We start from the raw sequence: 41,317 nt of genomic DNA on the forward strand, positions 1-41,317 counted from the left end.
ACGGCCGAGTACTCACACCACCACGAACGGCCGAATCGTCACACCGGTCACGGCTGACCACAACATCTCATCAAGATCCTGTTACGAGCTCTAAGGGCTGGCCCTGTACCCGTCGCACCGCGCCGCCCAGCCCGGCCGGGGGCGGCAGCGCTTGCACGCAGCAGCTCCGGCTCCCATCCGGCGCGCGGAACGTCGACGGCGAGCAGGCCGCCGGCGCTGAGCCGGTGCCCGCCTTGCCGCGCAGGACGTCGACACCCTGTCCGCCGGTGAGGAACCGCATGGTGGCGGCGCGCTGTTCGTCGGACATGCGGAACGGGCGGAGCGGGTCGGTGGTGCGCTGCGTCTCGAATGCGGCGATGGCGAGCTCGGCGGCCTCCACCGTGAGCTGGGCCGCGCCCTCGGCGAGCCGGTCGGCGGCCGTCTCGGTGATGGTCTGCTCCGCCGCGAGGATCGTCGCGTGTGTGTAGCGCTGGGGGTTGGTCAGGTGCGCCATGCCCTGCTTCGGCAGGACGACCGCCTCGCCGTCGACGGCGAGCACGGCGTCGGTCAGGGCCTCGGCGGCCGCGAGGTCGGGCACGCCGAACGGGCACGCGTCGATCACGTGGGCCAGGACGTCCGCCCGCGTGACCGCCTTCCGCGCCTCGGTCAGCCCGCCCTCACGCCGCCAGATGTACGCGGCGATCTCCTCGGGGGAGGGGACGATCGGGCCGCCGCCGGGGCCCGCGACCGACGGCCCATCCGGTCCTTCGGGGCCGGGGATGGCGCGGCGCATCATCGCGTCGACATCGTCGACGACCGCTTCGGCCCGGGAGCGCCACGACGCCCTCACGTCGGCCGTGGTGATCGTGGCGTCCTTGCCCTCGGCGAGCTGGCGGGCGATCAGCTTCTGCTCGCCGGTCGTCGCCTCCGCGGCGGCCGCCGCGACGATCTGCGTGTTGCGGCGGGAGAACGCGCGGCGCAGGTCCTCGTCGATCCCGACGACCTCCCACGCGCCGGTCTCGGCGTGCCGCTCCCAGCGGATCCCGAACCGCTCGCCGGTCAGCTGCCGCAGGCGCGCCTTGACCATCGCGTCGGCGGCGTGCGCGTGGCGGAGGATGTCGCGGCCGCCGGCCCCGACGGTGCGCCACTTGCCGTCGACGGCGTGCGCCATATTCGCGATGTTCCCGTGGACGTGCAAGTGCGGGTCGCCGGGCACGCCCCCGACCGGGCGGGCGGAATAGTGCACGGTCATCCAGCCGAGGAAGCCGGAGGTGTCGACGCGGTCGGCCGTCTTGCCGTTGCCGTGCTCGCCGGCCATCGCGTACGCGGCCCAGTTCTCGCTGCCCGACTCGTGATCACGACGGGCAAGAAGAAGGGCCAGCACCCGTCGCCTGCCACCGTCATGCGCATGCTGCGCGAACACGACGAGCGCACAACCGCGATGGAACCCGCGCGCTGACCTGCGGCTCAGCCCTTAGCGTTGTTTTTTCGGTGAGTACTACTGGGACCCCTTGTTCCCCGTTGGTTCCTGGGAACCCACGGGTCGTCGGCGGGAACCCAGGGCTATCGCTGTAGTTTCCGGGCCTGTGCCCGTGGGTTCGGGTGAACTGTCGGGACGTATCCGCCCCTGCCGTACGCCGACGGCGTTTACGCCCTTTGCCTTCCGGCATGGCGGACCCACGGCATTACCGGGGACGGTCATGATCAAAGCATGGCGGGGATCGGAGGCCGCGGGTACCGGCGGTGGCGGATGTGGCTTGTCTGGGTAGGTGGGCTGCTGCTGGCGGCAAGCCTGGTGTATACGGGGGTGCGGCTGGCCCACGGCGACCTGGACGCGGGCGGTATCGAGGATTTGATCGGGCTGCCCCTGGGGGTGGTGGGCGCGCTGGGCACAGTGGCGGGCCTGCGGCGGCCCCCTGCGGGTGACCTGGCGCAGCTGGCCCGAGTTTGGGCGTCGACCTTGGCCGAGCAGGTGAAGGAAGACGGGCAGCGGCAGTGGCGGCAGCTGATCGGGGACGACACCAAGATGATCAATCTGACCTTCAGCCTCCGCGCGGAGCCGGGGCGGGCCGCGGTGGCCCCGGCTGGCGCCGGGCGCTTGTTCGAGGGAACCCCGGCCCTCCCGGATGTGGCCTCATACTTCCGTCGCACTTGCCCGCGTCGGCTGGTGGTCACCGGCGCGCCTGGGGCGGGCAAAACCGTGCTGGCACTGGAGTTGATGCTGGCACTCATCGATGAGCGGGAGGAGGGGGACCCGGTCCCGGTGCGCCTGTCTCTGGCCGAGTGGGACACGGCCATCCCCCTGACCGAGTGGCTCACCCGCCATCTGGTGGACGTCTACGACTGGCCGGCCAAAGAGGCCGAGGAACTCATTCGCCAGCGACGCGTGCTGCCGGTGCTGGACGGGCTGGACGAGATGGACCCCACGGCGCCCGACGGCACTCCCTCTCCGGAAGCCCCGCGCGCCCAGGCCGCTCTGGACGCGCTCAACGCGTATCAGAGCGGCCGGGCTGCCGGGCCGGTGATCTTGACGTGTCGCACCCGTCACTACGAAGCCGTACGTAGCCGTACCCGGCTCCTCGACGCGGCCTGCATCGACATCGACCACCTCACCCCTGCGACCGCCCGCGCCTACCTGCTCCAGCGCACCCCCGACCCCGCACGGTGGCAGCCAGTCCTGGAGGCGCTGGACGGTGACCCCAGCGGGACACTGGCCACTTCCTTGTCCACGCCGTGGCGGCTGAGCCTGGCCGCCACCGTCTACGCCCAGCACGGCGCCCCCTCCGACCTCCTCCGCCACGCCACCCCTGCCGACCTCGACGAACACCTGCTGGCCCGCTTCGTTCCTGCGGCCACCGCCCTTCACCCACGCCCACGCCGCCCCTACGCCCCGGGTGATGTCCACCGCTGGCTGGCCCACTTTGCCACCCATCTGGACACTCCAACGGCTCTCCCGGGAGCACCGGAGGGGGTGGGCGCCAATCCCCGCACCGACCTGGTCCTGCACCAGTTGTGGCCACTGGCTGGGCCTCGCAGGGTGCGCGCCATCGACGCCATGCTGACGGCGCTCGCGGTCTTGCTGCCGCTACCCCTGGCGTTGGCCAGCACCATTCCAGGACTGATGATCATGTCCGTTGTGGCCGCCGTCGTGGTCGGCTGCCATGCGGCACGGGCTTCGGTGGATCCACCTGCGCGCGTGCGCTGGGGACGCCTGCGCACCAAAGCCGGATGCCGCGACCTTGCGGCCGGGCTCGCGGTCGGGCTGGGGTTCGGGCTCGCGGCCGGGCTCGCGATCTGGCTCTTGTACGGGCTCGGGGCAGGGCACGCGTTCGACCTGGCGTTTGGCCTCCAGGGCGGGCTCACGATCGCCCTCACGTTCGGGCTCGCGATCGGGCTCGGCGCCGGGCTCACCCGCGCCATCGGGCCCGAGCCGTCAACGAGTGCACGGCCACGTGACGTCATCCATGGCGATCTCTTACGAGGACTCGCGGTCGGGCTCGCGGTCGGAGTCGTGTACTGGATCGCGGCCGGGCTCATCTACGGACCCACATACGGGCTCATGGTTGGGGTCTTGTACGGGCTCTTGGTCGGGCTCACGGTCGGGCTCACCCGCGCCATCGGGCCCGAGCCGTCAACGAGTGCACGGCCACGTGACGTCATCCATAGCGATCTCTTACGAGGACTCGCGGCCGGGCTCACGGCCGGGCTCACGGCCGGGCTCACGGCCGGGCTCGCGTGGGTGATCCTGGGCGGGCTCACGCTTGGGCTAGCGACCGGGCTAGCGGCCGGGCTCGGATACGGGCTCGTGCTCGGGCTCATGGTCGGGGTCGGATTCGGTGCCCCATCCGGACGCCGGTACCTGGTTTTCGTGCTGTGCTCCAGGAGAAATCTGCCATGGAGGCTCGGGGTCTTCCTGGATTGGGCCTGCGCCGCCGGGCTGCTGCGCCTCTCGGGCTCCGCCTACCAGTTCCGGCACCGTGAACTGCAGCAATGGCTGGCGCATCATCCCGGCCCCCCGCCGGCGTAGCCGCCAGCCAGGCGGGCGGGACTCGTTCCGTACGCCCGCCAGCGCCGACTCGGAGCCCCTTCCGTTCGGATAGGTTGAGGGATGGTCGGTGAAGTGTAAAAGTGCTCGGCATTCCTGAAGGAACGTCACCGCCGCAGTGCCAGTCCGCCCCCGAGAGAAGTCCCTGGCCACAGGCCAACGTGGTACAGCATGTGCGCAGGAACTCGCGGGATGTCGCACGGGTGCTCATCGAGGCCAGCCAGTCCTTTCTCGCTCTGGAAGGTCTCCTCGACCCGCCATCTCGATCCCGCGACCCGCACCGTGGTCGTCAGCGGCACCGGATCCGGCGAGTAGCAGCGGTAGCAGGCGAGTTCGCCGCTGGTGCGGTTGCGGCGGATCAGCAGCTGGCGGTAGCCCGGGATAGGTCTTCACCTTGGATTGGAAACCCTGCGAACCTCACCCGAACGGTCCCTCTCACGTTGACATACACGGCAATCAGTCTTTGCCTGAAGATTCGACGAGGAACCCGTGCCCCCCGGTGGGTCCAAGCTGGGTGCTGGCAATCTCTGCCATAGGTGTAAAGAAGTGGGGACTGCGATATGAGAGTCCGGTCGACTGGCAGGCGCCCACCCTGGCACCTGTCAGCGGCTCTCTGGCTGGTCTTGCTATGGCTGTCTTCGAGGGAAGGGAAGTGTGCTGTGGGTACTGCGCCAGAACCTGAGGATGCCAAGCAGGAAAGGGTAGACGGACGCTTGGCTCAGGTCGCAAAGATCCTTGCCGGCGTCTTCGTGGCAATCGCTGGCGCAGGCGCAGCCTTCGGCCTCTCGCAAGACACCTTGCTCACAGCGGTAAACAACAACATTCTCCTATTCATTGGAGTCGCTGCGCTTGCCTTGGGTGCAGTGGGACTTAGCATCTGGTCTTTGTTTCAAGGCAAGAACAAGGAAGGGAATATCAAGCAGAGCGGACTCCTGGGCCTGGGAGTCGGTTTCTACTTGGGAGCCCTATTGCTCGCCCTTTGGGGTGTCGCAAACGTTGCAACCGGTAACGGCCGTCCAAACATTACCGACATTTCAGTCGAGCGAGGCTCTGATATGAAGGTAACCTTCACCGTCCACGCCGACGGAGTGAAGGGGAAGGAGGTCGTGATCGCTGAAATCGAGGCGTTCAAGGGGGAGGCCAAGCTTGGAGGTGGGCCTGTGTATCGCACGCTGCTGCATGCAGACGATAAAGGTGATGTCAATCAAAAGGTCATCTTTATTTTCAGTCCAGGCGAGGCCACGCACATCACGATTTGGGCCCGTCCTGACCACGTTAACCCCGGCAGTGACGGAGCCTGTGACGCAAGCAAAGCCGAGGACAAGCTAGGGTGTGCAACGATCCTTCTGCCGAAGAAATAGCTAGGCGGTGAGGGTTGGGCCTGGCGGCTACGTATGAGGCGGCCTGTCAGCAATCGTATGCCCCAATGCGGGAATAGCACGTGTCTGGGCCCCTCGTAGCCCCGCGGCTGGGATCGTTGTCGCACTGTGAGAAAAGAACCAGCCCAGCGATAATGGCTGCCGCCCAGGCAACGAACTGAGCTACCTCGACACGGTGCTGTTGCTCCAGCCGCCCGGCCTCACGAGCCTGCTCGATCGTGTTGGCGATGTCCTGACACTCATCGCACAGGATCTTGACTGGCGTGGAAGGCCAGGCCGTGAGCTTGACGTAGCCGATGTTCTTGGTAGTTACACTTTCTCGACAGCGGTCACACGTGGCGCCCTCGACATCGTCAGACATGGCCTGTCCCCCTTGTTCACCGCACGTGCAGTCCTATTCAGGCAAGATGCCAGTTCGGGACATGTTGGGCTGTGTCCTTGTGGCTTTCCGGCGGGGGCGCTGGGGGTGCGCGGGGACCTGTGAGCTCCAGGCGTACGCCCCCCTGGCCAGGCCGACAGTTACACCCTGAGGATTCGCCACCAGTGGCCCATCGTGGCGGAAGCAGGCAGACCGCCACACACTCGCCAAGGGAACTGGGCAGCATCGCAATCTCTGCCGCATCGTGCGGGCACAGGGAAGGGGCACTCGGTTCACCGAGTGCCCCTTGTGCTTCTGGCCCTTAGACTGTGAAGGGTCGCTGCCGCAGGTACCTGGGATTATTCCGGCCAGTCACGAACAGGTTCGGGCTCTGGTTCGCCGGCATCTGCTTGAGGATCTCGCGGTGAAACGCCTTGTACCCGCCTGTGAACTGGCCACTGTTCCACACCTGAAGGACCTTCGCAGTGAACAGGCCATTGCGAAGTCCGTCGGCAGCCAGCTGGTTGTCCAAGCAGGCTGAGATGAGCACAGCTGTGGCACCGACTTCCCGACGATCCCTTGCATCCAACTCGAGCTGGATCTTGTCGTAACGCTCCTTGTCTCGCTTGTACAGCTCAGCCTGCTTTTTCAGAGGCATGAGCCTTGAGTTTTTCTCGATCTCGTTGGGGTCCTTCGTCTGGAACTGTTCTTGCATCGCCTTGGGCGTGAGGATTTCGCGCACCTTGATACCCGATCCACTGTGGCAGCTATCCATAAACGCCAGGATGCGAACCCCTTCCGCGAAGCCTTCGAATTCCTTGTGAAGTTCGTCGTCGATGTACTCGCGATTGAAGAAGCACATTGTCTCATCGAGCCGGTCCGGTTCATCCTCGGGTCCGTTGATGTCCGGTACCTGACCGCCATGGCCGGAATAGGTGAAGAGGAGGATGTCGCCACTTACCAACTTCTTGGCAGCCTTGCGTAGTTCCTTGTTGACGTTCTCAACGGTCGCGTCTGCCGTGAGTAGTGTGGTGTCCTTGAATCCCGCCTGCTTGGCCAACTCGGCCATGTCGTTGGCGTCGTTTTCGCAAGCGATAAGTTCACCATTCCAACCGGCGTACTCCCCGGGGTCGACGTTGTTCAGGCCGACGTGAATGGACATACCGGTGGCAACCATGATGATGTCTCCTTCGGTGACGGACGGGGCTATACCCGTCAGGCGAGGGTGCAGTGTCAACTGCATGGTTGCCGTGGCCGCGCTTGCCTGAACCCGCTTGTAGACCCAACCGCCCGATCGGACGCGCCGATGATGCGGGCCATCCGAATGACTCAGGGCCCTACAGTGGTGTGTTGATCTAAAGCGCGCGGTACTCAGGAACTATGGCAACTCTCCCCGAGACTCGTGCTTCGTTGGCAAACCGAGCTGGCTACGATAAGGGCTTTCTTGGGCCCACCGTGCCCCTGCCGCTGCCTACCGATCCGAGCATCGAAACGGTAGTCCTCCCGTACACCCACTTCAGCGTGGTGTTCCGTCCGGACCGGCATCTGGCCACGGCAACGGCGGTCACGATCGACGGCGTAAAGCTGATCGACACTCCCCGCGACGACAACTGGCGGTTCGACCCACGCCTTCCCGACAGCCAGCAGGCGGGCAACCCGGTCTACAAGAATAACCCGCTGGACAAGGGGCACCTCGTCCGCAGGCTTGATCCGGTATGGGGCGTGGGAGACGAGGCAACCACGGCAAACGAGGATACGTTCCACTACACCAACGCTGCTCCGCAGATGGACATCTTCAACCAGGGCAAGAAGCTGTGGCTGGGGCTTGAGAACTTCCTGCTCGATCATGCCGAGCAGTTCGACCGCAAGCTGTCGGTGTTCACCGGACCAGTGCTTGAGGACTCTGACCCGCCCTACCGGGGCATCAAGGTGCCGCTGCGGTTCTGGAAGGTCGCCGCGTTCATGCAGGACGGCGAGCTGGCGGCTACCGCGTACGTACTGGACCAGAGCCCCGACCTGACCCGTGATGCTGCCGCACGAGCCCTGGCCGACGCGGCGAGGGCCGGCGATCCTCCACCGCTGGGCGCGTTCCGTACCTTTCAGGTGCCGGTCGCTGACATTGCGGAAATCACGGGCCTGGACTTGGGGCCCCTACCGGGCGCTGACCGGCTGCCTCGTGCGGTTCGTGCCGAGAAGCGCTGGACGCAACTGGAATCACTCCAGGATGTCGCCCTGTAGAGATACCGCCGGATGGCGTGTAGATCCATGAGACAGGCGCAAAGCGGCGGACGATCAAGTAGCCGCGTCCCGCCCAGCGAAACCCGCAGGTCAAACAGCGAAATCCTGCTGGAGTACTAGAACCCAAGCCCCCGTACGCGGGGCCTCCCTTGCGACCACCGGGCCGCGATGGAGCGGCAGGAGGATGCGGCCGGTCAATGCTCGTGGTGGGGGAGGTCATCTTCGCGGACGGCGAGGTAGGTCTCCGCTGTCGCGGCTTCGAGGAGACCGGGGTCTTCGTCGAGGTCGAGACGCGGGTCGTTCTGGGTGTGCAGCAGTTCTCGCCAGGGGCGGTTTCTGCCGTGCTCGAAGGCCTCACGGACCCGGGGCTCGATCCGGGCCCGCTGCTCATCTTGCTGCTCCCGGAAGACCCGCCGCTGGGTGTGGCGCCGGCGCTCTTCCGCTTCCTCGCTGACGGGCTCGTCTGCCCGAGGGTCTTCGGCCCGCATGCCGGGGGTGCGCTCGGCGATCAGCTGATCCTCGCGGTGGAGCTGGGCGCAGGCTGCGAAGAGCTGCCGGGACATGCCCAGGCGTAGTTCGGTTCCGGGGACGCGGTAGGTCAGGAAGTCGTCGAGGCCAAGGGCTCGGGCGTAGCCGCGGCGGCCGGGCTGGTCGCTGTCGGAAGTCTCCGTACGGACAGCGCTGCGCATCGCCTGGGCGTCCGGGTCGCGCTCCAGGGGGGTGGTCACTCCGCGGGGGCCCCGGCGGCGGCTTGTGCGGTCGGCGGGCAGGGCCACGGTCTTGAGCCGGGAAGGCTGCGCGCCGCTGAGTGCGAGGTACACCAGCATCTGGGCGCGTGCTGTGCCCATGAGGGCGTCGTCGCTGTCGCCGAGGTGGTCCTCCGGGGAACCCGGCGGCTGGGGCCATGGGGTGCCGGCGGCGGGATGGAGCGGTTCTTTGCCGGGGTGGTGGTCGTGGTCGACGGTGAGGAACAGGTCGCCCTGGGGCTGGACGCTGGCTCCGACGAGGATCCGCCGGTGGGCGTATTCGTGGAGGACCTTGGTGCCGCCCTGGAGCTGCTTCCAGCCTTCCCAGAGGCGGGGGCTGCGGACGTTGCCTCCCTTGGCCTCGATCATCCAGTACAGGTTCTCGTCCTCGTGCAGGCCCCACAGGTCCGGCAGTTTCGCGGACGGAGTGACGAACTTGTCCCGGAGGGCGGGGATGGGGCCGCCGTCCTCGATGTGCAGGGTCTGGCCCAGTCCCATCAGCGAGCGGGTCGCCCACTCGGCCATGGTCATGCCCAGGCGGTAGCCGAGGGCGTTCTTCGCGGAGCGCTCGGTGCCGTACTCGTAGACCGGGTTGACGGTCAGGCGGCGGCCCTTGCTGCCAGCCAAGGCGTGCTTGATGTCGACGCTGTGGGTACCGAGGTAGGCATACAAGGGGGCCACACGCGCGACGAGTTCACTGCCGGCCAGCTGGGGCATCCGCAGCAGGTTCGGGGTGATGTCCCGGCCCACCTCGGTGGCGGCCTTAAGGATCTCCCGCCAGGTGGTGGTGGGCAGGTACCAGCCGTTCTTCGCCGGGAACGCGGCGGGCGCGGGCCAGGGGGCCGGCTTCGCGGTTCTCCACTGCTTGAACGGTCGTGCCGCCGGGCTGTCGCGGAACAGCACGGGTATGTCCACGCTATCGGTGTACAGGAGGGGCGGGACATCGGCGAAGGGGGAAGGGATCACCGGCTCACTGTGCCACTCACCGGGGATGCCGCCGTGCTCCGGGTCCGTCGGGCCCGACGGTATCCCCGGCTTGGTAGGTCGGCTGGCAGGGAGTTCAACGCCTGGGCGCGGGCCGGGGCGCCGATGCCGGGGGGCGGGCCACGGCGGCCTGTGTCGGCAGGCGGGGCGCGGTTGCGGCGGTGTGCTGGTGCTGTCGGTGGCCTTGGCCGTGTGCGAGTTCGAAGGCGAGGTCCTGGATGAGCGCTGTGGGGGAGTGCGTCGAGAGGTGGATGGCCCAGGCGGGGCTGTCGGCTGCGTTGCCGCCCCAGACGGTCCAGGCTGGAAGGATGCTTCCCTGCTTGACGAAGGTGTCGAAGCGCAGGCCTGCCGCGCTGTCGGGGGTGGGGGCCGTCCAGTCGATCAATCGGGATCCGACCTTCAGGGGCCAGCCAACGTCTTCCAGGGGACGGGACGCTTCGGCGAGGTCTTCTTCCTTGACCGGGGTCTGGGTGCCCTGCCCCCAGCTGTCTTCGGTGCTGAGGCTGTCGAGCAGGATGCGCATGATCTCGACGGGGGTGGTGGGGGTGGCGGTGGCGTGCCAGAGGCGCTCACCGACGGGGGACAAGTAGGCGGCGATTGTCCAGGCGTTGTCGCCGTGAATGGCTTCGTGGAGGAACTCGATGCGCAGGGTCAGGGACTCGTGGCTGGCGATGGTGGTCTCGTCGTGAGGCCGCCATTTGTCCCATTCCTCGTGCTTGGTGAAGAAGTCGTCCAGGAGGGCTTCGTGGTCGCCGGGGTCGGCGGCGTATACGGGAACGCTGCGCGTGACCGGCTCGGTTGAGGCGCTGGCCTGCGCAGGCGCGGTGGGCGCCGGTGTCTCGGAGAGGGGCGCGGCGAGGGCTTCGGCCGCGGCGCGCTCGGTGTCCGTCAGGGGGGGCGGGTCCGGGGCGCACTGCGACGGTGTACTGGCGGTGGAAATCGGCTACCGCCTCGGACTCGGATTCGAAGTCCATCGTCTCCTGGCGAAGGTAGTTCTCGCCGTGCAGGTGGACGCTCTTGCCGCCTTGGTAGGTGCCGACCGCGACGGTCGTCCAGCCGTCGTGGGCGTGCCGGTGGATGATCAGGTGGCCGGAGGCGATGTCGTCGTGGATGCGCTGGGCCTCGGCGCTGACCTCGCGGATCTCCTCTTGGTTCAGCCAGGTCATGGGGTAGTTGCCGTAAGTCCACTCGGTGTCGATCTCCTCCTGGAGCTTGGGATTGATCTCCACGGTGGTGCCGGCTTCGCGGAGCGCTAGGGCGGCTATGCCGGCGTAGTGGGGTTCGTCGTGATCGATCCGGGCCAGGACCATCGTCTCGTTGCCGGTCGGGCGGAATCCGTGCGCGGCGAGCGTTCCCCGGGCGAAGTACCGGTCGGAGGCGGTGATGGTGGCGGTCACGGCGCTGCCGTGATCGGGATGGAGCGCCAGGCGGACGTGGGCGTCGGGTGCGGGGCGGGGCATGCGGCTCGCTTCTCGGGTCCGGCCGGCCGGCAGGTGGCCGGCCGGACCCGGTCGGGTAGGGCTATCGGGAGGACCGTGAGGAGACGGTTGGGGTGCGGGTGGCGTGCGTGGTGAGTGGCCCGGCCCGGGACGCGGGGGCCGGCCGCGGGCGGGGACGTTCGGCTGGTGGCTGGCCGGTGGCGTGCTGCCAGCGGGCTCGGACCGCGGTGAGGTCGGCGAGCGCACGGCGGCTGCCGGTGACCAGCTGGTGCGGGGAGTTCGCCGGGTCCTGCGCGAAGGCCTGAATGTGCAGGACGGCGGTATGGGCGTTATGGAGGAGCGAGCGCCGCAGGATCTGCTCGCCCCAGTGCTCCGGGGTCCCGGCCGAGGCGGCGAGCAGCTCCAGGGCGTCCTGCGCGGCGAACGCCGGCGTGAGCAGGCCGTGCTGCTGGGCCTCCCAGAGCACGGTCACCTCGTCGACCGGATCGCCGCGGGCGGCCAGGGCGGTCAGGCACCGGTAGAGGGCGCCGTGGAGCGGGATGGCGAAGTCCTCCGGGCGCAGCCATCGCATCGTCGGCAGTGCGGCCGGGTGCGCGGCGGCCGTCGACAGCAGCAGCTGCTCCTCGCTGGCCACGTTGGGGCCGGTGTCGCGGTTGGGCGGTGGTGGGGGTGAGGTGCGGGGGAGCGAGCCCGGGTGGGAAGGGAAGGCCGTGGCCAGGTTGTCGAGGACGGAGGTAAGGGAGTCGGCTCGGCTGAGGGTCACGGTTGCGGGGTCCGGCAGGGAGGTGTCGGTGGCCGCGTGGATGAGGAGTTCGGCGTGGGCGCGGACGGTGCGGCGGGCGTGGTCGGACCGGACCATTCGCGCGTACGCGGGGGCGTGCGCAGGCTGGGGGCAGGCCCCGGCCAGGCTGTGGAGGTAGGGCAGGGCCAGGCCGCGGGAGTGCGGGCGGGCGTGGGCGAGGACAGCGTTGATCCACACCGGTTCCTTGGCGTGGAGAGCCGGGGCCGGCGGGGTGAGCGCGGCCATCGCCGCGAACAGGGCGCGGTGCCTGGCGGAGGCGAAGTGCTCGGGTTCGAGCGGGCCGATCGCCTTGATCCGTTGCGGGTCGAGGAGGAGCGCGCCGAGCAGTGCCTGTTCGGCGTAGTGGACGGGTGGGCTCGCCGGGATGTCGCCCAGGCCGAAGTCCGGTTCCGGCAGTTGGTTGTTGGGCATCAGGCCGCCAGGATGAAGTCGGACCGGGTCAGGGTCTTGCCGAGGTGCGGAGCCAGAAGGTGGGCAGCCAGCAGCGGGGGCACAGCGTTGCCGATCTGGGAGAACTGCTGCCCCTTGTTCCCGGCCCAGGGGTAGTCCGCTGGGAAGGTCTGCAGCGCACCGGCCTCGGCGGCGGTGATCCGGATCGGGTCGGGAGCCGGGTCCGCCCCGTCAGGTGTGGAGGCTGAGGGTTCGGCGACCCACATGCACTCGTTCGCCCGGTGGCCGAAGAACAGTGTCCCGGCCGGTTCCTGGACCGAACGGATAGTGGCGTTGGCCTGGTTGTTGCTGCGCAGTGACCAGTCCCAGGGGTGGTTCCCGCAGGTGCAGGTCGGGGTCCCCGCCCGGGAAGGGCGAAGGCGCGTACGGCGGGGGGCGGAGAGCGGGCTGGGAGGCTTCCAGGTACCGCGGTCACGGGCGTCGGTAAGGGTCTTGCGAGCCCCGGATGGAAAGGGCTCAGGGCCGCCGCCGGGGCCTCCGCCGGCGCAGACCGTGGGGACGGGCCGGTCTGTGGCGCCCCAGCCGAGGGCTTCGGCCATGGACACCCACTTCTCGCGGCCCGGCCCGAACAGGGACTCCGGTTCGCTGGCCTGGGCGTGGGTCGGGGGCGGTGGCTCGGCGGTGCGGGTGCGGGAAGCGAGCAGGATCGCCCGCCGCCGTGTCTGCGGCACGCCGTAGTCGGCGGCGTTGAGGATCCCGGTCCAGACGGAGAAGCCCCAGCCCCGGAGGATCACGGCGTACTGCCGCCACAGCGGCAGTACGTCCGGGACCTCCTCCATGGCGATCCACTCCGGCTCGCCCACCGAGTGAAGGGCGTGGAGGTAGCGCATTGGCTCCGCGGCCAGCAGGCTCCGGGGATCCTTGGCGGCGGTCAGCAGTATCGCCCGGGTGTCCCTGCCGGCGGCGAGGTCGGCGACGGCTTGGTGGACGAGCGGCTGGTCGAGCAGACCGAGCCGCTTTCCGGCCATCGACCAGGCCTGGCAGGGCGGGCTCGCTATGAACCCGTGGGTGCGGCCGACCAGCGGCCACGCCGGGTACATCGCCACGTCGGTGCGGATCGTCAACTGCCCGGCACGGGCGCGGGTTTTGCATGCCCACTCGTCCCACTCCAGGCCGACGTCCCGCACGCCGAGGACGTGCAGGGCGTGGCTCCAGCCCCCAGGGCCGGCGAAGAGGTCCAGTACGAGCCTGTTCATCACGAGGCAAGCCCGAAGTCGTCCTGCTCCGGCTCCTCGCCCCGGCAGGCCCAGGGCGAGCACCCGTTGACCACGCCGTTTTCCAGCTCGTCGAGTTCGGCGGCGTCACGTTCCGAGCGGGTGACGTGGTCGATGGGGGCCACGCTGAGGGGGACGCGGGAGCGGTGCAGAAAGGCCTGGCCCAGCAGCGGGTTGCCTGAGGCGTCATCGGCGCCTTCGTACAGCAGAACTTCGGTGCGGCGGTGGATGGCGAAGGTGCACAGGGTGGCCGCGAGGGATATCTGGGTGCTGGCTTCGACGAGTTCGGCGAGGTTCTCGTGACCGTCCTTCATGGCGGCGTACTGGCTGGTCGACAGCACGGCGACCTGCTGGGTGCACTGCATCGCGAGCCCCTGCGCGCGGATGGCGATCGGCCCTATCTCGCGAAGGGGTTTGGATATCTCTCCCGCCCTCACGCTCTCCACCTCCTGGCGCAGGGACTGCAGCGTGGGGGCCACTTGGCCGAGGAGGCGGGTCTGCTCGGCAAGGTCGATGATCTGCAATCCGAAACTCCTGACAGAAGGGGGAGCGCCAGGCGGGGCGCGGGGCGGAGGCGTTTACGCGGCGGGGCCGTAGTTGTCCTGCTGGGGCGCGTGCTTGGCGACGGCGCGTGCGGTGATGCCCCGTGACGCGGCGGCGGAAGCGGCGGACAGGGCTTCGGCGCCGGGCTCCATGTACCAGGGCCGCAGGTCGAGCATGGCTGCGCGCATGCCGGTGGCGAAGCAGAGGGCGGTGCCCTTGGGGAGGGCGCGGATCGCGTCCGCGGGCAGGATCCGTTCCTGCCGCATGCTGATGCTGGTGGACTTCCCCGAGTCGGAGTTGGAGGTGGACTTCGTCTCGACGTCGTGGTCGCCGATCAGCCGCGACAGCTTGTCGGCGAAGTCGGGGTCGTCGATGCCGGAGCCGATCACCTTCACCGTGCTCGCGGACCACATGGCGTCCATGCCCGCGTCCCCCCACACCTTCTGGCCCTGGCGGTAGGACTGCAGGATGGTGATCGGGATGATTCCTCGGGAGCCGAGGTGGGAGTACAGGTCGGGGAGGTCGCTGATCTTGCACACGTTGGCGGCCTCGTCGAGGATCGCGAGCATGGGCGGGTCCAGGCGTCCGCCGGCCCGCTCGGCCTGGGTGGTCGCGGCCCGCATCACGGAGTCCGCGCACGCCGCGATCAGAGAGCTGGCTCCGCCGCCGCCGTCCTTGGACAGGAGGTACAAGGTGTCCTTGCTGGTCACGAAGTCGGCGGGCTTGAACTCGGGGATGCCCTTCTGCGGGGTGACCCAGGCGGCTATCTCCGAGTTCAGGAGGGCGGAGGCGTACTGCCTCGCGGTTTCGTAGATGCCGTCACGGGTTTCCGGGGGGCCTTCGACGGTGCCCTTGAGCTGGGCGGCGACCGCCGAGAATCCGTGATCGCGGAGGATGTCGAGGGGCCTGCGGTCGGCGGGGAAGGCCAGCCACTGCATGACGTCGGTGATGGGCCGCTCGTCGAGGGCGGCGGCCAGGAGCAACTGGGAGAGGATGTTGGATCCGGCCTTGGACCAGAAGTCGCCCTGCTGGGAGGCGTCCACGCTCGCGGCGAGGAAGTGGCCGGCCAACCGGCCTGCACCATCGAGGGATTTGGCGGTGGCGAGCGGGTTCCACCACATCTCGCGGGCTGCGTGGGCGATCTGCTGCGGATCCATGCTCCAGGTCCGGCCGTCCTCCCCTCGGGCGTCGAGCGTCGCGGTGTAGGCGTCTCCGGCGGCCTTGTTCGAGGTGAGGAGCACGGGGCCGGGGGCGGCGAGGATCGCGGGGATGGCCAGGCAGGTCGTTTTGCCGGACCGGGGAGCCATGATCGCGACCGCGACGTCCTCGAAGCCCATCCGGACCTCGGACCGGCTGCCCTGCAGGTTGCCGAGGAGGACACCGGTGTCCTTGGCCTCGATCGTCTTGGCGTCCTTCAGGCTCGGCCGAAGGGAGCGGGCCTTGGCTGTGATGGCCTTGGCGAGCAGCGGCTCGATGTCCTTCTGCTTGGCCATCCCGGCGATGCGCTTCCGCTTCCCGATCGTGCCCTTGTGCCGGGACCACCACAGGTACCCGCACACAGCCAGGGCGAGGAGGGCCGCGGCGGGAAGGATCCGGGTGCCGATCAGCAGGGACGTTTCCCCTGCTGCTGGCCAGAGGCGTTCGGGGTGGAGAAGAGCTTCGGCCGGCTGGTAGGGGACCCAGGGGCCGCTGCTGGTGACCCAGGCAGTCGCGTTGCCGCCCAGCCAGGCCAGGGTGGACAGGGGCAGGGCGACGGCGAAGGCTCCGAGGAGGGCCTTGAAAGCTATGTCGTAGCCGTCGGAGTTGGAGTTCGGGGAAGGGCTGGACAAGAGGGCGGTTCCAGGGGAAGGGGGTGGGGGCGTCTACCGGCAGGGCTTTGCCGGGTTGGTGTCCCGGCCGGGGAGCGCGGGGACGGGCGCGGCGGACGGCCGGGACTGACTGCGCCGGAAAGCGGTGTGGATGTCGAGGACGGCCTGGCCGTGGAGGGACCACTCGTCCAGGTAGCGCCAGGCTTCGGCGTTCCGCTCGGCGAGCGGCCCGTCGTACTCCTCGACCCCGGGCCGTGTGGATGCCGGCAGGGTGGTGCGGAGGTCGAGCCACTCGCTCTGCAGGGTGCTGATCCGGTCCAGGGCGACGTGGAGACAGGAGATCTGCCAGGCCCAGCGAGGGTGGACGCTCCGCTCCGGAAGCTTGTGCAGCTGGGCCTCGGCTGTGGCTACCAGGTGCTTGGCTCCGGAGCGGACCCGGTTGAAGGACCGCCAGGTGTCGGCGTCACGCCGGGACTGGCGAACCCCGTAAGCCCTCTCGTCGTGGGGCCAGCCGTCAGGGTCGGTGTGCTCGTCGGAGTAGGCGTCCCAGGCAGCGAGGACCTCTTCAGCCTCACGGAGGTAGAGGGCAAGCTGCCGCAGGAGTTCGTGCGGGGCACGGGGGTCGGGGTTCGTCACGGGGCTCTCGGGGATGGGGTGTTCGTGCCGCCGGCTACCGGGAGGGCCTGGCAGTCGAGGCTGTGCTCGGGAGTGCGGGCGCAGCCGCGGCGGTGGTGGTGAGGCGTGGCTTGGGCCGGTGGCGGCGGGCCTCGGCCAGGCGCTGCTTGTGCGCGCCGACGACCTCGGCGCCGATCGCGAACTCCGCGCCCTGGGTTAGGCGAGCACTGCTGTTGATCTTGAATCGGGCGCGCAGGACCGGCGTGGGGTCGGAGATCGCCTCGGCGACGGCGGCCAGCAGGTGGGCGGGGGTCGCCTCGTCGAAGTAGGCCCGCCACAGACGTTCCTGCGGACCGTGCTCACCGTGGTGGTGGGCGGTCTCGATCTCCCAGCCCATGACGCCGAGGGACGGCGAGACGTACAGCTCCACCTGGACGATGCCGTCGGGGGAGGTCAGCTTCTGCGAGCCGGTCTCGGACGTGGTGTGCTGCCAGCCGCGGCCGGTGAGGACCTCGGTTACTGAGGGGGCGGGTTCTTCGGGCTCGGGCCGGATGAGTGCGTCGGTGAGGCTGGCCACGATCTCGGCGGGGGTGTCGCCGTTGAACGTGACGTACCAGAAGCGGGGGCCGTAGTTGTTGTCGATGCGCCACCAGCGGTGAAAGCTGCTGGGCGTCGGCGTGAGGTCGAGACGGAAGGTGTGGTCGGGGCTGGTCATGCGGATCGACGGGTGCAGGGGGTCGGAGTCGAGACTCCATCCGCTGGCCCGCAGTGAGTGGGTGACGTGCCGGGGGTCTCCGGCGTCGGCGAGGTAGCGCGGGGTGATGGCCGAGCCGAGGTTGTTCTCGTGGTCGTGGGCGAAGGTGGCGATCTGCCGGTCGGTGATGGACAGGGGGACGGCTCCTTGAGGGACCGGACGGGTGCCCGTGTCAGCGCCGGTGCACGGCGGCGACGGGCGCCGCCGGGGTCGGGCTGGTGACGGGCTGGGTGGTGAGGGTGGTGCGCCGGTTATGTACGGCGGTGGTCCGGGCGCGGGCCAGGCGCGTGGCGTGTTCCTTCGCGAGGTCGTCGGCTTGGCGGCCACCCGGTTTCTGGGTGACGAGGCCGCTGTGCGGGACGTCCAACTCGGCCCGTGCGACGGGGCGGGGATCGACCAGCGCGGTGGCGAACGCGGCGGCAAGATGCTGGGCGTTGCCGAGGTGGGCCTCCCACACCGATTCCTGCCCGCCGAGGCCGTCGGGGAGCAGTGCGGCGGCAGTCCAGCCGGGGTTCCAGTTGCTTGGGGTGTTCCACCGGCGCAGTTGCATGATGCCGTCGGGATGTTCGGCGAGCTCGTGTCCGCGCTCGTCCTGTACGTGGGTCCAGCCCGCCGCGGTGAGGATGGACCACACGTCGGGGGCGGTCTCGGGTACGGGAATGAGGAGGGCGTCGGTGAATCCGGCGAGGATCTCCACGGGGGTGTTGCCGCCGAACTGGGCGTACCAGTTCTCGTCGTCGCTGGTGCAGCTGATCCGCCACCACTTGGAGTACGACTCGTTCTCCGGCTCCAGGGCCAGGGCGTAGCGCTGGTCGGGGCTGGACAGGAGCACGTGCGGGTAGTCCGGGTCGGAGTGGTTGGACCATCCGGCTGCCCGTAGCGCTTGTGTGATGTGGCGGGGGTCGCCGCGGCCGGCGAGGTGGCGGGGGCTGGTCTCGAACCAGATCCCATAGTGCGGTTCGTCGGCGCGGGTGTAGATGAAGGGCCGCTGGCTCAGGACGCCGCCTCCAGCGCCGTGGCGCGGGCCAGGCGGCGGACCTCCCAGTGCAAGCAGTGCCACTGCATGATCTCGGTGGCTGCTTCCCGAAGGGTGGTGACCACCGAGTTGACGTCGCTGCTGTACGGCTCGGCGTGGGTGGCGACGGCTCGGGCGGCGGCGCGCAGGGCGTCGGACAGCAGTATCGGGATGCCGTCGTCCTCGTCGAGGAGCGGTTTCAGCAGCGCCAGGACGTCGGCGGTGGTCGGCTCGGCCCGCAGATAGTCCACGAGCTGGGCCAGGGTGTCGGTGGCCTGCTCGATCTGCTCCGGGGTGGGGGCGGTGACGGGTGCGGTCATGGAGCTCCTTGGTTGTCGTGGTGTGGGAAGGGCGGGTTAGCGGCGGGCCTTGTTTCCGCCTGCGACTGTGTAGGGGCCGGCGGCGGGGGTGTGCTGGCGGGGTCGGTTGGCTGCCCAGGAGTTACGGGCCCAGGTGGCGGCTCGGGCGGCGGTGATCCTGGCCTGTTGCCAGCCCCCGAGTTCGGAGGGGCGCACGGACACCGAGGTGGTGCGGATCCACTTACTGGCGGGGACGTCGCCGCGTGGGCGCATCACGGGTGTCGGGTCGGACAGCGCGGCCGAGAATCCCTGGATGAGGTGCATCGGCGTCGTGGGGGTGAAGACGGCGTCCCAGGTGCGGCCGTGCTCGGTGCGGGCGCCGGCCCACCAGTGCGCCTGGCCGGGTTCGTTCTGGTGGTACTGCAGCCAGGCGTTGCGGTCCGGGGAGACGGCGGTGAAGTGCTGCCCGCGTTCGGTCTCCCACCCGTTCTCCTCCAGCGGGGCCCACACGTTCGGGGCGTGGGCTGAGCGTGGTTTGGTCAGGGTGTCGGTGAACCCGGCGACGATCTCGATCGGCACGGCCGTGGTGAACGTGGCGTGCCAGGCCGGCTGCTGCCCGACGGCTTGTCCGGAGATGGTCCAGCCGCCGGGCATCGCCGTCGGGTCGAAGCCGACCCGCACCGTGCGGTCGGGGCTGTCGAACACGATCGGGCCGCCCGTGCGGGAGATGTCCTTCCAGCCGGAGGCGCGCAGGTACTCGGCGACGAAGCGGAGGTCTCCTCCGCCGCTGAGTTGGCGGGGCTCGACCAGGTAGTGCTGCTGTGGCTGGTCGGCGGTCGGGCCCCAGCCTGTCCAGGTCTTCTTCACCGGTGCCTCCTGGCAACGAGAGCCGAGGCCGCGGCGGGGACCGGGGTGGCTGCCGGGGCCTGAGCGAGTCGGCGGAGGTCTTCCGCGTGGTCGTCGAGGTCGAGGCCGATGTCGTTGAACTCGTTCGCGGCGCGGCCGAGGGCGAGCCATACCTCGGGCGGCAGTACTCCGGCGGTCGCCCTGTCCTGGGCGAAGCGCGATCCGGTGATCATCAAGGTGGTCAGCTGTCCGAGGATGCCGTCGTCGGGATCAAGGACCTGGCCGAGGATCCGTGCGGCCTGACGGGGCGGAGCCGTGACCAGGTGCTCGTTGAGCAGTGCGATCTGCTGTGCGATGTGCCGGGTCAGGGTGTCGGGGTCGTGGACGGTCATGCTCCTCCGGGGCGGTCGGGGCCGGTGCCTGCACGCCGGGACTCGTCCAGCACCCCGAAGGGGCCGGTGGCGAGCGGGTTGTGCCGGCCGGTTGAGCCAGCGGTCACTGCGCGGAGATAGCGGCGCAGCAGGAAGACGGCCAGGCGCGGGCGCCGGGTGGGAGAGATCGGTGGCGGGTTGGTGGGGTTCTGCTGGATCGTGGTGCTCCGGTTGGTGTGGCGGCGGCCCCGGCCCGGATACGGCGGGCCGGGGCGGCGTGGGGGAAGTGGTCAGCGAGAACGCGAAGGGGATCCCGGCGGTGCCGGCGGAGCCGCAGCGGGAGCTTGGGCACCCTTGGTCTTGGCCTGCTGGGCGCGGTGCTCGGCCATCGTCTGCGCCCAGGCGGTCACGTCGTACACGTCCGGGTCGATGTTGACCTTGTAGTCGGCGATGAGCAGCGGGAGCACCGCGCGGGTGACGAGCTGCTTCTGGGCTTTTTCGCTCAGGCCGTCGGGGGTTTCGTGCCAGACGTAGACCGGGCCTGCGGTCTCCTCGGTGTGGCGCTCAAGGCCGAGACTGTCGAGGAGGGCCAGGAGTTCTTCGGGTGCGTCGCTGCGGCTGACGATGTGGACGCTGACGGGGGTGCGGGCCCGTCGGTAGATCTCGATGTCGGTGCCGGCTTCATCGGCGTAGTTGCCCACGGGGCTCCTTGTGGTGACGGGTGGCTCAGCGGGTCGCAGATGCGACCGCCGGGGAGGGTGGGCGCGCGGGCAGTGCCGTGGGCGCTGGGGCCGGTCGGGCCGGGCGGATGGTGACGCCGATGCCCATGGCCGCGAGGCGTTGCGAGGCGGCTTGGACGCGGACGATCTGTTCGAGATCGCCGTAGGCGGCCGGCAGGAGGAACTGCTGGTGGTAGGGGTGGTACTGGAAGCCGGTGCCGTACAGGACCGCTGTTGCTTCGCGTACTCCGGTGACGGCGCCCACGCTCCCGTCCGGATGCCAGGCCATGCTCACCATCCCCGCAACCACCGCGGGAACGGCCCGGCGTGGGGGCGGGTGGGCCGTGTTGCGCTGGACCTGCCGCAGCGCGATCTCGTAGCGGGGCAGCAGCCTGCGGGCGACCTGGGACGCAGCGCGGGCCGGCTCGCAGGGGATCGTGATCCCGTTGGGCTCGGCGACCTCGTGGAAGGCGTCGTGATGGGCGTCCGGCTCCAGAGCTCCGATCATGAACTGGGCCTTGTAGCGCGGACGGTCGAAGAGCAGCAGGCGGGCCCCGTCGGCGCGTGTGAGCACGGCCTGATGGCCAATGACGAACTCGGAGGCCGCGTATCCGACGGCTCCGATGTCCCACACCTTCGAGGTGATGGCGATCTGGGCGTGGTACGTGGCGTGCCGGGTGTAGGCGCTGGTCCAGGCGCCGGGCAGGCGAGCGGCAACGGCTTGAGCGAAGGCGGCGAGGTCGCCGCGCGTGCTCACCGGGAGCGGACCGTACGCGTCGGCGCGTGCGGGGCGGCGACCGGGGTGGTGCCCAGTGGCGCCCGCTGGGATGCGTGGCGCAGGGCGACACTGACGCCGAGCGCGCTCAGCTGGCTGCCGGCTGTCCGCACGGAGCGAGCCTGCTCGGCGGTGTCGTCGCCGGACAGGGCGTACGCCGTGCTGTCGGGCTCGTGGACGAAGCCGTTGTTCACGAGGATCTTCGCCATGTCCGGGTCATCGGTGGTTGTGGTGAGGTCTCCGGTCTCCGTCCAGCTCAGCACCAGGGTTTCGGCCTGGGCGGATGCGCGGCTGATGCGGGACGCGTTGTCCTGGACCTGGGCGAGAGCGTTCTCGTAGCGGGGCAGGAGGTTGCTGGCGATGGTGTCGGCGGCCATTTCGGGGTCGTCGGCGTTGATCGTGAATCCATCCGGCTCCCCCACCCCGCGAAAGGCTTCGGCATGAATGTTGGCGGGGGCCATGGCGGCGATGAGGAACTCGTCCTCGTACCGGGGGTGGTCCATGAGGAACAGGCGCTGGTCGTCGTCGCGGGTGAGGATGACGTCCTGCGTGAGGGGGTGCTGGGCGAGCGCTTCGGCGACGTGGTTCATGTCCCAGACGTCGGCGGTGAGGAAGAACTGGTCGTCGTGGAAGGTGTGCTGGCGGAGTTCTCGGGTCCAGGTCCCGGGGAGGAGCTGGGTGAGGATGGCGGCGAAGGAGTCGAGCTCCTCGGGAGCGTGATCGGGCATGGGTTCCTCGGGCGGGGATCGGGGCGGGTCAGCGGCGTCGGCCAGCCGGAGCAGGCGGTGCGGCAGCCGGTGCGCTGGGAGCGGTGGGGATACGGGCGGGCGCGGGGCAGGGGCAGGTAGCCGACTTTTCACGCTCGTCACCGGCGACTTCCTGGGGGCAGGGGGCGCGGTGGGGGTGTGCGGCCTGCCGGTCGGCGAGCTCATTTCGGACGTGCCGCAGATCGGAGGTGATGACGTGGAGCCGTTCGGCGGCCAGGTAGCGCACCCGGCTGGCCGTGTGCGGGTCCGCAGGATCCCCGAGGTGCTGCAGGAAGTCGGCTGCGACGCCCAGGACTTCGGCGAGGGCCGGGAGAACGCCGTCGTGGGTGGCGGTCAACTCCGTCAGGGCGTCACTGACCTGATCGGTGGTCTCCGCTTCCCGGATCCGGGCCGCGAGATGTGCCACCTGGGCGCCGAGGGTGAGGTAGTGCGGTTCGCGGCGCTCGGTGGTGAACGCGGGGTCCGTGCTCAGGTCGTAGCCGACGGCTTGCAGGCGGGCCACGGCCCGGGTTGCGAGGCGGGTCTCCTCGGCCTGGTCGAGGCCGGTGGGCAGACGGTGGTAGGTCTCGTGGAGGCGGACGACGGGGACGAAGCCGGTGCGCTGCAAGATGCTGTGGGCTTCCGGGTCGCCTCCATGGGCGAGGACTTCACCGGAGTGCGGATCGCGCCGGATGGTCAGGACACGGTGGGCAAGAGCCAAGAAGAGAAGGCTTTCTGCAGACGGGCGGCCGGTCAGCGGATCCGGGACAAACGGGCCGACGGAAGGCCGGCGGGGCCGGCCGGGGACGACCTCGGAGAGGTCGGAATCGAGAGCTTGGGTGCGGCGGGCGATCCACTCCAGCTGATGGGCGAGGCCCGGTTCGTTCGAGGACGGGTTGCCAGCTGCTGGGCCGCCTTCTCCATGAGGTGGCGCGCGGCGTCGAGGTGACGGTGCGCCTCGTCGGACAAGTGCGCCACGACGGCGGAGCCGGGCCTCTCGGTGGTGGGCCGTGCCGCAGCCCCCATGCGCGCCTTGAAGGGGCTTGCGTGGTGGTCAGGCGGGGAGAGAAGGCCGAGGTCGGCTTCGATGCGCCGGCATTCCGCGGCCAGAACATGGAGGACCTGCCTGGGCACGGCCGCCCGGACGCCGTCCTCGCGGATCAGGTTGGCGACCAGGTCGAGGCGGTGAGACTGGTCTCGGATGGCGATCCACCTGCACGGATTCGGGTCGCCGGGCGGGGCGATTCCCGAGACGCGGGCGAGCCGGTGGCCGACCTCGGACCATTCGGCCGGAGTGAGCTCCCGGTCCTTGGGATGCAGACGGACACTGACATGGAAGATGACGCGCGGGCCGCCCCGGTAGGTGGCGGCGAAGGGGTGCTCCCTGTTGGCGTCGTCGAGGTGCTGGGCCCACTCCACCGAGGTCCATATCCGGTCCTCGTCGTTGAAGTAGTCGAGCAGAGACCAGTACGCGACGACCGTGCCGTCGGTGGTCAGACCCTCCTGGTCACTGACGGGCCGGCCCAGCGCGTCGGCGAGCGCGTAGGCGGACGATGTGTCCAGCTCGTGGAGTGCGGGGATCATCGGCTGCCGGCCCGGCCGTCGGCGACGTGGACGAGCTGGTTGAGTTCGGTGATCGAGTACCAGCCGACATCGACGGGCTTGCTGTCGGCGAATCGCGGCACCAGGTAGTCCTGCAGGGCCCGCTGGTAGATCAGGCAGTCAGGGCAGTGCTTGGAGAGGTGGACGAGGTAGCGGGGGTGTCCGGTGATGAAACTGCGGGCGCCGCCGTCGGCGTCGCGCAGGCGCCACCCGTCCTCGTTGGTCGGGGTGTGCCAGGACGGGGTGACCACCGTCATCGCATCTCCCCACAGGATGCCGTCGTCCACCCCCTTGATAACCACGATCCGGTCGCCGGGGGCGAAGTGCTCGTGGGTGATGTCCCGTTCGGGGGTGATCGCATCGGCGGGTATGAACGCGGCACGGGTGGCGTCGGGCACGGCAGAAGTCCTTCCACGAAGAGCCGCAGTTCGCGGCGGGTGAAGTACTTCAATGGTCTGGAGAATCCCCGGTTTGGCTGACCGGGGATCGTCGGCTATATATGTCCGCCCACGGTTACCGGAACGGGTTCTCCGTCCCCCGGTCGTCGGCGGTGGCCGCGTCCAGCAGCTCGGGAAGGTCGGTGCCCTCGGCGTCACGCTGGTCGATCCACCACCCGGCCCGGGTGACCGTGCGGATCTTCTCCTCCAGCGCGGCCCAGTCCGCCTCGTCCCAGGTACCGCCCTCGGTGACCAGCGCGGTGTACGCGGCCGTCACCAGCTGGAACCGGGAACGCTCACCCCACGCCAGAGCCCGCTCGGGACCCTCCAGCGGCGGCATATCGAACTGCGTCGCCCAGTCCAGCGCGGCCTGCTGCTCCTCGGCACGCTTCGCCGCCAGCCACACCTCCTTCGCGGCGCTGTCGGAGTCCCGGGAGGCCTTCCAGCAGTCGGTGCACTCCCGGCCGCCGAGCCAGCGCGCGAATCCGGCCCGCTTGTCGGCGGGACGGTCGGACAGGTCGCGCGTGACCTCGTGTCCACAGCTGTGGACGATCTGCCATTCGGTTCGTATTGCCATAGGGGAATCTCCTTCAAATGCGGGCAAGTTGCTGTGATGGGGCTGGTGGTGGCGGGAGCGTCGGTGGCGGCCGAGACGACGGCCGGGGCCGAGCTTGCGGCGGGCGAGGACGAGGATGGCCAGCGAGGTGGCGGCTCCGGCGGCAGGGAGCGCGGCCAGTACGTACGGGCGCTCGGCGAGGGCGCCGGCGAGCGCGGTCCCGGCGGCCTGGCCGGTGCCGACCGACAGGATCAGCCAGGCGTACGCCTCGGTGGTGCGGGAGGCGGGGGCGAGGGTGTCCACGGTGTGGAAGCCGTTGGTGATGATCAGGGTGAGGAACAGTCCCGGGACCACGGTCAGGGCGATGGCGGCGTGGGCCCCTGGCTGGGCCAGCAGGGGTATCCAGCCGAGGACGAACAGGCCGGCGGTCGTGATGAGCTGGCTGGTGGTCGTGCCGGGCCATGCCCTGCGGGCATAGATCAGGCCGCCGAGGAAGCTGCCGGAGGAGAACGCGGCGGGAAGCATCCCGGAGAGCATGGCCATCCCGTGCGTGGTGGCCATGCCCGCGGCCCACACGTTCATCGCACCGAGCGCGAACCCCGTCCCCGACAACGCGGTGAACAGCAGGACCAAGCCGCTGTTCATCAAGCGCCCGCCTCCCGTCGCCCCGCTGGCGGGTGCTGGACGCCAGGTCCGTGACGGGGCGGCGGTCAGGACCACCGTCGTGCCCACGAGTCCGAGGCTGGCGGTCGCGGTCAACGCGGTGTCGGGCCCGTGCGCGGTGGCGACCCAGGAGGCGAGGAGGGGGCCCACGATGTAGAGCAGGCCCTGGGAGCCGGTGTCGAGGGCCTGGACAACCCGTCTCCGGCCCAGATCAGGAAGGACTGCCGGCCACAGCGCGCGGAGCCCTGCCTCCAGCGGCGGTGTGAACAGACCCGCGAACCCCACCACCGCCGTCACCGCCACCGGATGCCCGCCCGCCCCGATGACCGGCAGTCCGAGCAGGCAGCCGGAGTTCAGCAGGGCCGCCGGTGCCGACACGCGTGTTTGCCCGTAGCGGTCCATCAGCCTGCCCTTGACCGGCTGGGACAGCCCCGACGCGAGCCCGTACAGCGCGGCGAGGAGACCGGCGAAGGCCAGGGGGCCGCCCGCGCTGGTGATCCACAGGACCACGGAGACGGGGACCATGCCGTTGGGCAGGCGCCCGGTCAGGGTGCCGCCGAGGAGACGGACTACATGCCGGCCTCCCAGTACGGCGCCGTACGTGGCGGGTGGCGGGGTCGTGGTCGGGTGATCGGCCAGGGTCAACAGGGCAGGGCTTTCCGTCAGAGGGCGGGCGAGGCGGAGTGGGGCCGGGCGGGGCGCGCTATCGGCGGTGTGCGGAAGCGGCGGAGACCGGTGGGGCTGGTGCGACCGGTGTGGTGCCCACCGCGGGCGAGCGCAGCGCGGGCAGGTGGCGGGGTGCGGGGGTACGGTGCGGCGGTAGGACCGCCACCGCTTCCTCCAGCTGTCCGCCGATCTGCGCGAGATCCTGGATCAGGTGGCTGGTCTGCGCGGAGAGCATCCGCAGCCGCACGGCGATCTCCTGGCCGGCCCGGGTGTCCATGGCGGTTGCCCAGGTGGCGCAGGTGTCGAGGAAGGCCGTGAGCTGGGCGATGTGTCCGGCGGGGGCGTGGGGCGGCCGGTCGGTGACGTAGGAGATCGCCTCTGCGACGGAGGCGCTGTGCTGCGCGTCGATGACGTCGCGGGTCAGCTGTTCCAGCGGCAGCCCGGGCGGTGATCCACTGTCAGGTGGAGGGCCGTTGGGGTAGAGGACGCCGGGAGGGACCGCGGGTGGGAGGTCGCGGATCGCTTCGTCGTCGGTGTCGTAGCGGCCGATCACGCGCATCTCGGGGCTGTCGATGTCCCCGGCGAGGATCAGGACGACCTCCTCCTCGTCGTCGTCCGGGTGCGGGACGAAGGCGATGGTGAGCTGGCGGCCGGTGGCGTCGTAGAGAGACTCGCGTGGCTGGAGCAGGCGGTGGCTGCGGGCCGAGCGGGCCCGGTCGGTCCACCATCGCTGCTCTCAGCGGTGAGCCCCGGGCTCGGTTCCGGCGGTTGGGCGGGCTGGAGGGCGAGGTCGCGCAGAAGGATGTCGTGCTCGCCCCAGGTCTGCAGGTAGGGCCACAGCCGTGCGTCGCGGTCGGTGGTGTCCTGGCCATCGGCGTGCTCATCCAGGATGCGGATCGCCTGGTTGGCTGCGTGTGCGAGGTCGGTGATCAGCAGGTGCCAGCGGGCGTGGTGCCGGGCCGGGGGCATGGCGTCGATGCTTGCGCTGGCGTGGGCGATCAGCGTATTGAGGTGGGGCCGAAGGTCGACGAAGAGTTCGGCGAGTTCGCGGTTGCGCTCGGCTTCGGCCGCCTGGGCAGCGCTGGGGTCGGTGATCTCGCCGTGGCGGTTGCGGAGGTGGTCCAGGGCCGTTTCGCAGCGAAACTGGATGACTGAGAACTGGATGGCCCAGCTGGTCAGAGCGTTGACCGCCCTGTGTGGAGGTGGGGTCGGGGGGTGGGAAATGGCGGCTCCAGTGGTCTATCTGCGGCTGGGGGAGGCCCCGACCTGTATGGGTGGGGAGGGAAGAGCGCGGGGTGCTGCCGCGGCGCGGACCAGACCGAGGGCCGTCTGGGCGGGTGCGGCTCGGCCGGCGGACCGGGCAAGCTCGACCAGCCCCTCGCCGTCGATCAGCCACAGCGCCAGCGAATCGACGCTCGGGATTTTCCGCGCCGTCCCCGCCTCTTCCTGGGCCGGGCCCGGCTGGCCGAACGCGGCGTCCATGTGCTCCAGGAACGCCTTCTCGTGCGTGTTGAACGCGTGGGCGTCGTTGGTGCGCAGGGCGGTGATGATGTGCGGCGCGATGGCGGCGAAGCGGGCGAAGGCGTCGGCCAGGTCCTGCTGGGGCGGATTCGTGACGGTTCCGGGCTCGAACGCCTCGTGGGCCCAGGCCAGATCGTCCCCCAATTGATTCAACTGCATGTGGAGCACGGCCTGGTGGTAGTTGGCCAGCAGTGTGGAGGTGACCTTGCGGGCGGCGGGGACGGCCGCTGGCTGCACGGTGATGCTGGAGGGCGGCATGCCCGTCTCATCTCACCTGCCTCCCGGTCCGCTAACGAAAGCGCGTGCGGTCAGGCGACCTGACCTGCCTTCCAGGGGGAGGCGACGTTCGACCGTGGCGGTCGTCCTTGGTCGTCATCGGCCGTCCCTGGGCCACGTCTGACGGCCCAGGGACGGCCCCAGGAGCGGAACCTGAACACGATGGCGGCGCAGATCGGACTGACCTTCCTCAGACGATCGTTCCCCCCTCGGAACGGATTGGCCAGGTACGACGCTTACCATTCACCGTTCCGCATACTCGCAGATGGCGCGATCCTGGCGAGATTTCTCGAAATTTTACAACCTTACTCGAAAGGCGGAATTTCTGCGCCTTCACAATTCCGTTTCGCCCACCCGGCCAATCGTGTCGCCAAAGTTCCTTTAGTGCGCCAGCGGGCACGGCAATCTCTTCTGAGGGTGATGGCTTAACTTCTGGAACTAGCGCACTCCAATTTCCGCGGCGGAGTAGGAGCAAGGGGGTGCGAGATCCCACACCGTGGACAGTCACCTGGCCAGGGGACCTGCCGCGGTTCGTCGCGATTACGCGGAGCTTTCCGGATTCATCGACCATCCCCCAAACCTTAATTAGGGCGCCGCCAAACCAAAAAGCGAGGAAGGCGGCAAGGACGCTAAACATGCCCACCCAGGTTGCTACCGCACTGAGGATCTGCATCCACTCTGGGAGGGTGTAGCCAGATTCAGCTGCCATGATGGCACCTGCAAAAGACCTTTGCGCCCCACAGGCGGTACACTGTAGTTTTTTTGCACGTCCCCTTTCCGCAATTTCTGGGCTGGCAGTAAAGTGAGCCGTCGGGTTGATAGCTTGTCGGGCAGTGGGGGTGTCGTCGGAAGAGTGACAGGACATTCCGCTTGTCTTCTGTTGCCTTCAGTTCGGCACCAACTACGACCAGCTGCGCTTCGCTGTTCTCCTCAAGTGCGTACATCATGAGCATCGGGGTAGGGGTTTCGTCGTTGGGGTAGATGACGACCTCTTTTTTGTCCTCGTCAACGTAGTGCGCTTCCAGCCACTGAAGGTCGCCGTGATGGGGGTCGAAGGGAATGGGATCTTCTTCGTCGGGCTCTCCAAGGTGGTCGACTGGTAGTCGGAACATCTGGGCAGCCTTCAAAATCCCCAGGTCTGTCACCCCATGTGCCCCCGGAAGGCGTTCCAGTTCAAGGTAGTTGTGGTCGGGGTTAAATGCTGGAGCGTGCTTCTGCATGACCTCTTGAAGCGAGATCGGGTCAGGGCTATCCCGAACTTGAGTGGCAAACTTCGGATTACTTAGCAGATTTCTCAACAGATTCATCTGTTTCTCCATTCGTTTCAACCAGGATTCATTACCTTGTGCAGGTTTCCAAGGATCAACACACGGCCGAACTGACGACGTCAGGTGGGGCCTGCCTCGTTGCGGCCGGCGGGGGTCGGGCTGGGCTCGGACGGATCCGGCGAGGTGTCGTCGGTGCTGGTCAGCGGGTCGATGCCGAGATGGAAGAGCGTTCGGTCGGCGATGTCGAGGAGGTCGCTCGTGCGGTCGTAGCGGGTGGCGAGCTGGGGGTGGCCCTGCTCCCGGCAGCGGGTGGCGGCGGCGCGCAGCAGGTTCCGTAGGGCGATCAGCCCGGCGTCCTCGCCTCCTGCCGCCAGCTCGGTCAGAGCGTGGACCTCCGCGGGCGTCGAGGCCTCGGACATGGCCTCGGTGCACGCGCGCAGCGGGGCGGCGGGATCGACGGGGACCGGGAGCCCGCGCAGGAATCCCGCGGCCTCCCGGCGCGCCCGGCGGCGCAGTTCGCTGCTGCCGGGCTGGTCGTGGACGGTATGGGTCATGGGGCGAGCGGGTCCTTCTCGTGCTTAGCGGGTGTGGCTCGTGCGGGTGGATGCTGCGGGTGCGGGCGCCGCCGGCGAGGTCTGTGGTGGCCTGGAGCCCCAGGCCCGTGTGGTCACGTACTGGGGGGAGGCGGTGGCGGCGGCCTGCGAGATGTCGGTGCGGTACCACTCGCGTGGGTCCCGCACTGGGGTGGTCTGCGCCGGCTTGGTGTTGGCGGGGTCGAGGGAGTAGTCGGCGTGGACCTTGTATCCGCTGCGGCGCAGGCTCTCGATGGCCTGGCGGGTGCGCCGGGGCCCTTCGTGGGTGGGGGCCGGCAGGAGGTACACGCCGTGCAGGCCGTGCAGCGGCTGGAAGCCGAGACGGGTCAGGTACCACTGGCTGATGTGGTGGGGGATTCCTTGGGCGGAGGCGACGTACCCGTACTGCGGGTGCGTGCCGACGACGAACTGGCCGGGCAGGGGGCGGCTCCTTGCGGATCAGCGGCGCGTGGCGGGTGCGGCGGTGGACGGGGCGGGTGCGGAGGCAACGACCGCGCTGGTGCCCAGCTTTGGCGCAGCCTGAGGCGGTCGGCCGGGGACTGGCCCGGTGGGCTGCCATAGCGCCGGATGGTCGCTGAACCGGGTACGGGGATCGGTCGCCCACCCGACGACGGGGCCGCGCAGTTCCTCGCGAAGACTGATTACCTCGATGCCGTGCTCGTGGAGTACGTAGCACCAGTCCAGGCCGCCGGTACCTCCCTCGTGGACGGACATCCGGAAAGGGGGAGAGCCATCCGGCGTGATCAGGTCGTCCATCTGCTTGCTCGGGTAGTGCTGGCCTCCGGTGAGTTCGTTGACCAGTGCTTCGGGAGTGCCGTCGAGGAGGTCGGTGCCCAGCCCGGACCAGGCGACGGGCACGGCATCGATCAGGTGCCGGTTCATAGCGTCGAGATCGCCGGCGAACTTGTGCTGGTGGGCAGCCAGCAGAAGGGGAAGATGATTGCTGGGGAATCCGTCCCAGTGGACGTAGATGCCTTCGTATCCTCCGGCCTCGGTGGGGCGGGCGATGAAGGAGCGGGTTGCCAGGGGAGTCTCCTTGGAGTGCGGTGGGTGCGGGTGCGTGCCGCAGGTCGGCGGCGTTGCTCGTTGCCGCTAGCCGTTCCAGGTCAGCGGGCCCGGCCCGGGTTGCCGGGTGGCGTGGACGGCAGGCCGGTCACCGGTGCCGGGCTCGTGGGGTACTGCGAGCGGAAGTACGTCTCCAGCGGATGGCGGTCGCTGAGGACGACCTCGAAGCCGAGGCCGCGGAGCCGGTCGGCGGCATCCTGGACGAGGACCTCGGGAGTGAACGGCGAGTTGGTGGCGGTCACGCACAGACCGGTGCCGGGGTCCAGGTGCCAGCGGCCGTCCTCGTGGAGCAGGGCCCTCACGGCGCGAGGCATGAGCACGTCGGCGATCGGCCGCCCGTCCGTAGACCGGCCGATGGTGATCTGCTGGGCCTGCTTGAACCTGGTGCCGCTCGCGATGCGCATCGACGCCAGCCGGTAGTACGGAAGGAGACGGCGCCGTACCGCGGCGGCAGCGCGGGCAGGGTCACCCGGAACCGAGACGGCCTGCGGGTGCGGCGTCGTGTCGTACTCGTAGACCCCCGCCGGCAGCAGCGTGCCGACCAGGAACTCGGTCGGCCGGTAGGGCCGCTGGACGACGTAGAGCTGCAGACCGTGGGCATGGGTGAGGGCGGCCCGCGCACGCTGATGGTCGCCATCACGGCGCAGTGCACGCCACAGCACTCCCTCGTCCCTCTCCCAGAGCCGGTCGTCGGCATGGCTCCACCGATACGGAGTCGGCAGGACTCTGTGGCTCCACGCCAGGCCCAGGCGCGGTACCAGCTCGGCGGTGAACTGCTCCAGGCCAGCGGTGACGGCTCTGGAACGTCTCAGCGTCTCCTGCTCGAAGGGAAGCAGGGAATCTTCTTGGGTCATGCCGAGGGCGCCTGGTGGTGGAGGTGGGCGACGGGCAGGCCGAGCGGCTGCAGCGCGTGCACGGCCTGGTGCACGAGGTGCTCCTGCTGTTCAGCAGGTAGGGAGGCCGGCGCGGTGTATGCGCCAAGCCGCGAGCAGTAGGTGAACCCCCTTGACCACAAGACCCGTTGGATCGGGTCGGAAAGCGGGAGGGATATCGGCCCGGCGACATGCAGTCCTATGTGGATGCTGACGGGGTGGTACACGGGAAGCCTTCCTGAAGGACGAGGTTGGGGGGGGGTGAGGGTCAGCGGCTGCGGGTGCCGCGCGTGGCCGGCGGAGGGGCATGGACCCCAGCCGCGTGCACGCGGGCGGCTACCGGTGTCGACGGGACGCGGGGGAGCCGTGCGAGGAGGGCGTCGATCGCGGAGAGCAGCGGGCCGACTTCGTGGGGGCCGACGGAATCGGTGGAGTCGTAGAGGACCGTCATCGAGGTCCTGTCCTCGGCGGGAGCCTCGTGTGTGGCCATCCATCCGCCTTGCGCCCCGATGAGGACGACGGAGTCGTGTCCGGGTGGCCAGGCGTAGACGAGCCAGTCGTCCATCCCGTACTGGACGTCGCAGACCAGGCCGCGTTCGCGTAGCGGGGTGGTCACGTGGGCGAAGCGGGCCCACGCTCGCTGCCAGCTGGGGTCGAGGACGTTGCGGTGATCCGGCAACGGCGCTAGGAGGCGGGTCGACGGACCGTCCTCCCCCGGCTCTTGCTGCGAGGTCATCGGATCCGGCCAGGCGCGGGTATGACGGCCGGGGGCACCGCGGCAGGTACGTAACGGGCCAGCATGGCGGCTGTCCGGGTAGGGAACACGCGAGTGATTTCTGTTGCCTTGCCGCGCAGTTGCTGGGCGGCGGTGCGCAGGGCGGTACTGGCCTGGTCGAGATGGTCCTGGATAACGACCCGCACGTCCCCCGGCGGGGGCGTGCGCTCGGTGGAGGAGTGCCGGATGTTCTCGTGGAGGAAGCCGAGACGGTCTACTACCTGGCTGAGGTGGGCGAGGGCGGTGCCGAGCGGGGGCGCGCACTGGGCGAGGGCCGCGGTGCCGAAGCGTTCGGCGTGGCTGTAGCCGGTGAGGTTCTCGAACTCGTGGCGGCTGCTGGTGGTCAGTTCCTCGCAGATTTCGGCCAGGATGACGCCGATGTCGCTGACCACGGTGTGGAGGTCCGGGGTGACGTCGTCGCCTCGACGTAGTTCCTCGGCCTTCGGAACGTCGTCGAAGACCCGGTCCACACTCCTCGCGAGCTGGAGGAAGTAGTCAGGGCTGGTGATGTCAGAAATGGCGTGTTTCCTATCTTTTCAGTGCATACGGGAATCGGTATCGAACAGGGTCTGTTCGGCTGGGTGGAGCAGGTGTTGGACGATGAAGGACCGGCCGGCGACCTTCCAGAGGCCGCGTCCGCGGCTGAGGTGGGATATCGCTTCGGTCTCCACCGAGGTCAGGCCGAGCAGGGAGGCCGCCGCGTGGAGCTGGTCGGTTTCCTGGCGGTAGATGATGCGGGTGGAGCAGTCGGCGAGGAGTCCTTCGGCCAGGGCACGGCCTTGGGATCCGGCGTCACCCGCGGTGAGCAGGTCGGAGAGCCGGTGGATGACCATCAAGTTGGCGATGCCGAGGCCGCGGGAGAGCTTCCACTGGGCCTGCATGCGCTGCAGCAGGGGGCCGTGGCGCATCAATCGCCATGCCTCGTCGTAGACGATCCACCTTCGGCCGCCGCGCGGGTCGGTGAGGGCGGACTCCATCCAGGCGGAGGCGCAGGTCATGGCGAGGACGAGCGCGGTGTCGTCGCCGGATCCGCCGAGGCGGGACAGGTCGATCGACAGCATCGGGGTGGCCGGGTCGAAGGCGACGGTGGAGGGGGCGTCGAACATGCCGGCCAAGTCGCCGTGGACCAGGCGGCGCATGGCGTGGGCGAGGTCGCGGGCTGCCTCTCCGAGGTGGTCTGAGACGGTGCCGGCGGCCTGGTCGAGGAGGGCGGGCTGGGCGAGGGTGTGGGCGATGTCGCCGAGGAGCGGGGTCCGTCCTGCTGGGGCTGCGGCCTTGACGACGCCGTCGAGGGTGATGTCGAGGGCGGTGTGCTCCATCGGCATCAGGTCGCGGCCCAGGACGGTGCGGGCGAGGGAGCCGAGCAGGAGCAGGCGGCGCTTGCGTACCTCACCGGCCCAGTCCGCCTCCGCGACGGACGGAGGCCGAGGGGCCGCGTCCAGGGGGTTGAGGCGGCCGGGGAGTCCGGGGCCGAGTGCGATCGAGGTGCCGCCGAGGGCTTGGGCGACGGGGGTCCATTCGCCCTTGGGGTCGCAGGGGACGTACACGCGGTACCCGAAGGCCACCGACCGCAGCGCGAAGGACTTCGCGAGGGCGCTCTTGCCCTGGCCGATGACCCCGGCCAATAGGACGTTGGGGTTGGTGAACCCGTCGATCTTGCCGTACAGGGTGAACGGGTCGAAGACGAAGGCGGCTTCGGCGTGGACGTCGCGGCCGATGTAGATGCCGTCGGCTCCGAGGCCGCCTTCGGCGAGGAACGGATAGGCGCCGGCGGCGACGGCGGTGGTCATTCGGTGGGCGGGCAGGCGCAGCCGGTTGCCGCGGGCGGAGGCGGGGCCGGGTCGCCCGGCGGCCGGGTAGGGGGAGAGGGGCATCTCCTGCTCGGCCGGTTCGTGTTCGCCGGAGGGCGAGGTGGATTCGGCGCGGGCCTTGGCCTGGGCTTCGGCGAGCTGACGGCGGGCGGCCCTGCGGGTGCTGCGGTCGGTGCCGTGGGGGGTGAACAGGGGACTGGCGGAGGCGCGGCGGGCGCGGCGGCCGGGACGGTGCTGGGACATGGGGGCGGATCGTTTCTGCGGAGGCTGCCCTCAGGCGGTGCGTGCCGGGCGGGGGCCGTGGTCGGCGGGGGTGGTCTTGCGGCGGATGGCATGGCCGGAGGCGAGCTGGCGCTGGCAGATGGTGAGGACCGGCGGTCCCTCGGACAGTTGGTCAGGGCGGCAGACCGGGTCCGCGCCGGTGCGCGGTGTGGCGGGCAGGGTGTGGAAGGCGTCGTGGACGTTGGTCGCGGCCTGCCACAGCCGCAGGTGCGCCAAGGCGAGGTGCCGTCCGGCGGCCGGGTGCTGCGGCCGGGTGGTCTCAGCGAGCCGGTCCAGAAGCAGGTGCAGCCCAGTGAGGTGGCCGTGCAGGACGTCGAGGTGTGTGCGGTCGGCGGGAGCGCCGGTGGTTGCGCTCTGGCGGGTGTGGTGGCGGATGCCGGCGGTGGCGGCCCGCAGGTAGGGGTGCGCGTCGCTCACCTCGGTGGGGTAGGGAGCCAAGAGGCGGGGCCTTTCTGTAGGTCAGCGGCGGCGGTGCGCGGGGCGGTGGGCAGCGCCCGGGACGGCCGGCTGGGAAGGGGCGGTGCTGGAGGGTGTGTTGGTACGGGCGGCCTGCTCGGCGCGGAGGTCGATGAACTCGCCCGGTGCGCGAAGCCCGGGATGGCACTGCTCGGGCACCAGCATCACGTCGGGCTCGGTGCCGGGTCCGCCGACGTCGCGCAGCCAGCGCTGGAAGGTCGGCAGCTCGGGGAGCGTGTGGAGAGCGTCGTCGAGGCCGGCTGCGTACACGGCGAAGCTGTACGGCCGCTCGCCGTCGCGCCGTTCGCGGCCAGCGATGGTCACGGTGAAGGGCAGGCGCGCGGGCGGGCCGGTGAGCAGGTCGAGCTGGTTGATGAGGGTGCCGAGCCGGTCGGCGGCCTCAATGGCCGTGGTGATGCGGGCGTCGCCGTACTCGCGCAGGTAGTCCTCGTTCACGTCACCGTCGGCGGTCAGGTACGGAGCAAGCTGCGCCTGGTGCTCGGCCCTGAGCGTGCGGGCCTCATCAATGAGGGCCTGGAGTTCGATGGCCAGACGGCCATGGTCGAGGGTGTGCATGGGGGTGGAAACTCCCGGGGGTGGGGGTCGATCCGTGCCGGTGGGCTACAGGGCGGTGCGGGCCAGGGGGAGCGCTGCGAGGGTGAGGGCCTCGGGCTGCTGATAGATCAGGCGCCGGAGGTCGACCTGGGCGCTGACGGCGGCGGTCTCGATCTGCGCACACGCGGCGTCAAGCTCGGCGTCGGTCTCGGCGGAGACGGTCAGCAGGCCGGTCAGAGCGACGTCCGCGTGCCCGGCGATCAGCTGGCGTTCGCGTTCCTTGACGTCGCCGTACTCGACGGAGTCGGCCTCGGAGTCGACCTGTCCGCGACGCTGGCGCTCGGCGGCGTCCGCGATGATCGTGGCCTTGGTGCGCTGCACGTCGCGCAGCGCGGACTCGAGCCCCTGGGGCACGTATATAAGGGAGAAGGAGCGGCGCACTCCGGCGGTGAACATCAGCCCGTGCAGGAACCCCGACGTCGTCTCGGTCCGCGGCCAGTTCTCCACCCAGTACGTCGCGTGGCGGGCCGTGTCCGTGATGACCCGGTCGTACTCCTCGACCTGGACCACGGGACCCGCGGCGGCCGGGTCGGCCTCGGCCCTGCCGTGCTCGGACCACTGCTGCAGGCCGGCCAGGGCCTTGGGGTCGTACGCGGTGCGCACGACCGCGGCGATCTCGCGGGCGGTGAGCCACCCGGTGACCGTCAGTCCGGCGCCGCGCGCGGCCTGGGCGACGGAGGCGGTGGTCTGCCCCAGCACGGTGAAGGCGCCGGGCAGTCCGCCGCCGGCCTGGGAGATGAGCCGCTTTGCGGCCTTCAGATCCAGGGAGATCGCCAGATAGCTCTCGTGCGGGGCGGCGGCCGGACCGGCGGAGGAGACGAGTTCGGAGTACACCTGCCCGGCGACCGGGGCCTGGGGGTGGCCGTGGGTGGTCCAGTGCCGGGTCAGGGTGTCGCCGGAGTCGGGGACGGTGCGCTCCAGGACCTGCACGGTGGCGATGTGCCCGCTGCGGGCGATGCCGGCCAGTGCCCGGCCCCACGAGGTGACGTTGGAGTTCTGGGTGGCGGGGTCGAGGAGGGCGAAGGCCCTGCTGGAGACGCGGGCGATGGCGGTCAGGGTCTGGGCGTGGGGGTCATGGACGGCGGCGGCCTGCGATCCGGAGGGGGTGACCACGCGCAGCGAGGCGGCAGTTCCGGGCAGGTGGAGCATGCCGTCGGTGCGGGGCCTCGACACCGCGCGGGCCAGCCACAGGCTCTGCCCGGTGCGCTGGCGCTGGGCGTAGCGCAGGACGATCGGCGCCCAGTCGATCAGGGACCGGCCGTGGCGCCGGATGACGACGAGAGCTGCGATCGCCGCCCACAGGGGGGTCAGGGCGAGGGCGCCGACCAGTCCGGTGGACACCACGGTGGCCAGGAGCAGGGCGAGGGCTGTGGAGGTGAGGGTGAGCTGGGGCAGGGACAGGCCGAGCAGGATGCCGCGCCGCGACCTGTGGGGGAATTTGATGGTGAGGGGGAGGACGAGGTCAGACAAGGCGGAATCCGCTTTCGGAGCACGGGGGTTGGAGCCCGGGCGGGACACGGCAGAAGGGTGCGGCGTGTCCCGCCCGGGCGGCGTGGACGGGTCAGGTCAGGAACCGGTGGGCGAAGGCCCGTTCGCGAAGGGACTGCTCGCGGTGGCCGGGCCCTGGGCGGGCGCGCCCTGCGGCGGGCCCTGCTGGGTGCTGCGCGGAACGGGGCCCGTACCGCCCGAACCGGAGGTGCCGGACGGGGAGGATCCGGTGCTTCCGCCGAGCTGGCCGCTGGTGTCTTGGCTCGCGCTGGTCGGCGGAGGCTGAACCGCCTTGGACAGCACGTCGGTCAGCGCACCCCCGCCGGAAGACGGCATCGGGGAACTGTTCTGCTCACCGCCGGAACCGCCGGTGGGGTTGGCGGCGATGTCACCGGGGAACCCGGCGGGGCCCTGCGGCGCTGCGCCGGCCCCGGCCGCGGCACCAGCTCCGCCTGTGGCGGCCATCGCGGCGGCCTTGCGGGCTGCCTGCTCAGTGTGCTGCTTGGCCATCTGCGCACCGGCGCCACCGGCCCGGTGGATCGACTCGCCGTCGGTGCCCTCCGCCGCCCAGTGAACGAACTTGAACGTGGCGTACGGGCAGAGCAGGACCATCATCATGATCACGACGCCGGCGAGGCAGTCGGCGAGCGCGCCGAGTCCGTCCTTGGCCTGGGTCTGCCCGAGGGCGGAGATGCCCAGGAGGAACACGATCGTCATCAGCAGTTTCGAGACGACCAGGGTGGCGGTGGCTTCGATCCAGCCCCGGCGCCAGCGCCGTGCGGCTTCCCAGCCGCCGCCGGCCCCGGCGAAGACCGCGAGGGTGACGAGGACGAGGATGCCGACCTTGCGGACCATCATCACGCACCAGTAGAGGATGGCCCCGGTGCCGGCTCCGATGCCGACGATGCCGGGGATCATCCAGCCCAGCGGCACCATGGAGGCGACGGAGCTGGCCTTGACCATGCGGCGCACCGCCTCCTCGATTGAGGTGCCCGCTGCCGCGAACAGGCCGTCGGACAAGGCGTCGACGACTTCGATGGCGACGGTGGTGCCGGCGATGGCGACGAAGCAGAAGATCACGCCGCTGGCGGTGCCGGTGAAGGCCTGGGTCAGGGCCTGGCCGTCGCGCTTGACGGCGGCCCGGATGAGCTGGGCGCAGAACGTGGCGACCAGGATGGTCAGGCCGATCGGCAGCAGCAGTTCGTAGTTGTCGACGAACCAGCCGGCTCGCAGGTCGACCTTGGTTGTGGCGTTGACGGCTTCGGCGGCGAGATCGGCGGATGCGGCGGCGAACTCGCCGGCCGACTTGGCGATCCAGTTGCCGATGCCCTCGGTGATGGCCTTGCCCGGGTCGTTGACGAAGTCGATGGCGTCGGCGGCGCTGCACAGTTTGCTGGCGAGGGGGATGGAACAGAAGTCCACTGGAGGGATACCTCCTTGTCTTCAGTGGCGTGTTACGGGGCGACGCTCGGGGCGAGGGAGACCAGGGCGCAGTCGGAGTTGGGGCGGCACTGGACGGCGAGGGTGACGGCGCGGTCCTCGGCGCCGCCTCCGCCGTTCTTCCAGGCGATGGTCTGCTTGCCGGTGACGGTGACCGCGTAGATGTAGGCCTCGGTGATCGCGGACGGGTTCTCGGCGAGGGCCTGCTTGAACGCCGAGGGGAAGTGGGCCTCGCTGACGGCGGCGGTGGCGTACTGGGCGTTGTCGGCCATGCGCGACCACAGCACTGGGTCTGGGACCTGTCCGGAGATCGCCGTCCAGTCGGTGTACTTCGTCTCGCTGGTCATCCACGCGTTCATGCCGGCGAGGTGCTGGTCACGGCTGGTGGTGCGGGTGTCGTAGGACCAGAGCATCACTGCCGCCGCCCTGGCGTAGGCGAGCGGGTCGGTGAGCTTGGGCGGAGCCGGGACCGAGCCCGTGCCGACGGAAGGCTTCGGGGCCGTCCCGGCGGGCGAGCTCGGCGTGGGGGCTGCGGGTGAGGCGCCGGTCCCGGGCTGACCGCCGCGGGCGGTGAACCAGGCAGTCAGTCCGGCGGCCCCGAGGAGGGCGGTGATGACCACGGCGGCGACGAGGATCCGTCGGCCGGTCGTCCAGTGCGTGGTGGCCCGGTGCAAGGGGGAGAGGGAACGTTTCGGCACTACTTGACCTGCGTCCCGAGTGCCGAGAAGAACGCGACGATGCCATTGGCGGCGCCCAGGCCCAGGGCCGCGCCCGCCGAGACGACGGCGCCCTTCTTGCCGTTGGCCTCGGCCTGGTGGCCACCGCTGTGGTGGCCCCAGGCCCACACACCGAGGGAGATGGCGAGCGCGCCGACGACGGCGATGATGCCGAACATGTTGATCGAGCTGACGACCTTCTTCAGGACGTCGAGCCCGGGAAGGCCGCCCTCCTTTGGAGTGATTCCGGGGTCGTAGGCGAGGTAGAGGACGCGGTCTGCGAGTGAAATGGGTATGGCGAAGCTCCTTGCGGGCGCGGGCCGGAGAGGCCCTGCGGCTGTGCGGGGAAGGGAGAGGGGCGCTCGGGGCGCGAAGTGGGGCCCGGCGCAGGCCCGCATTGGCGGGCGGCGGTCTAGCTGTTGAGCGTGGGGATGCGGCGGACGGCGAGGATCTGCCAGTCGCCGACCTTCTCGATGCGCACCGGTTTCGTTGTGCGCGGTGCGTTGATCACCAGGCCGGCGCCGATGTACATGCCGACGTGTTCGGGGACGGCGGCGGTGCCGCGGGAGAAGAGCAGGTCACCGGGGATCAGGGTGTTCGCTGGTACGGCGTCGCCCTCCTTGACCTGGGTATACGTGGTGCGGGTGAGCTGGATGCCGGCCTTGGAGTAGGCCTGCTGCATGAGGCTGGAGCAGTCGCAGCGGCCCATGGGGTCGGGGCCGTGCGGCGCCGTGCAGGTGCCGCCCCACTGGTAGAGGGTGCCGAGCTGGTGCATCGCCCAGTCGATGGCGATACGGGCCTTCGGCGAGGCGTCGGCGGGAATCTTGTACCCGGCGGGGACGGTCCCTTCGGGGATGGATCCCCAGCCGGCTCCGTCCTCGCCCGGCTTGCAGCCGCCGGCGCCGCCCGGAGCGGTACCCGTCTCCTGGCCGGTCTGACCTGTTCCGCCGTTCGGCAGCGTCTTGACGATGGCCTGCTGCAGGGCCCGGGCCAGCGGCTCCCACTGCGCGTACGCGTCCGGGAAACCGGAGAGCTGCACGGCCTGGGCGGCCTGGGTGATGGTCATCTGCTGCCACCCCTTGACCTCCAGCAGGCCCTTGTAGAAGCGCGTGGAGGAGTAGACGGGGTCGCGGATCTGCTCGGGGGTGCCCCAGCCCTGGCTGGGCCGCTGCTGGAACAGCCCCAGCGAATCCCGGTCGCCGTAGGTGAGGTTGCGGAGCCGGGATTCCTGGATGGCGGTGGCGAGCGCGACGACCTGTCCGCGCTCGGGGACCTTCAGGGCGATGCCGGTGGCGACGATGGTCTTGGCGTGGGGGATCTGTTCGTCGGGCAGTTCCAGGCCCTCGACGCGGACCGAGCTGTCGCCGCCCTGGCCGCCGAGGATCGCCGCGACCTGCTTGGCGACCGCGGCAGCATCGATGCTGCTGCCGCCGGGAGTGCAGGCGGCGCCTTTGGAGGCTGCGCCGCTTCCGGCGGCGGCCATGGTGGCGGTGGTGGCGAGGACGAGGGGAGAGAGGCAGAGGATGCCGATGGCGGCGGCTACGGCCTTCAACCCGGGGTGCCTCCGCGCTCGCCGGTCAGGGCCGGCGGCCGGGTTTCAGGCAGGGGAGGGCGCAGGGATGGCATAGCGGTGTCCTTGAAGTGTGTGAAGCCCCGGCCGCGCGGTGCCGTGGAGATGTGAGAAGGGGCGCGGTAGGCCGGGTGATGGGTGAGCTGTGCCTCGGTAGGTCGCTGCGAGTTGCCGCTCGCGTCGACGTACGGGCGAATCAGGTGTGCCGGGACAAGGGGGTGCCTCCGTGTGGGCATGACGGGGGGATACGACCATCGGCGCTGTGTGCACCGGGCAGTTCCAAAACAGTAAGTGCGGATTCTCGGTTGACCAAGAAAATGATGATCAAGGCTCTATTTCAAGGGTTTTCGCGGCGACCGTGGTCAACCGGGGATCGTGCCCTACAGTTTTGGAACTCCCCTCGCACAACCGCCTTATGGCCCTATGAGCTCGTAACACGATCATGAGTCGGACTTGTTGAGGCGTCGCCAGCAGATGAGGCTGCAGGCGAGGGAGACGAACGCGTCGTGGAGCTCGGTGC

General features: G+C 69.7%; 43 protein-coding genes and 1 pseudogene. 5 read left to right on the plus strand and 39 right to left on the minus strand.

All coding sequences use genetic code 11. The annotated features are described in order from the left end of the window. Positions 1-70 precede the first annotated feature (70 nt). Positions 71-1,363, minus strand: a complete 1,293-nt coding sequence (locus tag ACFWTC_RS31655) for a relaxase domain-containing protein (RefSeq protein WP_384029523.1) — start codon at positions 1,361-1,363, stop codon at positions 71-73. A gap of 327 nt (positions 1,364-1,690) precedes the next feature. Here ACFWTC_RS31655 and ACFWTC_RS31660 point away from each other — a divergent pair, with 327 nt between their 5' ends. Then, on the plus strand, positions 1,691-4,006 hold the full coding sequence (locus ACFWTC_RS31660; RefSeq protein ID WP_384074883.1) for an NACHT domain-containing protein: 2,316 nt from the start codon (positions 1,691-1,693) through the stop codon (positions 4,004-4,006). A 221-nt stretch (positions 4,007-4,227) separates the two neighbouring features. On the opposite strand, the pseudogene ACFWTC_RS31665 reads toward ACFWTC_RS31660, so the two are convergent. Then, positions 4,228-4,410: pseudogene (locus ACFWTC_RS31665) on the minus strand (IS701 family transposase); the annotation flags it as partial. Between the two features lie 273 nt (positions 4,411-4,683). Between ACFWTC_RS31665 and ACFWTC_RS31670 the strand changes: the two are divergent. Beyond that, positions 4,684-5,385: a hypothetical protein gene (locus tag ACFWTC_RS31670; RefSeq protein WP_384029519.1), complete on the plus strand. Its 702-nt coding sequence runs from the start codon at positions 4,684-4,686 to the stop codon at positions 5,383-5,385. Positions 5,386-6,083: 698 nt separating this feature from the next. On the opposite strand, the gene ACFWTC_RS31675 is transcribed toward ACFWTC_RS31670, so the two are convergent. Continuing rightward, positions 6,084-6,938 carry a caspase family protein gene (locus tag ACFWTC_RS31675; RefSeq protein WP_384029517.1) on the minus strand — a complete coding sequence of 285 codons (855 nt, stop codon included), beginning with the start codon at positions 6,936-6,938 and terminating at the stop codon, positions 6,084-6,086. 203 nt (positions 6,939-7,141) lie between these two features. On the opposite strand from ACFWTC_RS31675, the gene ACFWTC_RS31680 reads away from it, so the two are divergent. Beyond that, positions 7,142-7,999, plus strand: coding sequence for a DNA/RNA non-specific endonuclease (locus tag ACFWTC_RS31680; protein WP_384029515.1), 858 nt, complete (start codon positions 7,142-7,144; stop codon positions 7,997-7,999). Positions 8,000-8,193: 194 nt separating this feature from the next. Here the strand turns inward: ACFWTC_RS31680 and ACFWTC_RS31685 are convergent, their stop codons facing one another. Beyond that, entirely contained in the window at positions 8,194-9,660 is a 1,467-nt protein-coding gene (locus ACFWTC_RS31685; RefSeq protein ID WP_384029513.1) for a gamma-glutamyltransferase, read from the minus strand. 145 nt (positions 9,661-9,805) lie between these two features. After that, positions 9,806-10,465 carry a DUF317 domain-containing protein gene (locus tag ACFWTC_RS31690; RefSeq protein WP_384074886.1) on the minus strand — a complete coding sequence of 220 codons (660 nt, stop codon included), beginning with the start codon at positions 10,463-10,465 and terminating at the stop codon, positions 9,806-9,808. On the opposite strand from ACFWTC_RS31690, the gene ACFWTC_RS31695 reads away from it, so the two are divergent. Further along, the gene (locus ACFWTC_RS31695) at positions 10,446-10,985 is read left to right on the plus strand and encodes a hypothetical protein (protein WP_384029511.1); all 540 of its coding nucleotides are present in this window, start codon (positions 10,446-10,448) and stop codon (positions 10,983-10,985) included. The genes ACFWTC_RS31690 and ACFWTC_RS31695 overlap by 20 nt on opposite strands. A gap of 265 nt (positions 10,986-11,250) precedes the next feature. On the opposite strand, the gene ACFWTC_RS31700 is transcribed toward ACFWTC_RS31695, so the two are convergent. The 18 genes from ACFWTC_RS31700 to ACFWTC_RS31785 form a co-directional block, all read right to left on the minus strand. Then, complete coding sequence (locus tag ACFWTC_RS31700) at positions 11,251-12,381, minus strand: DnaB-like helicase N-terminal domain-containing protein (RefSeq protein ID WP_384029509.1); 1,131 nt, start codon at positions 12,379-12,381, stop codon at positions 11,251-11,253. Next, the gene (locus ACFWTC_RS31705; RefSeq protein ID WP_384029507.1) at positions 12,381-13,616 is read right to left on the minus strand and encodes a DNA cytosine methyltransferase; all 1,236 of its coding nucleotides are present in this window, start codon (positions 13,614-13,616) and stop codon (positions 12,381-12,383) included. Before ACFWTC_RS31705 ends, ACFWTC_RS31700 begins: the two co-directional genes overlap by 1 nt. After that, positions 13,616-14,158, minus strand: coding sequence for a hypothetical protein (locus tag ACFWTC_RS31710; RefSeq protein ID WP_384029505.1), 543 nt, complete (start codon positions 14,156-14,158; stop codon positions 13,616-13,618). The genes ACFWTC_RS31705 and ACFWTC_RS31710 overlap by 1 nt, the downstream gene beginning before the upstream one ends. A gap of 54 nt (positions 14,159-14,212) precedes the next feature. Further along, entirely contained in the window at positions 14,213-16,006 is a 1,794-nt protein-coding gene (locus ACFWTC_RS31715; RefSeq protein WP_384029503.1) for a type IV secretory system conjugative DNA transfer family protein, read from the minus strand. 33 nt (positions 16,007-16,039) lie between these two features. Next, complete coding sequence (locus ACFWTC_RS31720; protein WP_384029501.1) at positions 16,040-16,621, minus strand: hypothetical protein; 582 nt, start codon at positions 16,619-16,621, stop codon at positions 16,040-16,042. Between the two features lie 34 nt (positions 16,622-16,655). Beyond that, positions 16,656-17,315, minus strand: a complete 660-nt coding sequence (locus ACFWTC_RS31725; protein WP_384029499.1) for a DUF317 domain-containing protein — start codon at positions 17,313-17,315, stop codon at positions 16,656-16,658. Between the two features lie 211 nt (positions 17,316-17,526). Continuing rightward, a complete protein-coding gene (locus ACFWTC_RS31730) occupies positions 17,527-18,414 on the minus strand; it encodes a DUF317 domain-containing protein (RefSeq protein ID WP_384029497.1) in 888 nt (295 codons plus the stop codon). Continuing rightward, complete coding sequence (locus tag ACFWTC_RS31735) at positions 18,348-18,689, minus strand: hypothetical protein (protein WP_384029495.1); 342 nt, start codon at positions 18,687-18,689, stop codon at positions 18,348-18,350. Before ACFWTC_RS31735 ends, ACFWTC_RS31730 begins: the two co-directional genes overlap by 67 nt. A gap of 36 nt (positions 18,690-18,725) precedes the next feature. Continuing rightward, positions 18,726-19,535, minus strand: a complete 810-nt coding sequence (locus tag ACFWTC_RS31740) for a DUF317 domain-containing protein (protein WP_384029493.1) — start codon at positions 19,533-19,535, stop codon at positions 18,726-18,728. Beyond that, positions 19,532-19,906 carry a hypothetical protein gene (locus ACFWTC_RS31745; RefSeq protein ID WP_384029491.1) on the minus strand — a complete coding sequence of 125 codons (375 nt, stop codon included), beginning with the start codon at positions 19,904-19,906 and terminating at the stop codon, positions 19,532-19,534. Before ACFWTC_RS31745 ends, ACFWTC_RS31740 begins: the two co-directional genes overlap by 4 nt. Positions 19,907-20,175: 269 nt before the next feature. Continuing rightward, positions 20,176-20,586: a hypothetical protein gene (locus tag ACFWTC_RS31750; RefSeq protein ID WP_384029489.1), complete on the minus strand. Its 411-nt coding sequence runs from the start codon at positions 20,584-20,586 to the stop codon at positions 20,176-20,178. Positions 20,587-20,611: 25 nt separating this feature from the next. Next, complete coding sequence (locus ACFWTC_RS31755; protein ID WP_384029487.1) at positions 20,612-21,361, minus strand: hypothetical protein; 750 nt, start codon at positions 21,359-21,361, stop codon at positions 20,612-20,614. Continuing rightward, positions 21,358-22,107 carry a hypothetical protein gene (locus ACFWTC_RS31760; RefSeq protein WP_384029485.1) on the minus strand — a complete coding sequence of 250 codons (750 nt, stop codon included), beginning with the start codon at positions 22,105-22,107 and terminating at the stop codon, positions 21,358-21,360. Before ACFWTC_RS31760 ends, ACFWTC_RS31755 begins: the two co-directional genes overlap by 4 nt. Before the next feature lie 28 nt (positions 22,108-22,135). Further along, entirely contained in the window at positions 22,136-22,846 is a 711-nt protein-coding gene (locus ACFWTC_RS31765) for a hypothetical protein (RefSeq protein WP_384029483.1), read from the minus strand. 32 nt (positions 22,847-22,878) lie between these two features. Beyond that, positions 22,879-23,709 (minus strand): relaxase/mobilization nuclease, encoded by an 831-nt coding sequence (locus ACFWTC_RS31770; RefSeq protein WP_384029481.1) that lies wholly within the window; start codon positions 23,707-23,709, stop codon positions 22,879-22,881. Then, positions 23,706-24,125, minus strand: a complete 420-nt coding sequence (locus ACFWTC_RS31775; protein ID WP_384029479.1) for a hypothetical protein — start codon at positions 24,123-24,125, stop codon at positions 23,706-23,708. The genes ACFWTC_RS31770 and ACFWTC_RS31775 overlap by 4 nt, the downstream gene beginning before the upstream one ends. A 115-nt stretch (positions 24,126-24,240) precedes the next feature. After that, complete coding sequence (locus ACFWTC_RS31780; protein WP_384029477.1) at positions 24,241-26,028, minus strand: MFS transporter; 1,788 nt, start codon at positions 26,026-26,028, stop codon at positions 24,241-24,243. A gap of 58 nt (positions 26,029-26,086) precedes the next feature. Next, a complete protein-coding gene (locus ACFWTC_RS31785; protein WP_384029475.1) occupies positions 26,087-26,608 on the minus strand; it encodes a hypothetical protein in 522 nt (173 codons plus the stop codon). Positions 26,609-26,817: 209 nt separating this feature from the next. Here ACFWTC_RS31785 and ACFWTC_RS31790 point away from each other — a divergent pair, with 209 nt between their 5' ends. Next, positions 26,818-27,204: a hypothetical protein gene (locus ACFWTC_RS31790; RefSeq protein WP_384029473.1), complete on the plus strand. Its 387-nt coding sequence runs from the start codon at positions 26,818-26,820 to the stop codon at positions 27,202-27,204. Positions 27,205-27,288: 84 nt separating this feature from the next. Here the strand turns inward: ACFWTC_RS31790 and ACFWTC_RS31795 are convergent, their stop codons facing one another. The 16 genes from ACFWTC_RS31795 to ACFWTC_RS31870 form a co-directional block, all read right to left on the minus strand. Beyond that, positions 27,289-27,828: a hypothetical protein gene (locus tag ACFWTC_RS31795; protein ID WP_384029471.1), complete on the minus strand. Its 540-nt coding sequence runs from the start codon at positions 27,826-27,828 to the stop codon at positions 27,289-27,291. A gap of 716 nt (positions 27,829-28,544) precedes the next feature. Continuing rightward, on the minus strand, positions 28,545-29,153 hold the full coding sequence (locus ACFWTC_RS31800) for a hypothetical protein (protein WP_384029469.1): 609 nt from the start codon (positions 29,151-29,153) through the stop codon (positions 28,545-28,547). A gap of 80 nt (positions 29,154-29,233) precedes the next feature. Next, positions 29,234-29,668 (minus strand): hypothetical protein, encoded by a 435-nt coding sequence (locus tag ACFWTC_RS31805; protein ID WP_384029467.1) that lies wholly within the window; start codon positions 29,666-29,668, stop codon positions 29,234-29,236. Positions 29,669-29,692: 24 nt separating this feature from the next. Beyond that, on the minus strand, positions 29,693-29,995 hold the full coding sequence (locus ACFWTC_RS31810) for a hypothetical protein (RefSeq protein ID WP_384029465.1): 303 nt from the start codon (positions 29,993-29,995) through the stop codon (positions 29,693-29,695). A 150-nt stretch (positions 29,996-30,145) separates the two neighbouring features. Then, a complete protein-coding gene (locus ACFWTC_RS31815) occupies positions 30,146-30,589 on the minus strand; it encodes a hypothetical protein (protein WP_384029463.1) in 444 nt (147 codons plus the stop codon). 224 nt (positions 30,590-30,813) lie between these two features. Then, positions 30,814-31,626 carry a hypothetical protein gene (locus tag ACFWTC_RS31820; RefSeq protein ID WP_384029461.1) on the minus strand — a complete coding sequence of 271 codons (813 nt, stop codon included), beginning with the start codon at positions 31,624-31,626 and terminating at the stop codon, positions 30,814-30,816. Between the two features lie 286 nt (positions 31,627-31,912). Beyond that, a complete protein-coding gene (locus ACFWTC_RS31825; protein WP_384029459.1) occupies positions 31,913-32,323 on the minus strand; it encodes a hypothetical protein in 411 nt (136 codons plus the stop codon). 53 nt (positions 32,324-32,376) lie between these two features. Then, entirely contained in the window at positions 32,377-32,889 is a 513-nt protein-coding gene (locus tag ACFWTC_RS31830; protein WP_384029457.1) for a hypothetical protein, read from the minus strand. Between the two features lie 66 nt (positions 32,890-32,955). After that, entirely contained in the window at positions 32,956-34,473 is a 1,518-nt protein-coding gene (locus ACFWTC_RS31835) for a VirB4 family type IV secretion system protein (RefSeq protein WP_384029455.1), read from the minus strand. Positions 34,474-34,503: 30 nt separating this feature from the next. Next, entirely contained in the window at positions 34,504-34,929 is a 426-nt protein-coding gene (locus ACFWTC_RS31840; protein ID WP_384029453.1) for a DUF6238 family protein, read from the minus strand. Between the two features lie 42 nt (positions 34,930-34,971). Further along, entirely contained in the window at positions 34,972-35,544 is a 573-nt protein-coding gene (locus tag ACFWTC_RS31845) for a hypothetical protein (RefSeq protein WP_384029451.1), read from the minus strand. Between the two features lie 45 nt (positions 35,545-35,589). Next, positions 35,590-37,053, minus strand: coding sequence for an SCO6880 family protein (locus tag ACFWTC_RS31850; RefSeq protein WP_384029448.1), 1,464 nt, complete (start codon positions 37,051-37,053; stop codon positions 35,590-35,592). A 96-nt stretch (positions 37,054-37,149) separates the two neighbouring features. Then, positions 37,150-38,493, minus strand: a complete 1,344-nt coding sequence (locus ACFWTC_RS31855; protein ID WP_384029446.1) for an ATP-binding protein — start codon at positions 38,491-38,493, stop codon at positions 37,150-37,152. Positions 38,494-38,525: 32 nt separating this feature from the next. Beyond that, positions 38,526-39,209, minus strand: coding sequence for a hypothetical protein (locus tag ACFWTC_RS31860; RefSeq protein WP_384029444.1), 684 nt, complete (start codon positions 39,207-39,209; stop codon positions 38,526-38,528). Continuing rightward, positions 39,209-39,523: a DUF6112 family protein gene (locus ACFWTC_RS31865; RefSeq protein WP_267839009.1), complete on the minus strand. Its 315-nt coding sequence runs from the start codon at positions 39,521-39,523 to the stop codon at positions 39,209-39,211. Before ACFWTC_RS31865 ends, ACFWTC_RS31860 begins: the two co-directional genes overlap by 1 nt. Before the next feature lie 116 nt (positions 39,524-39,639). Further along, a complete protein-coding gene (locus tag ACFWTC_RS31870; RefSeq protein WP_384029442.1) occupies positions 39,640-40,779 on the minus strand; it encodes a C40 family peptidase in 1,140 nt (379 codons plus the stop codon). Between the last annotated feature and the right edge of the window lie 538 nt (positions 40,780-41,317).

This window comes from Streptomyces sp. NPDC058619 (genome assembly GCF_042717785.1).
In the GTDB taxonomy this organism is placed as follows: Bacteria; Actinomycetota; Actinomycetes; order Streptomycetales; family Streptomycetaceae; genus Streptomyces.

Bases quoted from the DNA above. Each gene is read 5' to 3' on its own strand.
- ACFWTC_RS31800 (WP_384029469.1), bottom strand. From the start codon at position 29,153: ATGAATCTGTTGAGAAATCTGCTAAGTAATCCGAAGTTTGCCACTCAA.
- ACFWTC_RS31845 (WP_384029451.1), bottom strand. From the start codon at position 35,544: ATGCACACCCTCGACCATGGCCGTCTGGCCATCGAACTCCAGGCCCTC.
- ACFWTC_RS31770 (WP_384029481.1), bottom strand. From the start codon at position 23,709: ATGATCCCCGCACTCCACGAGCTGGACACATCGTCCGCCTACGCGCTC.
- ACFWTC_RS31805 (WP_384029467.1), bottom strand. From the start codon at position 29,668: ATGACCCATACCGTCCACGACCAGCCCGGCAGCAGCGAACTGCGCCGC.
- ACFWTC_RS31660 (WP_384074883.1), top strand. From the start codon at position 1,691: ATGGCGGGGATCGGAGGCCGCGGGTACCGGCGGTGGCGGATGTGGCTT.
- ACFWTC_RS31680 (WP_384029515.1), top strand. From the start codon at position 7,142: ATGGCAACTCTCCCCGAGACTCGTGCTTCGTTGGCAAACCGAGCTGGC.
- ACFWTC_RS31785 (WP_384029475.1), bottom strand. From the start codon at position 26,608: ATGCGCGTGATCGGCCGCTACGACACCGACGACGAAGCGATCCGCGAC.
- ACFWTC_RS31705 (WP_384029507.1), bottom strand. From the start codon at position 13,616: ATGAACAGGCTCGTACTGGACCTCTTCGCCGGCCCTGGGGGCTGGAGC.
- ACFWTC_RS31760 (WP_384029485.1), bottom strand. From the start codon at position 22,107: ATGCCCGATCACGCTCCCGAGGAGCTCGACTCCTTCGCCGCCATCCTC.
- ACFWTC_RS31835 (WP_384029455.1), bottom strand. From the start codon at position 34,473: ATGTCCCAGCACCGTCCCGGCCGCCGCGCCCGCCGCGCCTCCGCCAGT.
- ACFWTC_RS31735 (WP_384029495.1), bottom strand. From the start codon at position 18,689: ATGACCGCACCCGTCACCGCCCCCACCCCGGAGCAGATCGAGCAGGCC.
- ACFWTC_RS31725 (WP_384029499.1), bottom strand. From the start codon at position 17,315: ATGACCAGCCCCGACCACACCTTCCGTCTCGACCTCACGCCGACGCCC.
- ACFWTC_RS31815 (WP_384029463.1), bottom strand. From the start codon at position 30,589: ATGAACCGGCACCTGATCGATGCCGTGCCCGTCGCCTGGTCCGGGCTG.
- ACFWTC_RS31820 (WP_384029461.1), bottom strand. From the start codon at position 31,626: ATGACCCAAGAAGATTCCCTGCTTCCCTTCGAGCAGGAGACGCTGAGA.
- ACFWTC_RS31700 (WP_384029509.1), bottom strand. From the start codon at position 12,381: ATGCCCAACAACCAACTGCCGGAACCGGACTTCGGCCTGGGCGACATC.
- ACFWTC_RS31675 (WP_384029517.1), bottom strand. From the start codon at position 6,938: ATGGTTGCCACCGGTATGTCCATTCACGTCGGCCTGAACAACGTCGAC.
- ACFWTC_RS31745 (WP_384029491.1), bottom strand. From the start codon at position 19,906: ATGACCGTCCACGACCCCGACACCCTGACCCGGCACATCGCACAGCAG.
- ACFWTC_RS31795 (WP_384029471.1), bottom strand. From the start codon at position 27,828: ATGCCGCCCTCCAGCATCACCGTGCAGCCAGCGGCCGTCCCCGCCGCC.